Origin of the sequence: Xanthomonas sp. XNM01 (genome assembly GCF_014851915.1) — a bacterium.
In the GTDB taxonomy this organism is placed as follows: Bacteria; Pseudomonadota; Gammaproteobacteria; order Xanthomonadales; family Xanthomonadaceae; genus Pseudoxanthomonas.
Genome location: NZ_JACVAP010000001.1, coordinates 568,811 through 625,546 on the forward strand (window position 1 = coordinate 568,811; position 56,736 = coordinate 625,546).

General features: G+C 70.2%; 48 protein-coding genes and 2 tRNA genes (2 of these 50 only partly in view). 19 read left to right on the top strand and 31 right to left on the bottom strand.

Features of this window, described 5'->3' with window-relative positions:
• The 6 genes in view from eno to truD are tightly spaced (at most 57 nt apart) and all read left to right on the top strand, a layout consistent with a single transcriptional unit that may run on beyond the window.
• On the top strand, positions 1-1,162 hold the 3' portion of the coding sequence (gene eno / locus IB242_RS02510) for a phosphopyruvate hydratase (protein WP_192275610.1). 131 nt of this gene lie to the left of the window's left edge; only the last 1,162 of its 1,293 coding nucleotides appear in the window; its start codon lies off the left edge, out of view; the stop codon is at positions 1,160-1,162.
• A 13-nt stretch (positions 1,163-1,175) separates the two neighbouring features.
• The gene (ftsB, locus tag IB242_RS02515) at positions 1,176-1,538 is read left to right on the top strand and encodes a cell division protein FtsB (RefSeq protein ID WP_192275611.1); all 363 of its coding nucleotides are present in this window, start codon (positions 1,176-1,178) and stop codon (positions 1,536-1,538) included.
• Entirely contained in the window at positions 1,535-2,227 is a 693-nt protein-coding gene (gene ispD, locus IB242_RS02520; protein ID WP_192275612.1) for a 2-C-methyl-D-erythritol 4-phosphate cytidylyltransferase, read from the top strand. Before ftsB ends, ispD begins: the two co-directional genes overlap by 4 nt.
• A 26-nt stretch (positions 2,228-2,253) precedes the next feature.
• On the top strand, positions 2,254-2,751 hold the full coding sequence (locus tag IB242_RS02525) for a hypothetical protein (RefSeq protein ID WP_225539968.1): 498 nt from the start codon (positions 2,254-2,256) through the stop codon (positions 2,749-2,751).
• A gap of 57 nt (positions 2,752-2,808) precedes the next feature.
• A complete protein-coding gene (gene ispF / locus IB242_RS02530; protein ID WP_192275613.1) occupies positions 2,809-3,306 on the top strand; it encodes a 2-C-methyl-D-erythritol 2,4-cyclodiphosphate synthase in 498 nt (165 codons plus the stop codon).
• Positions 3,303-4,385 carry a tRNA pseudouridine(13) synthase TruD gene (gene truD, locus IB242_RS02535; RefSeq protein ID WP_192275614.1) on the top strand — a complete coding sequence of 361 codons (1,083 nt, stop codon included), beginning with the start codon at positions 3,303-3,305 and terminating at the stop codon, positions 4,383-4,385. The genes ispF and truD overlap by 4 nt, the downstream gene beginning before the upstream one ends.
• A gap of 506 nt (positions 4,386-4,891) precedes the next feature.
• Here truD and bamA read toward each other — a convergent pair.
• The 7 genes from bamA to pyrH all read right to left on the bottom strand — a co-directional run bounded on the left by bamA (position 4,892) and on the right by pyrH (position 13,002).
• Positions 4,892-7,312, bottom strand: coding sequence for an outer membrane protein assembly factor BamA (gene bamA / locus IB242_RS02540; RefSeq protein WP_192275615.1), 2,421 nt, complete (start codon positions 7,310-7,312; stop codon positions 4,892-4,894).
• Between the two features lie 71 nt (positions 7,313-7,383).
• Positions 7,384-8,742 carry an RIP metalloprotease RseP gene (rseP, locus tag IB242_RS02545; protein ID WP_192275616.1) on the bottom strand — a complete coding sequence of 453 codons (1,359 nt, stop codon included), beginning with the start codon at positions 8,740-8,742 and terminating at the stop codon, positions 7,384-7,386.
• Positions 8,735-9,967, bottom strand: coding sequence for a 1-deoxy-D-xylulose-5-phosphate reductoisomerase (locus IB242_RS02550; protein WP_192275617.1), 1,233 nt, complete (start codon positions 9,965-9,967; stop codon positions 8,735-8,737). Before IB242_RS02550 ends, rseP begins: the two co-directional genes overlap by 8 nt.
• 1 nt (position 9,968) lies before the next feature.
• The gene (locus IB242_RS02555) at positions 9,969-10,832 is read right to left on the bottom strand and encodes a phosphatidate cytidylyltransferase (RefSeq protein ID WP_192275618.1); all 864 of its coding nucleotides are present in this window, start codon (positions 10,830-10,832) and stop codon (positions 9,969-9,971) included.
• Entirely contained in the window at positions 10,829-11,575 is a 747-nt protein-coding gene (gene uppS / locus IB242_RS02560; RefSeq protein WP_192275619.1) for a polyprenyl diphosphate synthase, read from the bottom strand. Before uppS ends, IB242_RS02555 begins: the two co-directional genes overlap by 4 nt.
• A gap of 27 nt (positions 11,576-11,602) precedes the next feature.
• Positions 11,603-12,160 (bottom strand): ribosome recycling factor, encoded by a 558-nt coding sequence (gene frr, locus IB242_RS02565; RefSeq protein ID WP_192277647.1) that lies wholly within the window; start codon positions 12,158-12,160, stop codon positions 11,603-11,605.
• A gap of 119 nt (positions 12,161-12,279) precedes the next feature.
• Positions 12,280-13,002 (bottom strand): UMP kinase, encoded by a 723-nt coding sequence (gene pyrH / locus IB242_RS02570; RefSeq protein ID WP_192275620.1) that lies wholly within the window; start codon positions 13,000-13,002, stop codon positions 12,280-12,282.
• A gap of 142 nt (positions 13,003-13,144) precedes the next feature.
• Between pyrH and IB242_RS02575 the strand changes: the two genes are divergently transcribed.
• Entirely contained in the window at positions 13,145-13,357 is a 213-nt protein-coding gene (locus tag IB242_RS02575; protein WP_192275621.1) for a hypothetical protein, read from the top strand.
• Positions 13,358-13,414: 57 nt separating this feature from the next.
• Here the strand turns inward: IB242_RS02575 and IB242_RS02580 are convergent, their stop codons facing one another.
• From IB242_RS02580 to IB242_RS02620, 9 genes are all read right to left on the bottom strand, one after another.
• Positions 13,415-14,905 carry a GGDEF domain-containing protein gene (locus tag IB242_RS02580; RefSeq protein ID WP_192277649.1) on the bottom strand — a complete coding sequence of 497 codons (1,491 nt, stop codon included), beginning with the start codon at positions 14,903-14,905 and terminating at the stop codon, positions 13,415-13,417.
• A gap of 137 nt (positions 14,906-15,042) precedes the next feature.
• Positions 15,043-15,918, bottom strand: a complete 876-nt coding sequence (gene tsf / locus IB242_RS02585; protein ID WP_192275622.1) for a translation elongation factor Ts — start codon at positions 15,916-15,918, stop codon at positions 15,043-15,045.
• Between the two features lie 168 nt (positions 15,919-16,086).
• Positions 16,087-16,890 (bottom strand): 30S ribosomal protein S2, encoded by an 804-nt coding sequence (gene rpsB / locus IB242_RS02590; RefSeq protein WP_192275623.1) that lies wholly within the window; start codon positions 16,888-16,890, stop codon positions 16,087-16,089.
• A gap of 241 nt (positions 16,891-17,131) precedes the next feature.
• Positions 17,132-17,836: a fimbria/pilus periplasmic chaperone gene (locus IB242_RS02595; RefSeq protein WP_192275624.1), complete on the bottom strand. Its 705-nt coding sequence runs from the start codon at positions 17,834-17,836 to the stop codon at positions 17,132-17,134.
• Positions 17,836-18,135, bottom strand: coding sequence for a hypothetical protein (locus IB242_RS02600; RefSeq protein WP_192275625.1), 300 nt, complete (start codon positions 18,133-18,135; stop codon positions 17,836-17,838). The genes IB242_RS02595 and IB242_RS02600 overlap by 1 nt, the downstream gene beginning before the upstream one ends.
• Positions 18,136-18,196: 61 nt before the next feature.
• Complete coding sequence (locus tag IB242_RS02605; RefSeq protein ID WP_192275626.1) at positions 18,197-19,234, bottom strand: spore coat U domain-containing protein; 1,038 nt, start codon at positions 19,232-19,234, stop codon at positions 18,197-18,199.
• Positions 19,231-21,651 (bottom strand): fimbria/pilus outer membrane usher protein, encoded by a 2,421-nt coding sequence (locus IB242_RS02610; protein ID WP_192275627.1) that lies wholly within the window; start codon positions 21,649-21,651, stop codon positions 19,231-19,233. The genes IB242_RS02605 and IB242_RS02610 overlap by 4 nt, the downstream gene beginning before the upstream one ends.
• On the bottom strand, positions 21,602-22,264 hold the full coding sequence (locus tag IB242_RS02615) for a molecular chaperone (RefSeq protein ID WP_225539970.1): 663 nt from the start codon (positions 22,262-22,264) through the stop codon (positions 21,602-21,604). Before IB242_RS02615 ends, IB242_RS02610 begins: the two co-directional genes overlap by 50 nt.
• 85 nt (positions 22,265-22,349) lie before the next feature.
• The gene (locus tag IB242_RS02620; RefSeq protein WP_192275629.1) at positions 22,350-22,883 is read right to left on the bottom strand and encodes a spore coat U domain-containing protein; all 534 of its coding nucleotides are present in this window, start codon (positions 22,881-22,883) and stop codon (positions 22,350-22,352) included.
• Between the two features lie 276 nt (positions 22,884-23,159).
• Here IB242_RS02620 and map point away from each other — a divergent pair, with 276 nt between their 5' ends.
• The 6 genes from map to dapE all read left to right on the top strand — a co-directional run bounded on the left by map (position 23,160) and on the right by dapE (position 29,629).
• A complete protein-coding gene (gene map / locus IB242_RS02625; protein ID WP_192275630.1) occupies positions 23,160-23,936 on the top strand; it encodes a type I methionyl aminopeptidase in 777 nt (258 codons plus the stop codon).
• A gap of 10 nt (positions 23,937-23,946) precedes the next feature.
• Positions 23,947-26,607 carry a [protein-PII] uridylyltransferase gene (glnD, locus tag IB242_RS02630; protein WP_192275631.1) on the top strand — a complete coding sequence of 887 codons (2,661 nt, stop codon included), beginning with the start codon at positions 23,947-23,949 and terminating at the stop codon, positions 26,605-26,607.
• Positions 26,577-27,503 carry a 2,3,4,5-tetrahydropyridine-2,6-dicarboxylate N-succinyltransferase gene (gene dapD / locus IB242_RS02635; protein ID WP_343237098.1) on the top strand — a complete coding sequence of 309 codons (927 nt, stop codon included), beginning with the start codon at positions 26,577-26,579 and terminating at the stop codon, positions 27,501-27,503. The genes glnD and dapD overlap by 31 nt, the downstream gene beginning before the upstream one ends.
• Before the next feature lie 133 nt (positions 27,504-27,636).
• The gene (locus IB242_RS02640; protein WP_192275633.1) at positions 27,637-27,996 is read left to right on the top strand and encodes a Spx/MgsR family RNA polymerase-binding regulatory protein; all 360 of its coding nucleotides are present in this window, start codon (positions 27,637-27,639) and stop codon (positions 27,994-27,996) included.
• Positions 27,993-28,502 carry a GNAT family N-acetyltransferase gene (locus IB242_RS02645; RefSeq protein WP_192275634.1) on the top strand — a complete coding sequence of 170 codons (510 nt, stop codon included), beginning with the start codon at positions 27,993-27,995 and terminating at the stop codon, positions 28,500-28,502. The genes IB242_RS02640 and IB242_RS02645 overlap by 4 nt, the downstream gene beginning before the upstream one ends.
• Complete coding sequence (dapE, locus tag IB242_RS02650) at positions 28,499-29,629, top strand: succinyl-diaminopimelate desuccinylase (RefSeq protein WP_192275635.1); 1,131 nt, start codon at positions 28,499-28,501, stop codon at positions 29,627-29,629. The genes IB242_RS02645 and dapE overlap by 4 nt, the downstream gene beginning before the upstream one ends.
• A gap of 123 nt (positions 29,630-29,752) precedes the next feature.
• Here dapE and IB242_RS02655 read toward each other — a convergent pair whose 3' ends face one another.
• Both IB242_RS02655 and IB242_RS02660 read right to left on the bottom strand, forming a co-directional pair.
• A complete protein-coding gene (locus IB242_RS02655) occupies positions 29,753-31,426 on the bottom strand; it encodes an AarF/UbiB family protein (RefSeq protein ID WP_343237072.1) in 1,674 nt (557 codons plus the stop codon).
• 92 nt (positions 31,427-31,518) lie between these two features.
• Positions 31,519-32,361 (bottom strand): SEL1-like repeat protein, encoded by an 843-nt coding sequence (locus IB242_RS02660; RefSeq protein ID WP_192275636.1) that lies wholly within the window; start codon positions 32,359-32,361, stop codon positions 31,519-31,521.
• Positions 32,362-32,738: 377 nt separating this feature from the next.
• Here IB242_RS02660 and asnB point away from each other — a divergent pair, with 377 nt between their 5' ends.
• The gene (gene asnB, locus IB242_RS02665) at positions 32,739-34,430 is read left to right on the top strand and encodes an asparagine synthase B (protein WP_192275637.1); all 1,692 of its coding nucleotides are present in this window, start codon (positions 32,739-32,741) and stop codon (positions 34,428-34,430) included.
• Between the two features lie 419 nt (positions 34,431-34,849).
• Here the strand turns inward: asnB and IB242_RS02670 are convergent, their stop codons facing one another.
• Positions 34,850-37,411 carry a penicillin acylase family protein gene (locus IB242_RS02670; RefSeq protein WP_192275638.1) on the bottom strand — a complete coding sequence of 854 codons (2,562 nt, stop codon included), beginning with the start codon at positions 37,409-37,411 and terminating at the stop codon, positions 34,850-34,852.
• Between the two features lie 167 nt (positions 37,412-37,578).
• Between IB242_RS02670 and bfr the strand changes: the two genes are divergently transcribed.
• On the top strand, positions 37,579-38,070 hold the full coding sequence (gene bfr / locus IB242_RS02675) for a bacterioferritin (protein WP_192275639.1): 492 nt from the start codon (positions 37,579-37,581) through the stop codon (positions 38,068-38,070).
• A 259-nt stretch (positions 38,071-38,329) separates the two neighbouring features.
• Here the strand turns inward: bfr and IB242_RS02680 are convergent, their stop codons facing one another.
• The 5 genes from IB242_RS02680 to IB242_RS02700 all read right to left on the bottom strand — a co-directional run bounded on the left by IB242_RS02680 (position 38,330) and on the right by IB242_RS02700 (position 44,656).
• Positions 38,330-38,986: a thiopurine S-methyltransferase gene (locus IB242_RS02680; protein ID WP_192275641.1), complete on the bottom strand. Its 657-nt coding sequence runs from the start codon at positions 38,984-38,986 to the stop codon at positions 38,330-38,332.
• Between the two features lie 114 nt (positions 38,987-39,100).
• Positions 39,101-41,347, bottom strand: coding sequence for a DNA topoisomerase IV subunit A (gene parC / locus IB242_RS02685; RefSeq protein ID WP_192275644.1), 2,247 nt, complete (start codon positions 41,345-41,347; stop codon positions 39,101-39,103).
• A 122-nt stretch (positions 41,348-41,469) separates the two neighbouring features.
• Positions 41,470-43,965: a methyl-accepting chemotaxis protein gene (locus IB242_RS02690; protein ID WP_192275646.1), complete on the bottom strand. Its 2,496-nt coding sequence runs from the start codon at positions 43,963-43,965 to the stop codon at positions 41,470-41,472.
• 199 nt (positions 43,966-44,164) lie between these two features.
• Positions 44,165-44,249, bottom strand: a tRNA-Leu gene (locus tag IB242_RS02695).
• A gap of 322 nt (positions 44,250-44,571) precedes the next feature.
• A tRNA-Leu gene (locus IB242_RS02700) sits at positions 44,572-44,656 on the bottom strand.
• Positions 44,657-44,892: 236 nt separating this feature from the next.
• Here IB242_RS02700 and rnr point away from each other — a divergent pair.
• From rnr to IB242_RS02720, 4 genes are all read left to right on the top strand, one after another.
• Complete coding sequence (rnr, locus tag IB242_RS02705; protein WP_192275648.1) at positions 44,893-47,178, top strand: ribonuclease R; 2,286 nt, start codon at positions 44,893-44,895, stop codon at positions 47,176-47,178.
• A 32-nt stretch (positions 47,179-47,210) separates the two neighbouring features.
• Complete coding sequence (locus IB242_RS02710) at positions 47,211-47,690, top strand: GFA family protein (RefSeq protein WP_192277653.1); 480 nt, start codon at positions 47,211-47,213, stop codon at positions 47,688-47,690.
• A 136-nt stretch (positions 47,691-47,826) separates the two neighbouring features.
• On the top strand, positions 47,827-48,570 hold the full coding sequence (rlmB, locus tag IB242_RS02715) for a 23S rRNA (guanosine(2251)-2'-O)-methyltransferase RlmB (RefSeq protein WP_192275650.1): 744 nt from the start codon (positions 47,827-47,829) through the stop codon (positions 48,568-48,570).
• Positions 48,571-48,643: 73 nt separating this feature from the next.
• Complete coding sequence (locus IB242_RS02720) at positions 48,644-51,631, top strand: ligand-binding sensor domain-containing diguanylate cyclase (RefSeq protein ID WP_192275652.1); 2,988 nt, start codon at positions 48,644-48,646, stop codon at positions 51,629-51,631.
• 312 nt (positions 51,632-51,943) lie between these two features.
• Here IB242_RS02720 and rnt read toward each other — a convergent pair whose 3' ends face one another.
• The 7 genes from rnt to pstA all read right to left on the bottom strand — a co-directional run.
• Complete coding sequence (gene rnt / locus IB242_RS02725; protein WP_192275654.1) at positions 51,944-52,591, bottom strand: ribonuclease T; 648 nt, start codon at positions 52,589-52,591, stop codon at positions 51,944-51,946.
• A 59-nt stretch (positions 52,592-52,650) separates the two neighbouring features.
• Positions 52,651-53,403 (bottom strand): putative DNA-binding domain-containing protein, encoded by a 753-nt coding sequence (locus IB242_RS02730; protein ID WP_192275656.1) that lies wholly within the window; start codon positions 53,401-53,403, stop codon positions 52,651-52,653.
• Positions 53,393-54,250 (bottom strand): DUF692 domain-containing protein, encoded by an 858-nt coding sequence (locus IB242_RS02735; protein ID WP_192275659.1) that lies wholly within the window; start codon positions 54,248-54,250, stop codon positions 53,393-53,395. The genes IB242_RS02730 and IB242_RS02735 overlap by 11 nt, the downstream gene beginning before the upstream one ends.
• A 72-nt stretch (positions 54,251-54,322) precedes the next feature.
• Positions 54,323-54,727 carry a hypothetical protein gene (locus tag IB242_RS02740; RefSeq protein WP_192275661.1) on the bottom strand — a complete coding sequence of 135 codons (405 nt, stop codon included), beginning with the start codon at positions 54,725-54,727 and terminating at the stop codon, positions 54,323-54,325.
• Between the two features lie 159 nt (positions 54,728-54,886).
• Positions 54,887-55,603: a phosphate signaling complex protein PhoU gene (gene phoU, locus IB242_RS02745; RefSeq protein WP_192275663.1), complete on the bottom strand. Its 717-nt coding sequence runs from the start codon at positions 55,601-55,603 to the stop codon at positions 54,887-54,889.
• 61 nt (positions 55,604-55,664) lie between these two features.
• A complete protein-coding gene (gene pstB, locus IB242_RS02750) occupies positions 55,665-56,498 on the bottom strand; it encodes a phosphate ABC transporter ATP-binding protein PstB (protein ID WP_192275665.1) in 834 nt (277 codons plus the stop codon).
• Between the two features lie 19 nt (positions 56,499-56,517).
• A protein-coding gene (gene pstA, locus IB242_RS02755) for a phosphate ABC transporter permease PstA (protein ID WP_192275667.1) crosses the window boundary here: on the bottom strand, positions 56,518-56,736 show its end. 645 nt of this gene lie beyond the right edge of the window; only the last 219 of its 864 coding nucleotides appear in the window; its start codon lies beyond the right edge, outside the window — the gene reads right to left on this strand; it ends in the stop codon at positions 56,518-56,520.

Here is a 56,736-nt window from a genome sequence, read left to right on the forward strand (position 1 = left end):
CACCAAGGAAGCCGTGGAGCTGCGCGACGGCGACAAGACCCGTTACCTGGGCAAGGGCGTGAAGAACGCGGTCGGCAACGTCAACGGCGCGATCGCGCAGGCGCTGGCCGGCTTCGATGCGGCCGACCAGCAGGGCCTGGACCGCCGCCTGATCGATCTGGACGGCACCGAGAACAAGGGCCGCCTGGGCGCGAACGCGCTGCTGGGCGTTTCGCTGGCCACCGCGCACGCCGTGGCCGCGTCGAAGAAGCAGCCGCTGTGGCAGTACCTGTCCACGATCACCGAAGGCGACGTGGCCCTGCCGGTGCCGATGATGAACATCATCAATGGCGGCGCGCATGCCGACAACAACGTCGATTTCCAGGAGTTCATGGTGCTGCCGGTCGGCGCGTCCTCGTTCTCCGAGGCGCTGCGTGCCGGCACCGAGATTTTCCATTCGCTGAAGTCGGTGCTGAAAGGCCACGGCCTGAGCACGGCGGTCGGCGACGAGGGCGGCTTCGCTCCGGACTTCCGCAGCAATGTGGAAGCGCTGGATACCATCCTCGAGGCGATCGGCAAGGCCGGCTACACCGCGGGCGAGGACGTGCTGCTGGGCCTGGACGTGGCCTCCAGCGAGTTCTTCGACAACGGCAAGTACCACCTGGTCGGCGAGAACAAGCGCCTGACCAGCGAGCAGTTCGTCGACTTCCTGGCCGACTGGGCCGCGCAGTACCCGATCATCACCATCGAGGACGGCCTGGCCGAGGACGACTGGGCCGGCTGGAAGCTGCTGACCGACCGCATCGGCAAGAAGGTCCAGCTGGTCGGCGACGACCTGTTCGTGACCAACCCGAAGATCCTGAAGGAAGGCATCGATTCGGGTACCGCCAACGCGATCCTGATCAAGGTCAACCAGATCGGCACGCTGACCGAGACGCTGGAGGCCATCGCGCTGGCGCACACCGCCGGCTACGCCTCGATCGTGTCGCACCGTTCGGGCGAGACCGAGGACACCACGATCTCCGACATCGCCGTGGCCACCACCGCGACCCAGATCAAGACCGGCTCGCTGTGCCGCAGCGACCGCGTGGCCAAGTACAACCAGCTGCTGCGCATCGAGGAAGCGCTGGGTGCCAAGGCGCGCTATGCCGGCCGCGACGCGTTCGTGTCGCTGAAGCGCTGACCCGGGAACCGTCATGCGCGCATTGCGCTGGGTGCTGCTGGGGCTGGTGCTGCTGCTGGGATGGTTGCAGTACCGGCTCTGGTTCGGCACGGGCAGCGTGGGTGACGTGACGGTGCTGGAGGCGCAGGTCGAGCATCAGCGCCGCGAGAACGGCGGTCTGGGCGAACGCAACGACGCTCTGGCCGCCGAGGTCCGGGATCTGAAGGAAGGCGTGGCGGCCGCGGAAGAGCGCGCGCGCAGCGAGCTGGGCATGATCAAGCCCGGCGAGACCTTCTATCGCGTGGTCGAGGACGCGCCGCGGCGCGGTGCGGCTCCTCCGCCCCTGCCGCCCCCGGCGGACGACTCCCAGCCGCAACCGTTGCCGGAGGATCCGTGATGGCCGCGATCTGGGCCGTGGTACCGGCTGCCGGGCGCGGCACGCGCTTCGGTGGCGACATTCCCAAGCAGTATCTCGATGTCGGCGGCCGCAGTGTGCTCGAGTACACGCTCGAGGCGCTACTCGCGCATGCTTCCGTTGCCGGTGTGATGGTGGCGGTTTCGGCGGATGACCGGTTGTGGCCGGGCTGGACGGAGTTCGCCGGCAAGCCTGTCCTGGCCTGCGTCGGCGGCGACAACCGTGCCGCTTCGGTGCTGGCGGCGCTCGATGCGCTGCCGGAAAGCGTGCGGGGCGATGATTTCGTGCTGGTCCACGATGCCGCGCGCCCGAATCTGGCGCTCGACGATCTGGACCGCCTGCTCGAACGCGGGCGCGCCGATCCGGTCGGCGCGATCCTCGCCGCACCGGTGCGCGATACGCTCAAGCGGGCCGGCGACGATGGTGGCATCGATGGTACCGAGCCGCGCGAGCGCCTGTGGCGTGCGCTGACGCCGCAACTGTTCCGCCGCCTGCAGCTGAGCCGTGCGCTGCAGGGGGCGGCCGAGGCCGGACTCGAGGTCACCGACGAAGCGATGGCGATGGAGCGGCAGGGCCTGCGTCCGCTGCTGGTCGAAGGCGCCGAATCCAATTTCAAGATCACCACGCCGGCGGACCTGGCCAGGTTCGCGTTCGAGCGTTCGCAACGCTGAGCCACGCCATGCGACAGGAGGTCGCGATGCCGATCCGGTGGGTCCGTGGCGTGCTGCTGACGCCGCCGGATGCGCATTTTTCCAGACGCACGCTGCTGGCGTTCGTGTTGTCGCTCGGCGGTTCGCTGCTGCTGGTTGCCCTGGTGCTTGGGGCACTGGGCCTGGCCGGGATCACGATCGACGATACCGGCCTGCCTGAGCGGGAGGCCGGCGTCGGGGACTTCCTAGGCATGGTGCTGCTGGCGCCGCTGATCGAGACGCTGGTGCTGATCGCCTTCCTCGCTTTGCTGCCGGCGCGCATCGGAATCGTGCCGAGGGCCGCCATCTCCGCACTGCTGTGGGGTGGGCTGCATGCGCTGGCCGCGCCGTTCTGGTTCTTCGGTGTGGTCTGGTCGTTCTTCGTCTTCAGTTGCGGCTGGCTGGCATGGCGTCCAGAATCCTTCGCCCACGGATTCGCAGCCGCGGCGATACCGCATGCGCTGCAGAATCTGACCGTGTTCCTGGTGCTCGCCGTCGCCGATTGAGGCCGGACGCGTTCCGGGGACCGGGTCCGTATCACCGGCCGAAACGAGAGGATCGCCATGACCCATTCCCAGCCCGTCCCCTTCCGTATCGGCCAGGGCTACGACGTCCATGTCTTCGGCGACGGCGACCACGTGATGCTCGGCGGCGTGCGCGTCCCCCACGAGCGTGGCGTGGTCGCGCACAGCGATGGCGACGTGGCCCTGCATGCCCTGTGCGACGCCATCCTCGGCGCGCTGGCGCTGGGTGACATCGGCGTGCATTTCCCGCCCGGCGACGCGCGCTGGCGCGGCGCGGACAGCGCCGAACTGCTGCGCCACTGCGTCGGGCTGGCCGCCGAGCGCGGCTGGAGGATGGGCAATGCCGACATCACCATCGTCTGCGAACGACCCAAGGTCGGTCCGCATGCGCAGGCGATGCGTGCGCGGATCGCCGAGGTCTGCGCGGTCGACATCGATGCAGTGAGCGTGAAGGCCACCACCAGCGAGAAGCTGGGGTTCACCGGACGTGGCGAAGGCATCGCCGCACAGGCCGTGACCCTGCTGGTGCGCCGATGAGCGCCACGTTCGCGGCCTTCGGCGACGCGGTGCTGAGCGCGAAGATCCGCAGCGTGCCGGAAGACTTCCGGGTCGAGGAACTGGACGGTTTCGAGGCCAGCGGTGATGGCGAGCACCTGCTGCTGACCGTCGAGAAGCGCGGCATGAACACGGCGTTCGCGGTACGCGGGATCGCACAGTGGGCCGGTGTGCCGGAGCATGCGGTCGGCTATGCCGGCCTGAAGGACCGGCATGCGGTGACGGTGCAGCGTTTCAGCGTGCATCTGCCTGGACGGGAGGCGCCCGACGAGGCGCTGCTCGAGCGCGACGGCCTTCGGGTGCTGGCCCGGACCCGCCACCGGCGCAAGCTGCCGCGTGGGGCGCTGGCCGGCAACCGGTTCGTGCTGCTGCTGCGCGATGTCGTCGGCGACCGGAGCGCTGCCGAGGCCCGCCTGGCGTCGATCGCCGCGCGCGGAGTACCCAATGCCTTCGGCGAGCAGCGCTTCGGCCGCGAGGCCGGCAATGTGGCCAAGGCGCTGGGCATGTTCGCCGGGCGTCGCGTCGGCCGCGAGCAGCGCTCGATGCTGCTGTCGGCGGCGCGCTCGGAGCTGTTCAACCGGGTGCTGGCCGCGCGGGTGGCCGATGGCAGCTGGGAGCGCGGGCTCGACGGCGAGGTCTGGGCGCTGGCAGGCAGCCGCAGCGTGTTCGGCCCCGAGCCATGGAGCGAGGCACTGGCCGAGCGCCTGGCGCGGTTCGACATCCATCCCAGCGGACCGCTGTGGGGCAGGGGCGAGCTGCGCTGCCAGGCCGCCTGCGCCGCATTGGAGGCGGCGGTGCTGGCCGACCACATTGCGGTCGCGCTGCGCGACGGACTCGAACGTGCCGGCTTGGAGCAGGAGCGGCGGGCGCTGCGCCTGCAGGTGCAGGACCTGGCATGGACGTGGTCGGCGGACGACCAGCTGCAGCTGACGTTCGCATTGCCGCCCGGCAGCTATGCCACCGTGGTGCTGGCGCAGCTGGGAGCGTGCGTGGACGCTTCGTCGCACGCGGGTGAGGAGCATGCCGGCGCGGCCCAGGCGGGCGACGTACCGGGCAGCTGAGGCGGCCGGGGAGCTTTCCTGGCATGGCCTGATCGATACCGGAGCGCGGACTGGCGCCATGGGGAGCGGCTCTGCCCGGCCCCTGCCGGGCTGGGAAGGCTGGTCGGGGTACTGCGTCGGGCTCGTGCGCCTGTGGATCCGTGTTGCGGGCCGCTACTGCAGACTCTCCCGATGATTCCGAGCGTCGCCGAGCACCTGCGCGTTGTTGCGCTTGTCCGATGCCGTGCGGCAGAAGGCGTGGCGCAACCGGACGCAGGGCGCCTCAGGCAACGCGGCGGCAGTGCGCCCTGTTCGTGCACCCTGGTTCCGTGCGAGGGGCCAGGCGATCTGGAATCGCGCTTCGCGTGCGACGTGCGGGTCACGGATGGCCGCCTGGGCCAGATGCCTGCGGATCTGGATCTGGTGATACGTAGCCCCGTTCCGCGGATCCGGCGCGATGGAGGCCGCTCAACGCAACGGGGCGCCCGAAGGCGCCCCGTCGTGATGCCATCCCGATGTCCGGTGGCTCAGAAGCCGCCGCCGAAGGTGAACTGCAGGCGCTCGATCTCGTCGCCTTCCTTCTTCTTGAACGGGAACGCGTAGCTGATCGAGATCGGACCGACCGGGGCACGCCACAGCAGGGCGACACCGGCCGATGCACGCAGCTCGCCGGTATCGAAGTCGTCGATGCCGTTGTACACGTTGCCGAAGTCGACGAAGGCCGAGACGCGGGCAGCCTTGCTGTCGAACAGGCGCGGGAACACCATTTCGACCTGGCCGACCGTCTTCAACGAGCCACCGAGCGCCTGGCCGCGATAGCCGGCGATCACTTCCGAGCGCGGGCCCAGGGTGTTGTCGCGGAAGCCGCGCACCGAACGGGTGCCACCGGCGTAGAAGTTCTCGTAGAACGGCAGGCCGCTGGCGGTGACGGTCTTCCTGTAGTCCGGGGACGTCGTCGTGCAGGGGTCGCTGGCGCCGGGATTCGGATTGGCGGTGGTCGGCTGGGTCCAGCAGATGTTGCGGGTGATGTCGTCGCCGTAGCTGTCGCCGTAGCCGATGTCCAGGCCCGTGCGCAGCACGAATGCCGGGCTCAGCTGCCAGTACCTGGAGAACTCGTAGTTGATCTTGTAGTACTCGGCGGTGGAGCCGGGCAGGGTGGCCTCGAGGCCGACGCGCTGGTAGGTGCCGCGGGTCGGCATGAAGTAGTCGTTGCGGGTGTCGCGCGACCAGCCCAGCTCGGTGCGCCAGGCATGGAAGGTGCGGCGGTCGATCGCCTCGATGTAATCGATGATCGACTGCGGCGTGTAGCCGCTGTAGGTCTGGATCTGGTTGCTGTCGATGCCGAACAGCAGCGACACCGAGCTGTACTCGGTGATCGGCAGGCCCAGGATGGTCTGCGCGGCGGCGTTGGTGCTGTTGTACTGGGCGGTGTTGAAGTCCGAGTAGTCCAGCTCGCGCCACCACAGGTTGTAGCCGAGCGACAGGCCTTCGTCGGTGAAGAACGGATTGACGTAGGAGAACGAGTAGCGCTGCAGGTAATCGCTGCGCTGCGCCTCGACCGACACCCGGTTGCCGCCGCCCAGGAAGTTGTTCTGCGACAGCTGGATCGAGGTGGTCATGCCGGCCAGCTGCGAGTAGCCGAGGCCGAACACGAAGCTGCCCGAGGTGGTTTCCTTGACGTTGTAGACGACGTCGACCTGGTCGGGGCTGCCCGGCACGGCCGGGGTCTGCACCTCGACGGTCTCGAAGTAGCCCAGCCGCTGCAGGCGGATCTTGGAGCGGTCGATCGCCGCCTGCGAGTACCAAGCGTTCTCGAACTGGCGCATCTCGCGGCGCAGCACCTCGTCGGAGGTACGGGTATTGCCCTTGAAGGTGATGCGGCGCACGTTGACGCGCGGACCCGGCACCACCTGCAGGTTGACGGCCACGGTGCGGTCGGCGCGGTTGCTGGTCGGGATCGGATTGACCCGCGCGAACGCGTAGCCGATGTTGCTCAGCGTGTTGGTGATGGCATCCGAGGTCATCTCCAGCAGCACGCGCGAGAACGTGTCGCCGGCCTTCGGGATCACCAGCCGCTCGATCTGCTCCTGCGGCAGGATCGTGTCGCCGGTGACCTTGATCTCCGAGATCGTGTACTGCTCGCCTTCGGTGACGCTGGCGGTCAGGTACATGTCCCGCTTGTCGGGGCTGATCGAGACCTGGGTCGAGTCGATGTTGAAATCGATGTAGCCGCGGTCCAGGTACCAGGAGTTGAGCTTCTCCATGTCGCCGGAGAGCTTTTCCTTGGAGTACTGGTCGTCGCGCCTGTACCACGACAGCCAGGTGCTCTCGCGCGATTCCCAGGTATCGAGGATCTCCTCGTTGCCGAAGGTCTCGGTGCCGATCAGGTTGACGTGGCGGATCTTGGCCGCCTTGCCTTCCTTGATGTCGATGGTCACGTCGACGCGGTTGCGATCCAGGCGGCTCACGGTCGGCGTGATCTGGACGTTGTACTTGCCGCGGTTGTTGTACTGCCGGGTCAGTTCCTGGGTGACGCGGTCCAGGCTCAGCCGGTCGAAGGTCTCGCCCTCGGCCAGGCCGATGTCGGTCAGGCCGCGCAGCAGGTCGTCGGACTTGATGTCCTTGTTGCCGTTGACGGTGAGCTTGTTGATCGCCGGACGCTCGGTCACGGTGATCACCAGGATGTCGCCCTGGCGGTCCAGGCGCACGTCCTCGAAGAAGCCGGTGCGGTACAGCGCACGGATCGTCTCGCCGGCATCGGCCTGGTTCAGCGTCTCCCCACGCTCGACCGGCAGATAGGTGAACACGGTACCGGCCGCGATGCGCTGCAGTCCGTCGATGCGGATGTCGCTGACGGTGAAGGGCTCGCTCGTCTGGGCCAGCGCCGGCAGGCTCAGCGAGGCGGCAAGGGCGACGGCCAGCAGCCGGCGAACGGGGAGTCTCGTCATGTCACGTCCGGGAGAAGGAATGCGTTGCAGCGCGGTGCGCCGGATGGCGGAGGGGGAAAGCTCGGTCGGCGTCATTTCGGCACCAGGCCCAGGATGTCGTTGTAGAAGGCCAGCCCCATCAACCCGGCCAGCAGGGCCAGTCCGACGTACTGTCCGGCAGCCATGGCGCGTTCGCTCAAGGGGCTGCCCTTGATCAACTCGATAAGGTAATACAGCAGGTGACCGCCGTCCAAGATCGGGATCGGCAGCAGGTTGATGATGGCCAGGCTCAGCGAGAGCAGGGCCAGGAAGTACAGGAACCAGTCCGCGCCGCGCTTGGCCGAGGCGTTGGCCGCGCGGGCGATCGTCACCGGGCCGGACAGGTTGGCGATTGAGGCTTCGCCAGTGATCATCCGCCGCATCATGCCCAGCGAGTCGCCGGCCAGATTGACGGTCTCGCGCAGGGCGGCCGGGATCGCCGCCAGCGGGCCGAAGCGCTGCGTGGCGTCGTAGGCCGGAGCGGTGCCGCCGCCGACATGCACGCCGAGCTGCCAGCGATCCTCGCTGCCCGGCGCGGTGCCACGGCGGGGCAGCAGCTCGAAGGCCAGGCGCTCACCATCGCGTTCGACCTCGACCATGCCGGCGCCGCCGCGCTCGCCCAGTGCCTGGACCTGTGCCGGCACCTCGTCGGCGCCCACGACCGCCGTGCCATCGATGGCCAGGATGCGGTCCCCGGCCAGCAGGGTTCCGTCGGCCGGGCCGCCTTCGACGACGCTGTCGATCAGGGCCGGCGCCAGCATGAACTGCCAGGTCAAACCGACCTGGTGCGCGATGCGGCGCTCGTCGATCTGCTCCGGCAGCTGCGACAGCGCCAGCGTGCGCACCAGGCGCCGCCCGTCGATCCGTTCCACCGCGACCTCGATGTCGCGCCGGTCCAGCGCGGGCGCGGCCATCGCCATGCTCGCTTCGGTCCAGGTCGCGACCGGGCGTCCGGCCACGTCGATCAGGCGATCGCCCGGCTGCAGACCGGCGTCGGCGGCGATGCCGGCGGTGCGGCCCACCACCGGCGCGTAGTCCTGGCGGCCGACCATGAACATCACCCACAGCAGGGCGACGCACAGCAACAGGTTGGCGGCCGGCCCGGCCGCGACGATCGCGATCCGCGACCACACGCCCTGCCGGTTGAACGCATGCGCCTGGCGCGCGGCCGGGACGTCGGTTTCCCGCTCGTCCAGCATCTTCACGTAACCGCCGAGCGGGATCGCGGCGATGGCGAACTCGGTGCCATGGCGGTTGCGGCGCATCCACAGCGGACGTCCGAAACCGACCGAGAAGCGCAGCACGTCGACGCCGCAGCGGCGCGCGACCCAGTAGTGGCCGAACTCGTGGAAGGTGACGAGCAGCCCGAGGCTGACCACCATCCACCAGACGGAGCCCAGGAAGTCAGCCATGCGTCCGCCCCGGCGCATCGGCGACGCTGCTGTGGTGGCGCGGGGTGGTGTCGATCATGGTCCGGGTCAGGCGGCGGGCATCCGCGTCGGCCGCCAGAAGATGCTCCAGCGAGGCGGCAGGCGTGGCGGGCAGCGCGGTGAGGGCCTCCTCGACCAGCGCGGGAATGGCTAGGAAACCGATCCGGCCCTGAAGAAAGGCTGAAACGGCCTCCTCGTTGGCCGCATTGAGCGTGGCCGGGGCGGTGCCGCCGGCCGCCATCGCCTGCATCGCCAGGCGCAGGCAGGGAAAGGCGTCCAGGTCGGGCGCCTCGAAGTCGAGTCGCCCATGGGCCAGCAGGTCGAGTCCGCCGACGCCCGATGCCAGTCGCTCGGGCCAGCCCAGGCCGACCGCCAGCGCGGTGCGCATGTCGGGCAGGCCGAGCTGGGCCAGGGTCGAGCCGTCCACGTACTCGACCAGCGCGTGCACCAGGCTCTGCGGATGGACCAGCACGCCGATCCGCTCGGCCGGCAGGCCGAACAGGTGATGGGCTTCGATCACCTCCAGGCCCTTGTTCATCAGCGTGGCCGAATCGACCGAGATCTTCGGGCCCATCGACCACTTCGGGTGCGCGACGGCCTGGGCGGGCGTCACCATGGCGAGCTGGTCGCGGTTCCAGCCACGGAACGGCCCACCGGAGGCCGTCAGCACGATCCGGGCCACGCCCTCCGCCTCGGCCCGGCACGAGCGCAGGCACTGGAACACCGCGCTGTGCTCGCTGTCGATCGGCACGATCTCGCAGCCGGCATCGCGGCTGGCGGCCATCAGCAGCTCGCCGGCCAGGACCAGCGATTCCTTGTTGGCCAGCAGCAGGCGCTTGCCCGCGCGCGCCGCGGCCAGGGTCGAGGACAGCCCGGCGGCACCGACCACGGCCGCCACGACGGTGTCGCACTCCGGCCCTGCGGCCAGCGCGTCCAGGGCTGCCGCACCCGCATGGGGCTGCGTGTCCAGCCCGGCCTGGCGCAGCGCGTCGGCGAGCTGCGGGTAGCCGGCCTCGTCGGCGATCACGGCGTGGTCCGGGCGGTGGACGCGGCACAGGGCGACCAGCGCATCGACATTGCGGCCCGCGGCCAGCACGCTGGCGCGCATCCGCTGCGGATGCCGCGCGATCACGTCCAGCGCCGAGGTGCCGATCGAGCCGGTGGCGCCGAAGACGGCGACCTGACGGAAGTCCCCTGTGCCGGCCATGTCAGAACCCGAAGATGTCCTTGCCGATCGCGAACACGGGCAGGGCGGCCAGCACGCCGTCGATGCGGTCGAGCACGCCACCGTGGCCGGGGATCAGGTGGCCGGAATCCTTCACGCCGGCCTGCCGCTTGAGCAGGCTTTCGATGAGGTCGCCGACGATGGAGGCGGCGACCGCGACCGCAGCGACCAGCGCCACCGCCGGCAGCTGCGCGGCGCCGGCCCCGGCCAGCAGGCCGAAGCAGAGTGCGACGACCACGCCCGCCAGCAGGCCGCCCGCAGCGCCTTCGACGGTCTTATTCGGGCTGATCGACACCGCCAGCTTGCGTCTGCCGAACATGCGGCCTGCGAAGTAGGCGCCGGAGTCTGCCGCCCACACCAGGGCCAGCGCGACCAGCAGCCAGCGGTGATCGACCGAGCCGGCCGCGTCGCCGAGCGTGTCGAAGTTGCCCGAATGGATCAGGCACAGCGCGCACCAGGCCGGGATCGCGGCCAGCGTGCCGGCGGCCAGCTTGAGCGGGCGCGACCATGGGCGGTCCGGCGCACTGACCTGCGGTCGCCACAGCCACAGCAGGGAGGCGAGCCAGCCGATCGCGCCAGCGAGGGTCACCAGCTGGAACAGCACCGGCGAGAAGCCGCCGCTGCCGCGCGAAGCCCACACCAGCAGCACCATCACCACCAGGTTCAGCAGGACCAGGATCGTGCGCGACAGGCTGTCCTCGACGCCGGCCAGCTTCAGCCATTCCCACAGACCGGCCAGCATCACCATGGCGGCCACCGCGGCCATCCACGGCGTGGGCAGCAGCAGGATCGCCAGGATCGCGGTGGGGGCCATCAACAGGGCGGCGATCACACGGGTACGGGTCATGCGGCGCCTCCCTGGGCGACCTGCGCGCTGGTCAGGCCGAAGCGACGCTCGCGCGAGGCATAGGCGTCGAGCGCCTGCTGCAGCAGCGCCGCGTCCATCTCCGGCCACAGCCGATCGGTGAACCAAAGTTCGGTGTAGGCCAGCTGCCACAGCAGGAAGTTGCTGATGCGCTGGTCGCCACCGGTACGGATGAACAGGTCGGGCGGGGGCAGGTCGGCCAGCGCCATGCGTGCGCCGACCGCCGCCTCGTCGATCTGGTCCGGCAGCAGCCGGCCTTCGGCGACGTCATGGGCCAGCGCGCGTGCGGCCGCGGCGATGTCCTGCCGGCCGCCGTAGCTGGCGGCCACGACCAGCTGCAGCCGGGTGTTGTGCAGGGTCTGCGATTCGGCCGCCTGCATCCGCTCGCGGATCGCTGCGGAGAAGCGCGCGCGCTCGCCGATGAATCGCACGCGCACGCCGCGCCGGTCGAGCTCGTCGACCTCGCGTTCGAGCGCATTGAGGAACAGCTTCATCAGCGCGCCGACTTCCTCCTCCGGACGCCCCCAGTTCTCGCTGGAGAACGCGAACAGGGTCAGCACGGCCACGCCGCGCTCCAGGCAGAAGTCGATCGCCGCATTGACCGCGCGGGCGCCGGCGCGATGGCCGATCACGCGCGGACGATGGCGCTGCTGGGCCCAGCGCCCGTTGCCGTCCATGATGATGGCGAGGTGTCGCGGAACCAGCGTGCCGGCAGGGGCGGTCATGACAGTCATGCGGAGAGGCAGACCGCCTCAGACCGCCATCAGTTCCTGTTCCTTCGCCTTGACCACGTCATCGACATCCTTGATGGCCTTGTCGGTGAGCTTCTGGATGTCGTCCTCGCCGCGACGCACGTCGTCCTCGGTGACGGTCTTGTCCTTCAGCAGGTCCTTGACCTTCTGGTTGGCGTCGCGGCGGATGTTGCGGATCGCGACCTTGGCGTCCTCGCCCTCGCCGTGCACCGACTTGGCCAGCTCCTTGCGGCGCTCCTCGGTCAGCGGCGGCAGGTTCAGGCGGATCACGGTGCCGACCACGGTCGGGGTCAGGCCCAGGTCGGACGCGTAGATCGAACGCTCCACGTCCTTGATCATGCCCTTGTCGAACAGGGTGATGACCAGCGAGCGGCCTTCGGACACGCTGATGCTGGCGACCTGGTTGAGCGGCGTGTCGGTGCCGTAGGCCTTGACCTTGATGCCGTCCAGCAGCGCCGGCGAGGCGCGGCCGGTGCGGATCGAGGTGAGCGAGTGGCGCAGAGCATCGATGCTCTTGGCCATGCGTGCCTGCGCGTCGTTCTTGATCTCGTTGATCATCGCCGTATCCATCCTGAAACCTGAATGGGCCGATTATACGGGGGATGGCGCGGCGACGGGCAGCCGGGCGAGGTGCGCGCCGGCGGCCCGTTCACATGCCGCACGGCGCCGCGGGCATGTCAGCGGCGGCCGCGGACCAGGGTGCCGATCTTGTCGCCGCGCAGGATCCGCATCAGGTTGCCCGGCACCGACAGGTCGTAGACCCGCAGCGGGATGCCGTTGTCGCGGCACAGGGCGAAGGCGGCGGTATCCATCACCTGCAGGTTGCGGGCGATCACGTCCTCGTGGTCGAGCTCGTCGTAGCGCACCGCGTCCGGATGCTTCTTGGGGTCCTTGTCGTAGACCCCGTCGACCTTGGTCGCCTTCAGCAGCAGGTCGGCATTGATCTCGATCGCGCGCAGGGCGGCGGCCGAGTCGGTGGTGAAGAACGGGTTGCCGGTGCCGGCGGCGAAGATCGCGATGCGGCCCTTCTCGAGATGGCGCACGGCGCGGCGGCGGATGTAGTCCTCGCAGACGTCGTTGATCTTCAGCGCGCTCATCACCCGGACCTTTCCGCCGAGCTTCTCCAGCGCGTCCTGCATCGCCAGTGCGTTGATCACAGTGGCCAGCATGCCCATCTGGTCGCCGGTGACCCGGTCCATGCCGCCGGCAGCCAAGCCGGCGCCGCGGAAGATGTTGCCGCCGCCGATCACCAGGCCGACCTCGGCACCGGCATCGCGCACCTCGATGATCTCGCGCGCGATGCGCCCGATCACGTTGGGGTCGATGCCGTAGTCCTCCGATCCCATCAGCGCCTCCCCGGAAAGCTTCAGCAGGATGCGGCGATAGGCGAGACTGGACATGGTGCGGGGGTTCCGTGGGGCGACGCGCGCAATTCTAGCCGAAGCGATGGCCGGCAGGCGCTGTCAGGCTCGTGGTGCTTCCGCGCGGAGGCGTGCAGGGAGCGCATCCGGGCTGCGACCCTTCATGCCGCAAGGAGAAGGCGTGAACATGTTCGAGACAGTCGTTGCCGCGCTGGTGATCGGCCCGCCGGCCGCACCGTCCGGCAGTGCCGGCGGTGAGCGAAGGATCGAGAACGGGTGCTTTCTCGACTCGGGCATGTACCGGGTGATCCAGCGGATCCGGATCCTGTCGGGAACCGAATGGGTGCTGGTCAGCGGGTGCACTGGCTCACGTTCGAGTGTCCCCTGCCGGTGATCGAGGAGTAAGCGGTGCGGGCCGCCGCGATGGCGGCCCGTCCTTCGCCGGCCGATGTCAGCCCTGGCCGACCGCCACGCGGTTGCGGCCTTCGCGCTTGGCGCCGTAGAGCGCATCGTCCGCGGCCTGCAGCAGGCTGCGGGCGTCGCGATGCGGCGTGCGCGCATCGTGGGTGGCGATGCCGGCGGAGAAGGTGATGTGCAGCGGCGCGCCATCGACGCTGGCCATCGGCATCTGCGAGGTGCGCTCGAGGATGCGCTCGAGGATGCGGGTGGCCGCGCGCTCGTCGGAATCGACCAGCACGATCAGGAACTCCTCGCCGCCGTAGCGTGCGATCAGGTCCGACGCGCGCAGCATGCCCTGCAGTGACTGCGCGAACTGCCGCAGCACCTGGTCGCCGACCAGATGGCCGTGGCGGTCGTTGATGTGCTTGAAATCGTCCAGGTCGACGAAGGCGATCGACAGCGGTACCTCCCGCGCCATCGCATCGGCGAATGCGCGTTCGAGCACCTCTTCCATCTGCAGCCGGTTGTAGACCCCGGTCAGCGGGTCGCGCCTGGACTGTTCGGTCAGGTGCCGCATCCGCTCTTCGGACTGGTCGGCCTCGTGCCGGGCCTGGCCGGCGGCCTGGATCTCGCGCAGGTTGCGCACGATCAGCAGTTCGCGGGCCTGCTCGATCAGGGACTCCAGGTGTTCGGGGCGATTGATCCGCACCTCGAACAGGCTGCTGATCTCGGGCAGCGTGGCGCTGAGTTCGGCCAGGATCTCGGCCAGTTCGACCGACTCGCCCACGCAGGCGCGCACGGCGTCCTGGGCGGCAGCGCGGGCGGGATCGGGATCGTCCACCGCCAGCCACAGGTCGGCGATCGCGCCGGAGGCGGCGACGCAGGCATTGAAGGCGCTGCCTGCCTGCCGGCCGGGCGCGGTTTCGCTGTTGCCGATCGCATCCTGCAGATAGTCGGGCAGGTTCCACAGACCGGCGAGCCAGGCGCCGACCTCGGCATGGTCGCCACCGAGTTCGGCGCGCTCCAGGGCGAGCAGGGCATCGTTGCCGGTGCTGCGGCTGCGCAGCACCAGATAGCGGTCCGGCAGTGCCTTGAGCAGCGCCAGCGCGCCGATGTCCTGGAGCAGGCCGGCCAGCATCAGTTCCTCGGCACCGGACACGCCGGCGTGGCGGCCGAGCAGGCGCGCGGTGAGCGCGGCGAGCACGCTGCGGCGCCAGATCGCGTCCTGTTCCGCGGCGGTGCCGTTGACGCCGCGCAGGCCATGCGCCAGCGAGAACCCCAGGGCGAGACTGAGCGTGGCGTTGAGGCCGAGCAGGGTCATCGCCTGGCTCAGCGTCTCGACCTTGCGACGGCCGGCGTAGAGCGGTGAGTTGGCCACGCGCAGGATGCGCGCGCTCAGCGCCGGATCGAGTGCGATGACGTCGGCGGTGACGCCCAGGTCGACGTTCGGATCCTGGGCCAGCTCGATGATGCGCAGCGCCACGCCCGGCGGAGAAGGCAGGGTCCGGCAGTGCAGCAGGATGGATTCCAGGTCCGGGCGCATCAGGTGCGGCAAGGCTCGAAGTGTCGCTCGTCGCAGTATGCCGGCAATCGCCGTCTTCGGTAAGCGTTCGGGCGGATCGGCAGGGCAAAAAAAAACCGCGGCGGGCCGCGGCTTTTTCCTCGGGGATCAGTTCCCGATCAGACCTGCATCGCCTTGGCGACTTCGGCGGCGTAATCCTCGACCACCTTCTCGATGCCTTCGCCGACCACCAGACGCTGGAAGCCGATCACGTCGGCGCCGGCGGCCTTGACCACCTGCTCGACCGACTTGTCGCTGTCCAGCACGTACGGCTGGCCGTACAGGGTGACCTCGTTGACGATCTTGTTGATCTTGCCCGAGATGATCTTCTCGAGGATCTCGGCCGGCTTGGCCTTGTCCTTTTCGGACATCTTGGCCAGCTCGATTTCCTTTTCCTTGGCGACGAACTCGGCCGGCACGTCGGCGGCCTTGTTGTGCGGCGGGTTCATGGCGGCCACGTGCATGGCCAGGCCGCGCGCCAGCTCGGCGTCGCCGCCGGCCAGCTCGATCAGCACGCCGATCTTGCCGCCGTGGACGTAGGCGGCCACGTTGTTGGCGCTGTCGATGCTGACCAGGCGACGGATCTGGATGTTCTCGCCCAGCTTGGCGATGGCGGCGGCGCGGGCTTCCTCGACGGTCTCGCCGGTCGGCAGCTTGGCGCCCTTCAGGGCTTCGGCGTCGGCGGCACCGGCGGCCAGGGCGGCAGCGGCGACGGCATCGGTGAAGGCCAGGAAGTTCACGTCCTTGGCGACGAAGTCGGTCTCGGAGTTGACCTCGACCAGCACGGCCTTGCCGCCGTTCTGGGCGACGGCGATGCGGCCTTCGGCGGCGACGCGGTCAGCCTTCTTGTCGGCCTTGGCCAGGCCGGACTTGCGCAGCCACTCGGCCGCGGCGTCGATGTTGCCGCCGTTCTCGGTCAGCGCCTTCTTGCACTCCATCATGCCGGCGCCGGTGCGCTCGCGCAGTTCCTTGACCAGGGAAGCAGTGATTTCCACGGGATTACCTCAGTGTGTGATGGGCATGGCACCGCCCGGTAGGGCGGGAAACGGCATGGACCGGCATGGCCTGCTGGCGGCGCGGTCGACCGTGTGAAGCGGTGGTGCCGGAGGGTTCCGGCACCTGGAGGTGGCCGCGCACTGTGGCGCGGCCACGTGACCGACCGATTACTCGGCGGCGGTCTCGCCTTCCTCGGCCTTCTTGGCCGGGCCCTTGCGGGCCGGACGACGACCCTTGTCGCCTTCGCCTTCGGAGAACTCGGCTTCGGTGACGGTGGCCGAGCTCGGTGCGGCGGCCTTGCCTTCCAGCACGGCGTCGGCGGCGGCGCGGGCGTACAGCTGCACGGCGCGGATGGCGTCGTCGTTGCCCGGGATGGCGTAGTCGACCAGGGCCGGATCGTAGTTGGTGTCGACGACCGCGATCACCGGGATGCCGAGCTTCTTGGCTTCCTTGATGGCGATGTCTTCATGGCCGATGTCGATGACGAACAGGGCGTCCGGCAGGCGGTTCATGTCCTTGATGCCGCCCAGTGAGGCTTCCAGCTTGTCGCGCTCGCGGCGCAGGCCCAGCACTTCGTGCTTGACCAGCTTCTCGAAGGTGCCGTCGGTCTCGGCCGCTTCCAGCTCCTTCAGGCGCGCCACCGACTGCTTCACGGTACGGAAGTTGGTCAGGGTGCCGCCCAGCCAGCGCTGGGTCATGTACGGCTGGCCGCAGCGGATGGCTTCTTCCTTCATCGACTCGCGCGCGCTGCGCTTGGTGCCGAGGAACAGGATGGTGCCGCGCTTCTGGGCGATGGCCGAGATGAAGTTCATCGCGTCGGTGAAGAGCGGAACGGTCTTCTCGAGGTTGATGATGTGGATCTTGCCGCGGGCGCCGAAGATGTACGGAGCCATCTTCGGGTTCCAGTAACGGGTCTGGTGGCCGAAGTGGACGCCGGCTTCCAGCATCTGGCGCATGGTGACTTGAGGCATTGCGGTGACTCCAGTGAATGGAACCGGTCGCGCGCGATGGCCATCTGATAAGGCTCGCGCATCGGTGCGCATCGTCGGGATGCGCGTGGTTCCGGGGTTGGGCTTCCCCGTCGCTTCTCGTGTCCGAACCCCTTGCGGAGCACCCCGGCACGGATGTGGGCGACAGGTGTGGATTCGCCGGTGACGTCCGGCGTGGACGTATTCATGCGCACGGGGGCGCAGGAAATCCGCGCAAGTGTAATCAGTGCGCGGGGATCGCCGCAAGTGTGGCCGTTTCCAGCGTCTGCGGGCGGCCCTGGTTGATCTGCGCCTCGAACCGTCCCCCGGCATAGCCCGATGCATGTGCCGGCAGGGGCCAGCGGCGGGTGGTGCCTGCGAGCACGTACCCGGCCAGACCGGGCTGCAGCAGGTGACGCTGGCCCTGTGGATCGATCCAGGCCAGCTCGGTGATGCGGGCGTGGATGCCGCCGGCATTGTGCAGGACTAGGGCTGGATGGGTCGTGTCGCCCCGTGTCTCCACGCGCAGGTGTGGCGGGGCCTGCGGCACGGCAGGGGAAATGAAGACGGCGGAGGAGTGGCGCAGGCGCGTCGCGCCCGGCGTCTGCGGGTCGGCCTGCTGGTCCAGGATCAGCCTGAACGCGGCTTCGCCTCCGGGTGCGGGGCGCGTGCGCACCAGGCGCAGCCGCTGGCGCCCGCCGGCCGGGATAGTGAAGCGGGCGGGGCTGGGTATCAGTGTCCCGGTGGGGGCCAGCTGCTCGCCGTCGATGCGCTGGCTCCAGTCGTAGAGCGAGGCCTGTGCGGCCCAGGGGCGATCCCCCGGATTGCTGACCCAGACCTCGGCCGCCTCCTGGTCGGCGGGAATTTCCAGCAGGGCCGGCTCGACATGGATGTCGGGTGCGGCGCCCGCAAGGGCCGCCGCAAGCAACGGGACAAGGCCGGCAAGCATCACCAGGTCCGGGTGACCACCTGCGCGCTGTCATCGTCCGTGGCGACAGGGCGGGGCGGGCTCAGCCCGCTGATCCGGTTTGGGGTCTCGGCATCGCCGTCCGCCTGCAGGGCGGGTTGCAGACAGCCTTCTGCATTGGCCCGGGCGGTGCAGTCAGGCAGCACCCGCAGCTGGATGCCCATGTCCGCTCCCGCGCGCGCATCGGCGGCCGGGGTCGGCGCGGCCACCGGCAGCAGCAGGGCAGCCAGCGCGGCGGCCGCGGCGAGCACGCGGGCAGGCGGAAATGTGGAAGTACGCATGACCATGTCGCTCGATAGCGGCCGCTGCGGCGCAGGCTTGAGCCAGGTGCGTCACCCCGGGTCAGTAGGTGATGGTGACCGTGACGGTGTCGCTGTAGGTGCCCGGCGCGGTGCCGGTGGCGGTCGTGGGCGGTGCACGGCCATAGATCGTGAGGGTCTGGGCCGCGCCGGTGCCGGTGCCTGGCAACGTGGTGCTGGAAAGCGTGTTTCCCCAGCGGGTGCTGCGCGCGGCGTCCCTGTAGAGCTCGTAGGGAATGTAATAGGTGGTGCTGCCGATGGTCCGGCTCATGCGCCGGTTGCCATTGGAATCGGCATTCAGGCCATTGTTAAGGCCAACCTGCCACGGGGTCCGGTTCACGCAGGTCAGGCTGAGCGTGGTCTGGCGGTCGATGTTGCTGGCGATCCGGCCGACGTTGGTGCCGAAGTCCAGCATGTTGGTGACGTAGGTGCTCGCGTTGCAGCTGGCGGCGACGTTGCCGGTGACGGTGAGCTCGCCCGCAGTGGCGTTGAGGCCGGAGTTGGCGATACCCCCACCGGTGGGCGTGGTGCAACTGCTGACGACCGGGCCGATGCCGAGCAGGGTCGGCTCGGACACGGCCGCCTGCAGGGCAATGGGCAGGCGGCTGGTGAAGTTTCCGAACGCGAGCGGTTGCCCGGCGGGGTAGCTGCCATACAGGGTGAAACTGGTGCTGCCCGAGGCGCTGCCGAGGAGCGAGGGGTACTCGAACACGATCTGCTGCCAGGCCGGGGACGTGGTGCTGGTGGTGCCGAACACCGCCGTGCGCCCGGCATTGCTGTAGATCTGGTAGTTCAGCCCTTCGCCCGTCGTATTGGCCAGGCGCCGCCAGCCGGTCAGGCTCCCGCCCGTGCCGGTGCCCAGGCCCAGGCAGACGGCCACCCGCACGGTACTGATGACCTGCAGCCCGCTGGTGGTGCAGGACACGGTCACATTGGTGGTGGTGGTCAGCGCGCCGGTGCCGAGCGGGCCGAAGGCGAGCGTGGGCGTGCCGGAAACCGAGCAGGTGGTCGCCGCCTGCGCACGGCCGTTCCAGCCGAGCAGTGTCAGCAGGAGCAGCAGGAGCGGCAGTCCCCATCTCATCGAGGGACCCGGTCCGGCGGCATCACCGGCAGCGGCCGGCACTGCAGGGCGGGCAGCTGGCGCTGCCCGTCGGGCGGCAAGTCGAACCGCGCCTCGCAGCTGCCCTCCTGGCTGCGCACACGCAGCACGTTGTGCGCATCGAGGTCCTCGATCCAGGCCATGCCGTCGTAGCCGACCACGGAGGCCGGGTGTCCCTCGCGTTCGATGCGCGCGCCCACGGGCAGCGGCCGCCCGTGAACATCCTGCAGCAGCACGGTGACCGCGCGGATCCTGCGCAGGCCGAACTCCACGCCGATGCCGGCGCCCTGCCTGGGCGTCGCGAGCGCCTCCAGGCGCTCGGCGCGGACATCCGGAGGCAGGTCCATCGCGTCGATGGACAGGCGGTTGCGCTGCCAGGACAGCAGCGGCGTCACCAGCAGCAGACCGTCGTCGTCGGTGCGGCCGATCGGGCGGTTCTCCAGCATCACCGGGACGTCCGGCCAGCCGGTGGATACCACGGCGAAGGCGTCCGGCACCTCGCGCGCAGCGAACATCCGGCCCTTCATCCACACCAGGCTGCCGGCTGCGCTGGCGTAGCCGAACGTGCTGCCGCCCTGCGAGGAGGCGCCGGCCGAGTAGCGGCCGCGCTGGTTCAGCACGCCGATCTCGGCCAGGCCACCGATGCCGTCGTCGCCGCTGCGCGCCTGCAGTCGCCAGCCCGCGCCGCTGCCGCTGCCGTCGCCGGGAACCGGCTTCATCACGTCGGCGGTGGCCACGGTGCGGCCGCCGCTGTGCTGGACCGTGGCGCTGGCCTGGCGGGTATTGCCGAGGGAGATGCTGAGCGAGGCGTAGGCGCTGATGTCGTCGCGGTCGTCGAGATCCTGGTTCACCGAGACGTAGGCGGACCAGCGCTGACGGAACGTCCGCGACCAGAACACGCTGAGATAGCGGCTCCGGTCCATGTCCAGGTAGTCCAGGCGCAGATAGCTCGCGCTCAATGCGCCGAAGCGCTCCAGATTCAGGCCGACGGTGGCCTGGTCGCTGATCGACGGTGCGTATCCGCCCTGCAGGCTGCCCAGGTCCCGGTAGTGGCCGTGCGTGCGGCGGGTGGCGAGGTTGACGTTGATGCGCCGGTTGTTCCAGTTCCAGCCCGCCGCGTACTGGCCGCCGCGCAGTCCGTCGCCGGCGCGGCTGGCGATGTAGGACGCGCTGAGTACGCCCATGCCGCCCAGCAGCCAGAGCCCGCCGGCGCCGAGGTTGGCGATGCCGCCCCCGGCCTCGGCATGGGATTCCAGCGTCATGCCGTTGCTGACGCCGTGTCGCAGCGTGGCGCTGGCGACGGTGTCGTCCTCGTACTCGAACGAGCGCACCCCGAACCCGCGCCGCATGCGACCGGCGGCGACCGACCAGTCCGTCAGCCCCGCGGCCAGCAGCTGATGGGTGCCGTAGAACGAGAAGTCCAGCGTCTGCATCCGTCCGAAGGCATCGGTGATCACCACCTGGGCGGTGCCGTTGCCGGTGATGCCCGGCTGGGTCGCCAGTTGGAACGGGCCGACGGGGACCTCGCCCTGGTACTGGCGCAGCCCGTCCACGTACAGCTCCACGCTGGAGGGCACCACCGCCTGGCCGAGGAAGGAGGGCGTGGGCGTCAGCACGCGGTAGGGCTGCAGCCCGTAGTTGCGGCCCACGCGCAGGCCACCCATGCGCACCGGGCGGGTCCAGTCCAGGAAGCCGCTCTGCATGTCGCCGACCGTCAGGGTGACCGCACTGTCCGGGAAATCCAGGTCCCAGCGGGTGTCCAGGCGCACTGATTCGTGCTGCCAGCCATCGCCGGGCTGCTGCCAGGCGCGCAGGACCAGGTCGCTACTGAAGCTGCCGGGCCCCAGTCCGAATGCGCGTGCGCCGGTGGTCAGCGCCACATTGCCCTGGCCATCGCTGATGCTGGTGTACAGGTCGTAGTTGATCGCCAGGCCGGGCGAAGCGCTGGCGACCGGGCGGTCGAAACCGGCGGCGCCGAGGCGGGTGGTCGGCAGCTGCAACTGCTCCAGCGGCACGTCGAGGGCGATCATCTGCATGCCCGCGTCGTAGTGCACGACCAGCCCCGCGATGGCCTCCAGCGTGACGGGCGCCTCGCCACGGACCGGAAAGCCGAGCTGGCGCAGGGTCGCGGCGGGGGCCTGCAGGCGGCCTCCCTGCTCGAGAAACGGCAGCAGGCCCCGCGGGGCCTGGTTCAGCGTGACGTCCAGATAGATCGTCTGGGGCGAGGTCAGCGGGGTGGGGGCGGCAAGCATTCCCTCGGCGGAGACATCGAGCGCACCGGCCTCCAGCGACCGTCCCGCCGCCGGCGAGCCCGCGATGCCGGCTGTAAACAGTGCCAGCACGCACGCCTCAGCGAGTCGCAGGCGCCGCGGGCAGTGGCGTCTGCTCCGGTTCACCATTGATCCTCGCGCTGAACCTGCCGTCCTGGAAGCGGCTGGCCGGATGCTCCAGCGGCCACCGCATGGTCATGCCGGGGAGCACGTAGCCGACCAGGCCTGCCCGGACGATGAGCGGCCGCTCTGGATCGCCCTGTGCCAGGTCGGCGATCTGCGCGTGGCCATCGCCGGCGTTGCTGACTTCGATCTGGGCGTTGCCGTCGTCGCCAGGCACGAGCCGCCATTGCAGGTCGGGCTGCCCGGCAGGCCCCTCCGGCAGCACGAACACCGGCACCGAATAGCGCAGCACGAACTGCATGCCGCTGCGGTCAGGATCGAACGCCGGCACCTCGTCCACGATCACCCGGTAGTACTGCTGCGTCGGGGGTGCCCCGGCTCCGGCCCGCATGATGCGTACCAGCTGCCGCTGTCCGGCGCCCAGCTGCTGCATCGGCGGGCTGATCAGCAGATCCTGGGTCGGCTGCAGCTCGTCGCGTCCGTCGACCTGCGTCCAGCGGAACAGGCGCACCTGCACCTGGACAGGATCGGTGCCTGAATTGCTCAGCCACAGGGCCTCGGCGTCCTGGCCGGCCTGCAGTTCGAGGGTGGTGGGGGCGACCTGCAGGCTGGCCGTCATTGCCGCCCCCGACGCAAGTCCGCAAACGACCAGCGCCAGGGTGCGAAACCACGGGCGACACCGCGATGCACGCGTCATCGCGACCTCAGTACACGATGGTGGCGGTGACCGTGTCCTGGTAGTTACCCGGCGTCGCGTTGTTGCTGGCCGGGCTGGCGACGCGGCCATAGACCTGGAATACCTGATTCTGGCCGCTGCCGGTGCCGGCGACCGTATTGGTATTGGGTGTGGCGCCCCAGACCGCGGTACGGCCCGCATCCTGGTACAGCTGGTAAGCGACGAAATTGTTGGTGGTGACCGCCGGATTGACGTGGCGCATGCGGCGGGTCGTCACGTCACCCGGGGATCCGGGATTGGAGCCCGAATTGAGCTGGATCGAATAAGGCGTGGTGACGCTGCAGTTGGCCGTGACCGTGCCCTGCGCCAACAGTTCGGTGGTCGAACTCGCCAGCGCGCTGCCGAAATCCACGTCGGTGGCCGAGGCGGCGGTAATGGTGCAGGCCTGGGTAATGATCAGCCGCACGTTGAATGTGACCTGGTCGGCGGCCGATGCGCTGGCGCTGGCGGCGACAAGTCCGCACGCGGCGAGAAACTGAAGGGTTTTGAATCGTGAAGGCATGGATGGTCTCCCGGACAGCAGTGAGTTTCTGTCGTGGCGCAGCGCCACTCGCGGAGTAATGCATCGGTCGTGCCAAGGCGGATACTACAGAAGTATCTGATGTGGATACTGCGTGGTTTTATCACGCCGGATAATCGAAGTGTGATTTCGATCGGATAATCGCGGCGCGCTGACGGGGTGCCGTCGGCGGGATCCTGGCGCGGCGCCGGCCGGTTGACGCGACGCAGCAGCCGCTGGCGCGTTCAGAATCGGGCCCGGATCGGCGATAATCGGCCCATGAGCATGCACCTGAAGACCCCCCAAGAGATCGAGCAGATGCGCATCGCCGGCCGCCTGGCCGCCGAGGTGCTGGATGTCGTCGCGGCCCACGTGAAGCCTGGCGTGACCACCGAGGAGCTGGACCGCATCTGCCACGATCACATCGTCAACGTGCAGGGTGCGGTACCGGCCAACGTCGGTTACCGCGGCTTCCCCAAGACCGTCTGCGCGTCGGTGAACAACGTGATCTGCCATGGCATCCCGAGCGAGGCCAAGGTCCTGAAGGACGGCGACATCGTCAACATCGATGTCACCGTCATCAAGGATGGCTGGCACGGCGACACCAGCCGCATGTACTTCGTCGGGACGCCGTCGGTGATGGCGCGTCGCCTGGTCGAAGTGACCCACGAGGCGATGTGGCGCGGCATCCGTGCGGTGAAGCCGGGCGCGACGCTGGGCGACATCGGCCACGCGATCCAGCAGTACGCCGAATCCGAACGCTTCAGCGTGGTGCGCGAGTACTGCGGCCACGGCATCGGCAAGGTCTACCACGACGAGCCGCAGGTGCTGCATTACGGCAAGCCGGGGCAGGGCCTGGTGCTCAAGCCGGGCATGACCTTCACCATCGAGCCGATGATCAACGAAGGCACCCGCTACACTCGCGTGCTGCCGGACGGCTGGACCGTGGTCACCAAGGACCGCAAGCTGTCGGCGCAGTGGGAGCACATGGTCGCGGTCACCGAGGATGGCGTCGATGTGCTGACCCTGGCCGCCGGCCAGCAGATGCCGTTCTGAGCCTGCCCGCATGACGCCAGCGACCGGGACCGCCATTGCCACCGACCCGCAGGCGGTCGATCGGTCGATCGAGGCCGATCCCCACTGGGCCGCTTCCGCACGCGACGTGCTGGCCCAGGCCGACGCACGCTTCGCCCGGCGTTTCGACCAGGGCGTGGACATCGACCGCCTGCTGGCGCTGCGCGCCCGGGCGGTCGACGAGGTCCTGCGCCAGGCGTGGGCGCGGTGCCTGCCGGCCGATGCGCCGCTGGCCCTGTTCGCGGTCGGCGGCTACGGCCGTGGCGAACTGTTTCCGCGCTCGGATGTCGACCTGCTGGTGCTGGCCGATGCCGACGCGCAGCAGGCGCACCAGCCGGCGCTGGCCCGGTTCTTCGCGCTGCTCTGGGATACCGGGCTGCCGATCGGCCAGGCCGTGCGCTCGGCCGCGCAGTGCACCACCGCGGCCGGCGAAGACCAGACCATCATGACCGCGCTGATCGAGGCGCGGCCGGTGATCGCCGATGCGGCGGCGGTGGCGCGGCTGGTCGAGGCGATCGCGCCGGACCGGATCTGGGCCCCGCGCGCGTTCTTCCTGGCCAAGCGCGAGGAACTGCTGGCGCGCCACCAGCGTCATGGCGACACTTCCGACAACCTCGAGCCCAACATCAAGGAAGGCCCGGGCGGTCTGCGCGACCTGCATACGCTGGGCTGGATGGCGCTGCGCGCATTCGGCGTGCGCGACATGGAGGCGGTGGTCGGCCTGGGCCATCTGGGCGCCGACGAAGCCGCGGCGCTGACCCGCGAGCGGCGCGCGCTGGCGCGACTGCGCACCGGCCTGCACCTGGTCGCCGCGCGACCGGAGGAGCGGCTGCGCTTCGATTACCAGAAGACCCTGGCGCAGCGCCTGGGCTTCGACGACGACGCCGGCTATCTGGGCGTCGAGAGGATGATGCAGGGCTTCTATCGCAGTGCGGCGATCATCCGCCGCATCAGCGACCGGCTGCTGCAGCGGTTCGAGGAAACCTTCGACGGCGAAGCGGTGCCGGCGGCGCTCAATCCGGATTTCGAACTGCGTCGCGGCTACCTGGCGGCGACCGCGCATTACTGGCCCGAAGGCGACCTGCGCGAGGTGCTGGCGCTGTTCGCGACCTGGGCCGCGCACCCGCAGACGCGCGGGCTGCACTCGCTCACCGCGCGCGCGCTGGCCGAATCGCTGCCGCGCCTGCCGCCCTATACCAGTGCCGCGCCAGCCGCGCGCGAGCGCTTCATGGCGCTGCTGCGTGGCCCGCGGCCGGTCGAGACGCTCACCCGGATGGCCCGGCTGGGCCTGCTCGGCCAGTACGTACCCGCCTTCGCGCAGGTATCCGGGCGGATGCAGTTCGACCTGTTCCACGTCTATACCGTCGACCAGCACACCCTGATGGTGCTGCAGAACATCGCCGGCTTCGCCTCGGGGCGCGCCAGCGAGCGCTTCTCGATCGCGCACGAGGTCTGGCCGCGGTTGCGGCGGCCCGAGCTGCTGCTGCTGGCAGGCCTGTTCCACGACATCGCCAAGGGCCGCGGCGGCGACCACTCCGAACTCGGCGCGGTCGATGCCCGCGCGTTCTGCGTCGCCCACGGGCTGGGCGAGAACGACACCGCGCTGGTCGCCTGGCTGGTCGAGCAGCATCTGCGCATGTCGGTCACCGCGCAGAAGCAGGACATTGCCGACCCGGACGTGATCCGCGGCTTCGCCACCCTGGTCGGTGAGCGCGAGCGGCTGGACTATCTGTATCTGCTGACCTGCGCCGACATCGCCGGCACCAGTCCCAAACTGTGGAACGCATGGAAGGACCGGCTGCTGGCCGACCTGTACGTCGCCACCCGCCGCGTACTGCGCGAGGGCATGGAGGCGATGGTCGACGCCGACGCGCGCGTGGCCGAGGCCCGCGAGTCCACGCGTGCGCTGCTGCACGAGCAGGGCCATGACGATGCGACGATCGACCGCCAGTTCGCGCAGATGCCGGACGAGAGCTTCCTGCGTTTCCGCCCCGAGCAGCTGGCCTGGCAGGCGGCGGCGCTGGTGGAGGTCAACATGGGCGACACGCAGGCCTGCGTGCGGCCGATCGGCGAGCGCGGCGATGCGCTGGAGGTCTTCGTCCACTCGCCCGACCGCGACGGCCTGTTCGCCGCGATCATGGCCACGCTCGACCGGCATGGGTATGGCGTGCACCAGGCGCGCGTGCTGATGGGCCCCAACGGCACCGTGTTCGATACCTTCGAGGTGCTGCCCACCAACGATTTCTGCAACCGCGACCCGGCCCAGCTCGAGCGGGCGCTGCGCGATGCGCTGGCCGGCCCGCTGGACCGGGTGCGGGCGCCGCGCCGTGCCGCGCCGCGGCTGCTGCGGCATTTCCGCTTCGCCCCGCGGATCGAATTCAGCACCACCGCGGACGGGCGCCGCAGCCTGCTCGGGCTGACCTGCACCGACCGCCCCGGCCTGCTGGCCGACGTGGCGCTGGCGCTGCGCAGCTGCCACCTGCGGGTGCACGACGCGCGCATCGCCACGTTCGGCGAACGTGCCGAAGACCTGTTCCAGATCACCGACGAGCACGACCAGCCGCTGGACGAAGCCGCCCAGCAGGCGCTGCGCACCGAACTGCGTGCGCGGCTGGACCCCGAATCCCCCCAAGCCCCCGGAACCCCACGCTGATGGCCCCGACGTCGAAGAAGACCGCCCGCAAGACCGCGCCGAAGAAGCCCGCCGCCGGCACAGCCGCCCCCGGCGTTGCCGAGCTGAAGTTCTCGATCGAGAGCGCCTTCGAGCGCCGCAGTGCGCTGACCCTGGACGAGATCGACGGCTCCACCCGGCCGCTGGTCGAGCGTGTCGTCGATGGACTGGAGTCGGGCGAGTTCCGTGTCGCCGAGCCGGACGGCACCGGCGGCTGGCAGGTCAACGAATGGTTGAAGAAGGCGGTGCTGCTGTACTTCCGGGTCAACGACATGACCGTGATGGAAGGTGCGCCCGGTCCGTTCTGGGACAAGGTGCCGCTGCGCTTCGACGGCTACGGCGAGGCCGAGTTCCGCAAGCTCGGCGTGCGCGTCGTGCCCGGCACCGTCGCCCGTCGTGGCAGCCATTTCGGCAAGGACGTGGTGCTGATGCCGAGCTTCGTCAACATCGGCGCGCACGTGGGCGAGGGCACGATGGTCGACACCTGGGCCACGGTCGGTTCCTGCGCGCAGGTCGGCAAGCACTGCCACATCTCCGGCGGCGCCGGCATCGGCGGCGTGCTCGAACCGCTGCAGGCCAGCCCGACGATCGTCGAGGACCACTGTTTCATCGGCGCACGTTCGGAAGTGGTCGAAGGGGTGGTCGTCGGGCATCACAGCGTGATCGGCATGGGCGTGTTCATCGGCCAGTCGACCCGCATCTACAACCGCGCCACCGGCGAGATCTCCTACGGCTACGTGCCGCCGGGCAGCGTGGTCGTGTCCGGCTCGCTGCCGGCGGCCGACGGCACCCATTCGCTGTACTGCGCGGTGATCGTCAAGCAGGTCGATGCGAAGACCCGCGCCAAGACCAGCATCAACGAGCTGCTGCGCGGCTGATCGGACGCATCCGGTGGCGGCCTCATGTCGCTGCCGGATGCGCGGACCCCCGGTCATGAAGGCCGGAGCAGGCGCGCTGGCGCCCGCGTCGTCGCGCCATGGATGGCCGCTACTGGACAGGACACACACCGCAATGACTGCCACCCTCTACGGGCTGAAGAACTGCGACACCTGCAAGAAGGCCATCAAGTGGCTGGACCGCTTCGAGGTGGCGCACCGCTTCGTCGACTACCGCGACAACAAACCCGCCCCGGAAACCCTGGTCGACTGGGCCGGCAAGGTCGGCGGCTTCGATGCGCTGGTCAACAAATCCTCGACCACCTGGCGCCAGCTGCCGGACAGCCGCAAGACGCCGGGCAGCGATGCCGAGTGGAAGCTGCTGTTGCGCGAGCACCCGCAGCTGGTACGGCGTCCGGTGGTGGTGCTGGACGATGGCAGCGTCAGCCAGGGGTTTTCCGACAACGGCTTCAAGAAGCTGTTCGGCATCGGATGAACGTTCGTCCGTACCGGTCCGGGGACTGGCCCGCACTCTGCGCCATCCATGACCTGGCCCGGATGGAGGAACTGCAGGCGGCCGGACTGGCCGACGCCTTCCTGCCGCTGGAGGTCGCGGCCGGGCGTGAGGACCTGTTCGCCTACACCGTCATGGTGGCCGAACGCGAAGATTCCGTGCTGGGTTTCGTGGCGTTCGACCGCGACGAACTGGGCTGGCTGTACGTGGATCCTGCCTGTCGGCACCGTGGTGTCGGCAGGGCGCTGGTGGCGGCCGCGCAGCAGGCGAGTGCCGGCGGGCTTTCGCTGGAACTGCTGATCGGCAACGCGGCGGCGCTGGCGTTCTATCGGCGCTGCGGCTTCCTGGCGACAGGGACGCGGTCCGGGCGCATGCCGGGCAATGAATCCTTCGCGGTGGGCGTGCAGGTCATGCAGTGGACCGCTGCAGGCGATGCAACGTCGCCAATGCTCCCGAGTGCCGACATCGATGTGGACGTGAACGCATGAGCGACATCCTCGATCTGACCTGCGAGCTGATCGCGCGCCCGTCGGTGACGCCGGACGATGCCGGCTGCCAGCAGTTGATCGCCGAGCGCCTCGGGCGGGCGGGCTTCACCTGCGAACACCTGCGCCTGGGCGAGGTCGACAACCTGTGGGCCACGCACGGCAGCGGCGAACCGGTGCTGGTGCTGCTCGGCCATACCGACGTGGTGCCGACCGGCCCGCGCGAGGCCTGGAGCAGCGATCCGTTCGAGCCGACCCTCCGCGACGGCATGCTGTACGGCCGCGGTGCGGCCGACATGAAGAGCGGCGTGGCCGGCTTCGTGATCGCCGCCGAGCGCTTCGTCGCCGCGCATCCGCAGCACACCGGCACGCTGGCGCTGCTGCTGACCTCGGACGAGGAGGGCGATGCGATCGATGGCGTGCGCCATGTCGCGCGCCTGTTCGCCGAACGCGGCCAGCGCATCGACTGGTGCATCACCGGCGAGCCGTCCTCGACCGCGCGCCTCGGCGACCTGCTGCGGGTCGGCCGCCGTGGCAGCCTCTCGGGCACGCTGACGGTCAAGGGTGTGCAGGGACATGTGGCGTATCCGGACAAGGCGCGCAACCCGATCCACCTGGCCGCACCGGCGCTGGCCGAGCTGACCGCGCGGGTCTGGGATGCCGGCTACGAGAGTTTCCCGCCGACCAGCCTGCAGATCAGCAACATCCACGCCGGCACCGGCGCCAACAACGTCATTCCCGGCGAGCTGCAGGTGGCGTTCAACCTGCGCTACACGCCGCTATGGGACGCGTCGAAACTGGAGGCGGAGATCGCCGCGCTGCTCGACCGGCACGGGCTGGGGTACACGCTGTCCTGGCATCGCAGCGGCGAGCCGTTCTACACGCCTGAAGGGCGCCTGCGCAGCGTCGCCCGCGAGGTACTGGGGCAGTTCGCCGGCGCGCCGCCGGAAGAGAGCACCGGCGGCGGCACGTCCGATGCGCGCTTCATCGCACCGCTGGGCGCGCAGTGCATCGAGGTCGGCCCAGTCAATGCGTCCATCCACCAGGTCGATGAGCACGTGCGCGTGGCCGATCTGGAGGCGCTGCCGGATCTGTACCAGGCGTTGATCGCACGTCTTCTGGCGGATTGAACCGTCGTTGCAAGGGCATCGGGCGCATGTGCCCGGTGCCGTGCACGCGGATCGACGATGTGGCCTCTGGAGCCGTGCGTGGCGCGGGCCGGAAGGTCCGGGCGGGGCAGGTGGCTTTCGACCTCAATGCGGCCCGTGCTGTTCGTTCGGCCGGGCCCTGCGGTCGCGGATCACGGCGCTGAGCGCGATGGTCAGGCCAAGCACGGTGGCGATCAGGAACAGCACGACGGCCAGGGCCGGGTAGCCGAACAGCGTGGCGGCCGTCTCCACCCGCATCAGCATCGCCGAGGACATCAGCAGCGCGGCGGTGACGACCGCGGCGGCGATGCGATTGGCGATCTTCTGCATGTTCTCCAGCACGCGCGAGTTCTCGAGCCCGGCCAGGCGCACCTGGAAGCGGTTCTCGGCCAGCAGCGACAGCGTGTCCGACAGCTTGCGCGGCGCATCGCGCAGCAGGCCCTGCACCTCGAGCAGCTCACCGGCCATGTTGGCCGAGGAGAACGAACGCCGCAGCTGCGCGCGCATGATCGCGTTGAGATGCGATTCGACCAGCTCGCGCGGATCCATGTCCGGATCCAGCGCGCCGGCCACGCGCTCAAGGTTCAGCAGGGTCTTGCCGAGCAGGCTGATCTCGGCCGGGACGCGCAGGCCGTGCTCGGCCGAGCAGCCGACCAGTTCCAGCAGCAGACGACCTTCGGAAGTACGGCGGCGGCCGGTCGCGTAACGGGCCACCAGCTGGCCGGTGTCGCGGTTGAAGGCGGCATCGTCGAACTGCTCCAGGCGGGTGCCGATGGTGACCAGTTCGCGCGCCACGTCCTCTCCGCGCGCGTCCACCGCGGCGAACAGCAGCTTCAGCAGACGCTCGCGCATCCGCGGCGGCACCTGCGCGACCATGCCCAGGTCGATCAGCGCCAGCCGGCCGTCCTTGCACAGCAGGACGTTGCCCGGATGCGGGTCGGCATGGATGTCGCCGTGCACGAAGACCTGGTCCAGGTAGGCCCGCATCAGGTCCGCGGCCGGTGCGACCAGGTCCAGCTCGGTGCGCTGCAGGCCGGAAATCGTCGTGACCTTGCTGCCGTGGACCAGTTCCATCACCAGCACGCGCGAGGTGCACAGCCCCCAGATCGGCGCGGGCACGTGCAGGTGGCGGTAGCCGGCCAGGCGTTCGCGGAAGCGCTCCAGGTTCTCGGCCTCGCGGCGGTAGTCCAGTTCCAGCAGCAGGATCTTGCGGAATTCGGCGATCCAGTCGGCGAAGTGCAGGCGTCGCCCGGTTTCGGTCAGCGCATCGGCGGTACCGGCCAGCTCGGCCAGCACCGCCAGGTCCAGCCGGATCGCACCGTCCATGCCGGGGCGCTGCACCTTGACCGCCACTTCGCGGCCGTCGCGCAGGATCGCGCGGTGCACCTGCGCCAGCGAGGCGGCGGCCAACGGTTCGGGATCGAAGAATGCGAACAGCCGGCCGGGACGCACGCCCAGCTCGTCCTCGATGATCCGCTCGATCAACGCCGTCTCCACTGGCGAGACCTCGTCCTGGATCCTGTCCAGCGCGTCGATGTAGGCCGGCGGGATCAGGTCCGGGCGGGTGGACAGCGACTGGCCGAGTTTGACGAACACCGGCCCCAGCGACTCGAGGTCGGCGGCGAACGCGCGCGCCTCGGCGATGTCGGAGGCATCGGCGATGGTCGGTTCCACCGGCGGCGCGCTGGCCCAGTCCATGCCGGTCAGCACGCGCCGGTGCCGGGCCAGGCGGGACACGACCTGGGCATGGCGGGCCAGGCGTTGGGTGGCATGGGTCACGTCGGTCTCCCCGTGGCGGATGCCGCGGCGGCGGCACGGTCGCAGGAAGTATTCGGTGACCGACGTGAGTGCTCCGTCAGCTGGGCGGGCGGTCAGCTGCTGAAGTTGAAGACCACCGGCTTGATCGCCTCGCGCCAGTACTCGGGTTCGGCCAGATAGAAGCCCTGCGCCTGCGCCATCGCGAACCAGCGTGCGGCTTCGTCGCCGTCCGCGACCTCGCCTCTCGCCTGGCGGCCGAGCAGCAGGCCGGCGAAGTACTGGCCGAACACGTTGCCCTGCGCGGCCGCACGCCGATAGCAGTCCAGCGCCGCCTCGCGGTCGCGCTCGACCAGCACGCCGCCCTCGTACATCGCACCCAGATCGACCAGCGCCTCGGCGTCGCCACGTGCCGCGCCTGCGCGGATCGCATCCAGCGGATTGGCCACGCCTTCCGGCGGCGCGAGGCGGTCGCCGGCCATGCGGTACAGGTGGCGCAGGTAGACCGCGCGGCGCAACGCCCAGCGCAGGGTCATGTCGGTATCGCCCTGCTGCTGGTACAGCGTCCGCAGTCCGCTCCAGGCATAGGGCGAGCCGTGATAGGCCGCCCGCGCATGCCAGACGCGGGCCTTGCGCAGGTTCGGGCGGATCGTCGGCGTGGCGGTGTCGTCGCCGTCGAGGCGGCCGCTGGCGTGGATCGTGCCGAGCCGGTACTCGGCGCTCGTGCTCCAGTGCCCGTCACCGCCGGCCAGCATCGCGCTGCGTTCGTACCAGCGCAGCGCACGCCAGTCGCCGCGGCCGCGGAACGCTTCGCCGACCTGGTAGGCGGAGGCGGCATCGTCCTCGAAGCGGCTTTCCAGTTCGGCGCGCGTGTCGGCCGTCAGCGTCGACCGCGGCAGGCTGCTGCAGCCTGCCAGCGCCAGGCAGCCCAGGGCGAGAAGGACGAGCGGCCAACGCATGGCCCGACCGGTGTCGTGCATCTGGAGATCCATTCCGGAGAGGGCCGACATTATGCGGATCCGGTCATGGTCCGGACAGCGGCCCGGTTTCCGCTGCAACGGTTGCGCGGGCCCGGCAGGCCGCGCTAGTGTCGGCCCCATGCAGCCCGTTTCCGCCACCCGCAACGCCAATTCCAACCGCAATTCCAATGCGGCGAATAATCGTGCGCGGCCGATGCGGGACTGCAACCAGGCGTAAGACAGAACCAACGCCCGGCCACCAGAAAACCCGCATCGGCCGATGCGGGTTTTTTTGTGCCCGGGTGCCGCGACACCACCCGGGCTGGCCGGGAAGCGCGACCGAATCCGTGACATCCATCATCATCAGGAGCTTCCCCATGTGTTCGATCTTCGGCATCTTCGGCCTGCAACCGGGCGACGACCTGCAGGCACTGCGGCGGCAGTCGCTGGACCTGTCGCAGCGCCAGCGCCACCGCGGCCCGGACTGGAGCGGCGTGTACGTCGATGACGGCGCGATCCTGGTGCACGAGCGCCTGGCGATCGTCGACCCGGCCGGTGGCTCGCAGCCGCTGCTGTCCGACGACGGTCAGCTCGCGCTGGCGGTCAATGGCGAGATCTACAACCACGTCGCGTTGAAGGGCGAGCTGCAGCAGCCGTACGCGTTCCAGACCGCGTCGGACTGCGAGGTGATCAACGCGCTGTACCGCGAGGACGCGCCGGCCTCGTTCCTCAACCGCCTCAACGGCATCTTCGCGTTCGCGTTGTGGGACAAGGCCAGGGGCCGCGCGATCATCGCCCGCGATCCGATCGGCGTGGTGCCGCTGTACTGGGGCCATGACAGGGAAGGCCGCCTGCGCGTGGCCTCGGAAATGAAGCCGCTGGTCGACGACTGCGCCGACGTCGCGCAGTTCCCGCCGGGCCACTGGTACGACAGCGCGACCGGCCGGCTGACGAAGTACTACGAGCGCCCGTGGCGCGACTACGACGCGGTCGAGGGTGTGGCCGTGTCGCCGCAGGAGCTGCGCGAGGCGTTCGAGGCTGCCGTGCACCGCCAGCTGATGACCGACGTGCCGTACGGCGTGCTGCTGTCAGGCGGCCTGGATTCGTCGCTGGTGGCCGCGGTCGCCGCGCGCTACGCCCGCCACCGTATCGAGGATGGCGACAGGACCGAGGCCTGGTGGCCGCGCCTGCATTCGTTCGCGATCGGCCTGAAGGGCTCGCCGGACCTGGCCGCGGCCGAGGTCGCGGCCGAGGCGCTGGGCACCGTGCACCACGGCTTCGAGTACAGTTTCGAGGAAGGCCTGGACGCGCTGCCGGAGGTGATCCGCCACATCGAGACCTACGACGTCACCACGATCCGCGCGTCCACGCCGATGTTCCTGCTGGCGCGCCGGATCAAGGCGATGGGCGTGAAGATGGTGCTGTCCGGCGAGGGCAGCGACGAGATCTTCGGCGGCTACCTGTACTTCCACAAGGCGCCGAACGCGCGCGAGTTCCACGAGGAGCTGATCCGCAAGCTCGATGCGCTGAACAACTTCGACTGCCTGCGTGCGAACAAGTCGATGATGGCCTGGGGCGTGGAGCCGCGCGTGCCGTTCCTGGACCGCGAGTTCCTCGACGTGGCGATGCGCATGGACGCCAGCCACAAGATGGTGCGCAAGGGCAGCGCCGACGCGCAGCGGATGGAGAAGGGCGTGCTGCGCCAGGCCTTCGACGGCTACCTGCCGAAGGAGATCCTGTGGCGGCAGAAGGAGCAGTTCAGCGATGGTGTCGGCTACGGCTGGATCGACGGGTTGAAGGCGCATGCCGAAGCGCAGGTCAGCGATCGCGAACTGGCTGCGGCCGGCAAGCGCTTCCCGGTGAACCCGCCGCAGACCAAGGAAGCCTACTTCTACCGCAGCGTGTTCGAACGCTTCTATCCGACCCCGGCCGCGGCCGAGACCGTGCCGGGCGGCAAGTCGATCGCCTGCTCGTCGCCGGCGGCGATCGCCTGGGACGCCAGCTTCGCCAACGCGGCCGACCCGTCCGGCCGCGCGGTGGCCGGCGTGCATGAGCAGGCGCTGGCCTGATCGCGCCAGTAGCGGTGCGGCCTGCGCGGGCCTGGAACTGAAGCGGGCGTCGTCGTGTCACCGACCACGACGTCCGCTTCTGCCGGATGCGAAGCCGCGATCATGTCTTCACCGGAACTGCCCGCGTTGCCGATGCCTGCCATGCGCCGGTCTGCGGTGCCGGCCTTGTGCGTTCGACCGGCTTTCCGGCCCGCACCGCAGATCCGTGTCGTGCCTGTGACGCCGGCGTGCTGGCCCCGATCATGCGCTGCGTTCCTCCAGCATCGCACCCGCTGTGAAGAGGGACCGGCGTGAGGGCTCGACCGGTCGATGCTCGGCGGTCTTGCCTCCGCTGATCACGCCCCGGTGTCGATGGCGGAGCGGGTCCGACAGGGGGATCTTCGAGCGGAGCACGCTGCGTCGCGCAGCGTGCGATGGGTTCACTGCCGCGTCGCCGGCACCAGCGTCAGTTCGTGATGCGACGGCCCGGGCAGGAACCCGCTCGGACGGCCCTGCGCCCAGTCGTCGTGGCCGGCGCCCCAGAACGGCGACAACGGATGCCCGCTCTGGCCGCCGGGCATGTGGATGATGCCGTCGGCTTCGTGGCCGGGCGCCACCACCATCCGTTGCGATGCGCCGAAGGCGGGACCCTGCACGCGCGGCATGCTGCCGTCGCCGGGCAGCGCTTCGGCCGGCATGCACAGGCGCGTGGCGACCGGGCCGGGCAGGGCGCCAGCCAGCGGGTGGCAGATCTTCGTCGTGTTGCGCTCGCCCCAGCTGCGCTCGGACAGCGGCCCGCGGCCACCGAGTTCGTCGCGGACCTCGCGTGCGGCATCCTCGAGCAGCGCGGCCCAGCCGCTGGCCTCGGTGCAGGCGGCAGGCTCCGCCTTCGCGATGACCTCGCAGCCATAGCGGCGCGGCAACAGGTGCGCCGGGCGTTGCTGCAGCAGCGGCCAGACCACGCCTTCGAGCTGGGACAGGTCGGGCATCGCGAACGCCTCGCCCAGCGCGGCACGCGCGGGTGCGGTCAGCCCGTCTGCGATGCGCGCGTGCACCGCCAGGCGCCAGGCGCGGACGAGGCGATAGCCGGTGCTGTCCACGCTGGCGTGGCCGTCCCAGTCGCTGCCGGCCTCGGCCAGCGCCTTCAGCGCCGAGTCGGCCGGCGCGCTGCCGGCCTCGTCGCCGAGCAGGTCCCACCAGCGCTGCAGCATCAGCGCACGGTCGTCGAGCTGGATCGCCAGCAGGTCCTTTTCATCGAAGCGCTCCCGCGCGAACAGCGCATCGCGGATCTGCCGGGCGCGCGCGCCGAACGCATAGCCGCCATCGCCGACCCGGGCCAGCGCCTCGCCGTCGAGCACGCGGGCGTTGGCGGTCCACAGGCGGTGGTGTTCGGGATCGGCGAGCACCGGCGAGATCCCGGTCGAGATCGGCCAGGCCGCACAGCGCGACGCGGGCGCCGTGCCATCGACCGCGTCGGCGCGCAGGCGGTCATCACAACCGGACGCACGCACCGGCAGCGGCCCGATGATGCGCCAGGCGATGCGGCCGTTGCGGTCGGCGAGCATCAGGTTCTGGGCAGGGGTGGCGGCATGCGCGGCCACGGCCAGCGCGCTGTCGAGGTCGCCTGCCACGGCCATGTCGGCCAGGCCGAAGTTCAGCGCCCCGGGCTGGTGCGCGACCCAGCGCAGCGCCAGTGCGGGGCGGCCACCCTCGGCAGGGTGCAGGATCGGGCCATGGACGGTGTCCTCGACGCGCAGGCGCTGCGGCTCGCCGCCGGCCACGTCGATGATCTCGTCGTGCACGGTGACGGCGTCGCACCCCGATGCCGGTGGCGCATCGCCATTGCACGGGTGGACCGCGAACCAGTCGGCGGTGTCGGCATAGCTGTTGGTGAAGCCCCAGGCGACATGGCCGTTGCTGCCGACGATCACTGCCGGCAGGCCGGGCAGGCTGAAGCCGGACACGTCGACCTGGCCGCCCGGCGCGCGTGGATCGGGATAGCGCAGCCGGACCCGGAACCAGATGTTCGGTGCGCGCAGCCCCAGGTGCATGTCGTCGGCGACGATCGCGCGGCCGTCGGCGGTCAGCCCACCGGCCACGGCCCAGTTGTTGCTGCCGGGGCGGAGGTCGGTGGCGCGCCCGGTGTGATCGCTCCAGTGCGACGACGGCGGAAGGCCTGATCGCTCCCACGGCAACACAGCCGGAGCGCCGGCAACCAAGGAGTCGGGGCGCCATCGGGTACCGGCCGCGTACTCCTCGCGGTGCTCGGCCCGACCTTCCGGCATCGGCAGCAGGCGCAGGTCGACCTCGGCCGCCGTCGGCAGTCCGGCGTTGCCGCGCGCCTGCCCGAACAGCGGCGCGTCCCACTCGCTGCCGTCGCGGGCCAGCAGGGCGCGCAGCGCCGGTGGCAGTTCCGCATCGAGGCGTGCCCGGGCCAGTTCGGCGGTGTTGTCGGCGTCCTGCAGGTCGAAGTACATCGCGTAGCCGGCCAGCGCCGAATCGGTGACCTCCCAGCGTCGCGGTGTCTGGCGCAGCAGCAGATAGGCCCAGGGGCGGACCGGCATGGCATCGAGCCCGGCGTTGACGCCATCGGCATAGGCCTGCAGCGCTGGCAGCTGCTCACCTGCGAACTGCGCATGCGAGGCCTCGGCGCGCGCGCGCATGCGATGCACGCGGTGCTTGCGGTCGACCTCCAGTGCCATCGGCCCGAACAGGCCGGCCAGTTCGCCGGCAGGGGCGCGGCGCAGCAGGTCCATCTCGAAGAAGCGCTCCTGCGCGTGCACGTAGCCGAGCGCGCGCGCCGCATCGGCCTGGCTGGCGGCGTCGATGGTCACCACGCCCAGCGCATCGCGCTGGATCGCGACCGGCGCGGCCAGTCCGGGCAGGGGCAGTTCCCCGTCCAGCGTCGGCAGGCTGCCGCGCAGCAGCCACCAGGCGGTGACGGTGGCCGCGACGGCCAGCAGCGCGACCAGCAGGGCCAGGCGCCCGATCCACTTCAGCATGCGCGTCCTCTCCGTGGCGTGCCGGGAGCGCCGGCGCGGCCCGATTATTCCATGCCCGCGTGGCCGGCCGATGGCAGCTGGACATGCGGAATGAAACGCGACTGATTCCGATTGAAACACCGCCCGCCGGGATCGGGCACCATGCGCGCCTGGCAAGGAGACTCCGCATGAAAGGCCATCCCGAGGTCATCGACACCCTGAAGGAACTGCTGCGTGGCGAGCTGGCCGCGCGCGACCAGTACTTCCTGCATTCCCGCCGCTACGAGGACCAGGGCCTGATGGCGCTGTACGAGCGCATCAGCCACGAGATGCAGGAAGAAACCGAGCATGCCGACGCGATCCTGCGCCGGATCCTGTTCCTGGAAGGCGACCCGGACATGCGCCCGCATGCCTTCGAGGGCGGCAGGACCGTGCTCGAGATGCTCGAAGCCGACCTGAAGGTCGAGTACAAGGTGCGCGCCGACCTGGCCGCGGCGATGAAGCTGTGCGAGCAGCACCAGGACTACGTCAGCCGCGACATGCTGCTGGCCCAGTTGAAGGACACCGAGGAAGACCACGCCTGGTGGCTGGAGCAGCAGCTCGGCCTGATCAAGCGGATCGGCCTGGAGAACTACCAGCTGTCGAAGATCGCCACCGGCGGCGCGCCCGCGCACGGCTGAGCGGCGACCGTCCGCGACCGGGATCGAGCATGCAGGCCCGCGCCAGTGGCGCGGGCTTTCTGTTGAAGGTCGTGCAGAAGGTCACCGGAGGTCGGGCGCCATGCCCGAAAGCAGTGCCCGCGACGGAGCACGGCCGCGGAGGGAAGCGCTCTTTTGCAGGAGGCCGCTCGAGGCCGACCGCGATGCGCGGGGACACATAGGCCGCAAGCGGCCGATGGCGGTCGCGGCCCCCGGAAAGGGGGGCAAGCACAGCCCGCTCCTACAGGCGTTGCAGGCGGTAGACCGCGGTATGCAGCGACTCGACGCCACCCTCGCGGAAGCGCGGCTCGTCGGCGAGGATGTCGCGCCGTTCCAGCAGGGCGATGTCCCAGTCGTCCGCGAACAGGGTACGCACCTCCGCTTCGTCGACGGAGAACGGTGGGCCGTCCATCTGCGTCTGCGGGTATTCGAGCGTGATCAGCAGCGCCTGGCAGCCGCGCTGCAGCCGGCCGTAGACCTCGGCCGCATAGCGTCGACGCAGGTCCGGCGGCAGGGCGATCAGCGCGGCGCGATCGTAGACGGCCTCCACGCCGGCGAGGGTGGCATCGGCCAGCGCAAACACATCGCCGCGGACCAGATCGATCGGGCCGGCGCGATGATGGACGCCATCCGCCTCGTTGGCGACCGCAGGCGTCAATCCCGCCTCGGCGAAGAACGCCTCCACCGCCAGCGGCGACAGCTCGGCGCCGAGCACGGCATGGCCCTGCGCTGCCAGCCAGTGCATGTCCAGCGACTTGCCGGCCAGCGGCACGAACACGCGACTGCCGGGTGGCAGCGCGAGCGCCGGCCAGTGCTTCTGCAGCAGCGGCATCACTTTCGCGTTGTGGAAGGCGGTACGTCCTTCCTGCCAGCGCTGGTGCCAGAATTCCGGGTCCATCGTGCGTGGCCTCCGAAGTGAGCGCGCGCCGCCGTCGATGACGGTTGGCGCGCTGGATCCAGGCGTCGACGCCGGCCGGGTGGCGTGCCCGGCCGATGCCGACGCGGCGGCGCCTCAGCCGACCTGCAGCCCGTCGACCTTCTGCCAGCCGCGCGGCAGCAGCCCGCCGCGGGTGGCGCGTGCGCCCAGATAGGTGTCCAGGTCCTTGAACGACAGCGACATCGTACGCTGGCCGCTGAACACCTGCAGGGTCGTGCCCGGCGCGACCGCGACCACCGCGACCACGCGCTCGGTGCCGAGCTTGGCCTTCGGGATGTCGATCAGCTTGTTGCCCTTGCCCTTGTCCAGTTCCGGCAGCTCGCTGGCCGGGATCGCCAGCAGGTGGCCGGCGCTGGTGACGGCGACGATGCGGTCGGTCTCGACATTGGCCACCGGCGCCGGCTGCAGCACCTGCGCGTTCGGGGTCAGGTTGAGCATCGCCTTGCCGGCCTTGTTGCGGCCGGTCAGGTTCTCGAAACGGGTCACGAAGCCGTAGCCGTGCGAGGACACCAGCACGAAGCGGGTGTCGTTGTCGCCGCTGGCCAGGGTCTGGAACGAGGCGCCCGGCGCCGGCGAGAAGCGGCCGGTCAGCGGTTCGCCGTTGCCGCGCGCCGACGGCAGCGTGTGCACCAGGGTCGAATAACTGCGGCCCTGCGAGTCGAGGAAGGCGACCTGCTGGGTGCTGCGCGCGCGCGCGGCGGCGAGCAGGCGGTCGCCGTCGCGGTAGGACAGGCCGGCCGCGTCGACATCGTGGCCCTTGGCCGCGCGGATCCAGCCCTTCTCCGACAGCACCACCGTCATCGGCTCGCTGGGGACCAGCTCGCTCTCGTCGATGGCCTGGGCGGCACCGCGCTGGACCAGCGGCGACATGCGCGCGTCGCCGAATTTCTTCGCGTCGGCCAGCAGCTCGTCCTTGACCAGTTTCTTCAGCTTGGCCGGGCTGGCGAGGATGCCGAGGATGCGTTCCAGCTCCTTGGCCAGCTCGTCCTGCTCGCCGCGGATCTTCATTTCCTCCAGCCGCGCCAGCTGGCGCAGGCGGGTCTCGAGGATGTAGTCGGCCTGTTCTTCGGTGAGCTTGAAGCGCGCGATCAGCGCGGCCTTCGGCTCGTCCTCGGTGCGGATGATGCGGATCACCTCGTCCAGGTTGAGGAAGGCCTTCAGCAGGCCATCCAGCAGGTGCAGGCGGCGCTCGATCTTTTCCTGGCGGTGCTTCAGGCGCTTGGTGACGGTGTTGCCGCGGAAGGTCAGCCATTCCGTCAGCAGCAACTTCAGGTTCTTGACCTGCGGCTTGCCGTCCAGCCCGATCACGTTGAGGTTGACCCGATAGCTCTTCTCCAGGTCGGTGGTCGCGAACAGATGCCCCATCAGCTGTTCGGCATCGACGCGGTTGGAGCGCGGCACCAGCACCACCCTCACCGGATTGGCGTGGTCGGACTCGTCGCGGATGTCCTCCAGCCACGGCAGCTTCTTGGCCCGCATCTGCGCGGCGATCTGCTCGATCACCTTCGACGGCGAGACCTGGTGGGGCAGGGCGGTGACCACGAAGTTGCCGCCGGCTTCCTTCTGCCAGGTGGCGCGCGCCCGCACGCTGCCGTTGCCGGTCTCGTACAGGGTGCGCAGGTCGCTGGCGCCGGTGATGATCTCGGCGCTGGTCGGATAGTCCGGGCCGCGCACGTGCTCGCACAGGTCGGCGACGCTGGCGTCCGGATCGTCGATCAGGCGCACGCAGGCGCTGACCACTTCGGTGAGGTTGTGCGGCGGCACGTCGGTGGCCATGCCGACCGCGATGCCGGTGGTGCCGTTGAGCAGCAGGTGCGGCAGCCGCGCCGGCATCCAGCTGGGTTCTTCCAGGGTGCCGTCGAAGTTCGGGGTCCAGTCGACCGTGCCCTGGCCAAGCTCGCCCAGCAGCACCTCGGCGATCGGGGTGAGCTTGGACTCGGTGTAGCGCATCGCCGCGAACGACTTCGGGTCGTCGGTCGAGCCGAAGTTGCCCTGGCCCTCGATCAGCGGGTAGCGGTAGGAGAACGGCTGGGCCATCAGCACCAGCGCCTCGTAGCAGGCCGAGTCGCCGTGCGGGTGGTACTTGCCGATCACGTCGCCGACGGTGCGCGCGGATTTCTTCGGCTTGGCGGTCGCGCCCAGGCCCAGCTCGCTCATCGAATAGATGATGCGCCGCTGCACCGGCTTGAGCCCGTCGCCGAGGAACGGCAGGGCGCGGTCCAGCACCACGTACATCGAGTAGTCCAGGTAGGCGCGCTCGGCGTATTCGCGCAGCGGGATCTGCTCGAAGCCGTGGAAGGTCGGGCGGAGGGTTTCGGTCATGGGCGAAGCGGCGATCCGGAAAACAGGACCGCGATTCTACCCGGACATGGTCTCCCGCCATGCGACGCCGTTGCGCCGGATTCCGCTGCCGGACGGCGCCTGCGACCGCGCCGGCCGCCGCGTCACGCGGCCCGCGGCGGGCCGGCCTCCCGGCGGGTCTGGAACACCGAGACCGCTTCCTCCAGCTGACCGGCCAGGACCTCCAGCGCACCGGCCGCGGAGGATGCCTCCCGCACCAGGGCCGCGTTCTGGTGGGTGGCCTCGTCCATCCGCGCGATGGTCAGGTTGATCTGTTCCAGGCGCCCGGCCTGCTCGGTGCTGGCCGCGGCGATCTCGTTGACCAGCGCGGAGGTACGGGTGGCCGAGGCGTTGAGGCGCCCGATGGCCTGCTCGGAGCGGCGGCTGATCGCCAGGCCGTTCTCCACCCGCTGGCCGGACTCCTCGATCAGGCCCCGGATCTCGCGGGCCGCGGTGGCCGAGCGCTGGGCCAGGCCGCGCACTTCGTTGGCGACCACCGCGAAGCCCCGGCCTTCCTCGCCGGCGCGCGCCGATTCGACCGCGGCGTTGAGCGCCAGGATGTTGGTCTGGAAGGCGATGCCGTCGATCACCGCGATGATCTCGCCGATCCGCGAGGAGGACTGGTCGATCTGCGCCATCACCTGCACCACTTCGCCGATCGCCGCGGAGGTCTCGCGGACCGCGTCGCCGGCCTGGCGCGAGGCGTCGTCGGCCTGGTGCGCGCGCTCGGCGTTGGCGCGCACGGTGGCGGTGAGCTCCTCCATCGAAGCCGCCGCCGCTTCCAGGTCGCCTGTCTGGCGTTCGCTGCGCCCGGACAGGTCGGCGTTGCCCGAGGCGATGCTGCCGGCGGCATCGGCGATCGACGCGGCGGCCAGCTGGATCCGGTCGACGATGCCGGTCAGGCGCGTCACGGTGGCGTTGGCATCGTCGCGCATGCGCGCGAACACGCCGTTGAACTCGCCGTCCATCTGCCCGGTGAGGTCGCCGTCGGCGATGGCCTGGAACAGCTGCGACAGCGTGGACAGGTTGCCGTCGGCGGTGCGCATCAGCCGGTTCAGGCCGGCGATCATCGCGCGGAAATCGTGTTCGTAGCGCTGCTCGTCGCCGCGCTGGGCGAAGTCGCCGTCGGCGGCGGCATCGGCCAGGCGCCGGATCTCGGCGTTGATCGCGCCCAGGTTGGCCTTGACCGTGTCCATGGTCCGGGTGAGCACCGCCTTGCCGCCGGGCAGGCGGTCCATGTCCTCGGACAGGTCGCCGATGGCGTAGCGCTGCATGACCTCCATCTGCCGCATCATCAGGGCGATGTGCGAGGCGACCAGCGCGTTGGTGTCGCGCACCATCCGCCCGTAGTCGCCGGGAAACGCGGACTGGTCGATGCGGAAGCCGATGTCGCCGTCGTCGTGGCGGCGCGCCATCTCCGCCTGCGCCTGGATCACCGCCTTGAGCTGCACCTGCATGCGCGCCATCGCGCCGAGCAGCTGGCCGACTTCGTCGTTGCGGCCCTGCGCGATCGTGCCGTCGAGGCGGCCGTCGGCGATGTCGCCGGCCACCGCGATGGCCGAGGCCAGCGGCCTGACCAGCAGCCAGCGCACCAGCAGGAACAGGCTCAGGCTGAGCAGGCCGACCGAGGCCACGCCGGCCAGCACGATGATCCACAGCATCTGCCGGGCCTGCTGCATGAACTGCGCCGACAGCCGCGCCTGCGGGACCGCGACGCCGAGGCTGAAGCGTTCCTCCGCCTTGCCCGCCTGCAGCGGCACGTAAACCCGCACGTAGCCATCGGCATCGGGCTGCAGCTGTTCATGGCTGCGGCCCTCGGCGATGGCGGCGAGCATCGCGCGGCTGGCCGGATCGGTGCGGTGGCTGCCGAGCCGGGTGGCATCGCGCGAGGCCAGCACCATGCCACCGGGCGAGATCAGTTCGAGATAGCCCGCGTCCATCGGCTGCACCTGCGACAGCCGCTGCTGCAGCCCGGACAGCGCCAGATCGGTCAGGACGACGCCGAGGTACTGGTCGTCCAGCATGATCGGCGTGGACAGCGTGGTCATCAGCACGCTCTCGTCGCGGCCTTCGGTGACGTCGGCGTAGGGTTCCAGCAGCACCGGCCGGCGCAACTGCCGCGGCAGGGCGTGCCAGGCGTCGTCCGCGCCGGGCGTGGCGCCGTCGTACAGCAGCGCGCCATCGTCGTCCCAGGTCCAGTAGCTGAGCAGGCGCTCGGGATTGCGTCCGTCGAACGCACCGGCTTCCCACAGCACGCCGGTGCCGACCCAGGTCGGGTTGGCCAGCAGCTGCTGGCGGAACACCGCGTCGACGCTCTCGCGTTCCAGGCCATGCAGCGCCCGTGTGGCCAGCAGCGTGTTGACCAGGGTGTCGTTGGCCTTGAACGTGCTTTCCAGTTCGGCGCCGATGCGCGCGGACTGGTAGTGGGCGATGCTCTCGATGGTCGCGCGCGAGGACGCGACCAGCGCGCGCTTGCTGATCCACTGGCTCAGCGCGGCGGTCAGGCCGAAGCAGAGCAGGGCCAGCAGGCCGGTGCCGAGCATGAGGCGATGGGCGATGCTGCCGTGTCTGCCGGCGGGGGTGGTGCGGATCGACGCCATCGCTGCTCCATGCTCCTGATGCAATGCCAACCGGCCGTTGTCGGCACGGGCGGTGACATCTTGAGTCGGGCCTTGCGGGCGCCGCTGCGGACCGGGCGGCAGGGCCGCCGCGTGGTCGCCGGCGCAGGATCGAGGAAGCGCAGAAAACAGAAAACCCCGCCGGAGCGGGGTTTTCTGTCGGGCCTTGCGGCCGGTGTCCTGGTGCCCAGGAGAGGACTCGAACCTCCACGGTTTTACCCGCTAGTACCTGAAACTAGTGCGTCTACCAATTCCGCCACCTGGGCAGGTGGGCGCGCAGTATACAACGTGAAATCCGATTCGTGCAGTGGGTCGGACACATTCGTGTCGCATCCGTTCGCCGGGGCCCGTCGCGATGGCGTCGCGCGCTGCTTCCGCATGCGTGTGCGAACCGGGTGGCGAGTGCGCGGGATGCACGGCAGGCGTACCGGACGCGTGCATCGCCGTGGCCCGCCTGTCCGGCCGGTGGCCATCGCTGCACGGCGCGCGTGATGGGATGCGTGTCGGTGCGCACATCGGCCACGCCGGGCCCAGATGCAGAAAACCCCGCCGGAGCGGGGTTTTCTGTCGGGCCTCGCGGCCTTGTCTTGGTGCCCAGGAGAGGACTCGAACCTCCACGGTTTTACCCGCTAGTACCTGAAACTAGTGCGTCTACCAATTCCGCCACCTGGGCAGGTGAGGCGCGCATTCTGGAGATCGTCCGCGGTCTTGTCAACACCCGCGCACGCCGATCCTGCACGCGGTGCAGAACAGGGCGGGGTGTACCATCCCGGCATGAAGAAAACAGGCAAGCGCGGCGGCAACGCCGGAGCAGGAACCCGCGGGACCGGAGCGGGCAGTGACAGGACCGGCAAGGCCGCCAAGGCTGGCCGCACGGCGCAGGGCGGGGGAAAGAAGCTCCCACCCTGGATGCCCGAGCCGCCGCCGGTGGTGCGGGCCCCGCGCCCGCGCAGCGCGCCGGCGCCACGCGGTGGATTCCAGGATCCGCACGCGGCACGCGAGGCCGAGCGTTATGCCCAGCCCATCGCCAGCCGCGAGGCGATCCTGGCGTTGCTCGAAGCGGCCGACGGCCCGCAGACGGCCGAGGAGCTGGCCCGTGCGCTGTCGCTGACCGCGCCGGACCGCTTCGACGCGCTCGGCAAGCGCCTGGGCGCGATGGTCCGCGACGGCCAGTTGGTGCAGAACCGCCGTGGTGGCTTCGCTCCCGTGCAGCAGACCGACCTGATCCCCGGCGTGGTGATCGCCAACCCGGACGGGTTCGGCTTCCTGCGCCCGGACGCCGGTGGTGGCGACGACCTGTTCCTGCCGCCTTATGAAATGCGCAAGGTCATGCATGGCGACCGGGTGCTGGCCAACGTCACCGGCATCGACCGCCGCGGCCGCCGCGAGGGCAGCATCGCGCGCGTGCTGGAGCGGCGCCTGACCCGGCTGATCGGCCGCTTCGGCAGCGAGGCGGGCATCAGCTTCGTCGTACCCGACGACAAGCGCGTGCAGCGCAACGTGCAGGTACCGCCGGACGGTACCGGCGGCGCCCGCGACGGCCAGCTGGTGGTCTGCGAACTGGTGCAGGCGCCGGATGCGCGGCGCCCGCCGATCGGTCGCATCGTGGCGGTGCTGGGCGACAGGCTGACGCCGTCGCTGGTGGTCGAGGCCGCCATCCACGGGCACGACCTGCCGCACGAGTTCCCGCCGGAGGTGCTGGCCGAGGCAATGGCCGTGCCGCTGACGATCGAGGAAGACACGATCGGCGAGCGCGTGGATCTGCGTGCGCTGCCGCTGGTCACCATCGACGGCGAGGACGCCAAGGACTTCGACGACGCGGTCTACTGCGAACCCAACCGGAACGGCTTCCGGCTGGTGGTGGCGATCGCCGACGTCTCCCATTACGTGCGCCCCGGCGCGCCGCTGGACGACGAGGCGCAGAAGCGCGCGACCTCGGTCTACTTCCCCGGCTTCGTCGTGCCGATGCTGCCGGAGACGCTGTCCAACGGCATCTGCTCGCTGAACCCGAAGGTCGACCGCTTCTGCTTCGTCTGCGACATGCAGGTCGACCGCGACGGCCAGGTCACCCGCTCGAAGTTCTACGAGGCGGTGATGAACTCGCACGCGCGCCTGACCTACACCCAGGTGTGGAAGGCGGTGGGCGAGGACGATGAAGAGGCCCGCACCCAGATCGGCGCGCTGCTGCCGCAGGTCGAGCGCCTGCACCAGCTGTACCAGGTGCTGGCCAAGGCCCGCCAGCAGCGCGGCGCGATCGAATTCGAGTCCTCCGAGGTACGTTTCGTCATCGGCCGCGAAGGCGAGGTCGTGCAGGCCGGCATGCTGGCCCGCAACGATGCGCACAAGCTGATCGAGGAATGCATGATCGCCGCCAACGTCGAGGCCGCCCGCTACCTGCTGGGCAAGCAGGTGCCGGCCCCGTACCGCGTGCACGAGCGGCCGCCGGAGGCCAAGTACGCCGACCTGCTGGAGTTCCTGCAGGAGTTCGGCCTGCGCATGCCGCCGTGGTCGAAGGTCGAACCGCGCGATTTCACCCAGCTGCTGAAGAAGGTGCGCGACCGGCCCGACGCGGCGCTGCTGGAGTCGGTGCTGCTGCGCAGCCAGAGCCTGGCGGTGTACTCGCCGGACAACAACGGCCACTTCGGCCTGGCGCTGGAGGCCTACGCCCACTTCACCTCGCCGATCCGGCGTTATCCGGACCTGCTGGTGCACCGGGCGATCAAGCACGCGCTGAGCGGCGCGCGCGCGACCAGCTACCGGTACCCGCCGGGCGAGATGGCGGCACTGGCGCTGCAGTGCTCCGAGCGCGAGCGGCGCGCCGACGAGGCCGAGCGCGAGGTCGACGAGCGCTACCGCGCGGCGTGGATGGAGAAGCACGTCGGCAGCCAGTTCGACGGCGTGATCAGCGGCGTTACCAGTTTCGGCCTGTTCGTCGAGCTGAACGACTCCAAGGTCACCGGCCTGGTCCACGTGACCCAGCTGCCGCACGACTATTACCACTTCGACCCGGTGCGCAAGACCCTGGCCGGCGAGCGCCGCGGGCGCGAGTTCCGGCTCGGCGACCCGCTGCGGATCCTGGTGCTGAAGGCCAGCGTCGAGGACCGGCGCATCGACTTCCGCCTGGCCGAGGAGGCCGAGCCGAAGGCGCCGCCGCCGCGTGGGCAGCCGGCCAGACGCACCAAGAAGAAGTACTGAGGCATCCAGCGATGACGACCGGGGCAGCGGTGATGGCGAAGACGGGCGAGTACAGCGGCGGCTGCCAGTGCGGCGCCGTCCGCTTCCGCGTACGTGGCCGCCTGCACGATGCCTCGATCTGCCACTGCCGGATGTGCCAGAAGGCCTTCGGTGCGTACTACGCGCCGCTGGTGTCGGTGCGTGGCGCGCAGTTCGCCTGGACCCGCGGCGAGCCGAAGCGTTTCGCTTCGTCCAACCTGGTCAGGCGCGGCTTCTGCGCCGACTGCGGCACGCCGCTGACCTACGAGGCGCCCGATGGCATCGCGGTGGCGGCAGGCGCCTTCGACGATCCGGCGCTGCTGCCGCCGGTGATCCAGTACGGGATCGAACGCCGGATGCCGTTCGCCGGCGCGCTCGACGCGCTGCCGGCGCGACGCACCGAGGACGACCTGGAGGCGGCGGCGTTTCTTGCCGACGTGGTCTCCTTCCAGCATCCGGACCACGATACCGACGACTGGCCGCCGCGGCCCTGAGCACCCGCCGCGCGGCCTGCGCGGCACGCTGCATGAACGTCTTCACGTGCCGGCAGGCAGGCTTCACGCGCGTGGCGCTGGCTGCGCTGGGCGCCAGCGCCTACCATTCTCTCTTTCCCTCTCTTCGATCCCGCCAATGAGCAAGCAGAACCAGTGGGTGGTCGGCGTCAACGCCGTCGCCTCCGCCATCGAGCACGATGCCGAACACGTGCGCGAGGTGCTGGTCGAATCCGGCGGGCGCAATCCGCGCCTCACCGAGATCGAGGAGCAGGCCCGGCGCGTGGGCATCGAGGTGCGCAAGGTCGCCACCCAGGCGCTGGACGGGATCGGCGGCAATCTGCGCCACCAGGGCGTCGCCGCCCGCTATGCAGCGGTGAAGACCTGGGACGAGAGCGAGCTGGCGGGCCTGATCGAGGCGGCCGAAGGCCGTGCGCTGCTGCTGGTGCTCGACGGCGTGCAGGATCCGCACAACCTCGGTGCCTGCCTGCGCAGCGCCGCCGCCGCCGGCGCGACCGCGGTGGTGATCCCCAAGGACAAGTCGGCGCCGGTGAATGCCACGGTGCGCAAGACCTCGGCCGGTGCGGCCGACCGGCTGCCGGTGGTGTCGGTGACCAACCTGTCGCGCTGCCTGCGCGACCTGCAGAAGCTGGGCGTGTGGATCTATGGCCTGGCGGGCGAGTCCGAGCCGTCGCTGTATTCGCTGGACCTGCGCGGCAACGTCGCGCTGGTGCTCGGCGGCGAGGCCGAGGGCCTGCGCCGGCTCACCCGCGAGCACTGCGATGCGCTGGTCAGCATCCCGATGCCGGGCGACATCGAAAGCCTGAACGTGTCGGTGGCTGCCGGTGTCTGCCTGTTCGAGGCGGTGCGCCAGCGCGTCTGATCCGGCTGCGGCACGGGCCGAAGCGGGCGTGGGGCCGGATGGGGCGAGCCCGCCGGCGTTTGTGGAGCATGGCATGCGGGGATGGCGACGACAGGCGGGTGCGGCGCTGCTGTGCCTGCTGTGGCTGACGACGTGGGCGGCAACGGCCGCGGCCGCGCAGCGCGCCACTGCCGCGGTCGCGCCGCCGCTGCGCGACTACGCGGTCGACGCGTGGAGCTCGCGCAACGGCCTGCCGCACAACTCGCTGCGCGACATCGCCCAGACCCCCGACGGCTACCTGTGGTTCGCGACCTGGGAAGGCGTGGTGCGCTACAACGGCACCGACTTCACCGTCATCGACCGCGGCAGCCGCCCCGGCCTGCGCGACAACGGCATCGGCGCGCTGTACGTCGATCCGGAAGGCACGCTGTGGCTGACCGACTCGCGCGGCAACCTGGGCCGGCATGGCGACGATGGCGGCTGGCGGTACTGGGAGCGCAGCGGCGAGTGGCCGCAGGCGCTGATCCACGACATGGAAATGGACAGCCGCGGCAGCCTGTGGCTGCTGTTCGAAGGCCATGGCCTGGGCCGGGTCGACCCTGACGGCAGCTTCCACTACCTGGCGCCGCCGCCCGAGCTGCCGGTCGCGGCCAGCTTCCCGCGGATGGCGATCGATGCGCAGGACCGGATCTGGGTCGGCACCCTCGACGGCCTGGTCGTGCGCGAGCCCGATGGCCGCTGGCGGCGTGCGCCGGCGGCGCTGGACCTGCCGAAGGGCCTGGTCTGGCCGTACCGCGCCCCCGATGGCGCGATCTGGGTCACCGCCTCGCAGCGCGTGTACCGGATCGAGGACGGCGCCGTCGTCCAGCAGCATGCGCTGCCCGGCGTCGGCACGTTCACCGCCATGCTCCAGGACCGCAACGGCGGCCTGTGGCTGGGCACCGAGAACCACGGCCTGCTGCGGATCGGCCCCTACGGGCTGGAGCGCATGGCGCCCGGCGAGGTGCTGCCGAACGGACGCGTCGCCAGCCTGCTGGAGGATGCCGAGGGCAGCATCTGGATCGGCGCCAACGGCGGCCTGTTCCGCCTGCGCGAGACGCTGTTCAACGGCTACACCCGGCGCGATGGCTTGCGCGGCGACTACGTGCGCGCGCTGATCGAGGACCGGCAGGGCGTGCTCTGGGTCGGTGGCGGCGGTGGCCTGGACCGGATGGGGACGGATGGCCGTTTCCACCCCGCGCCGGTCCGCGGCGCGACCGGCGAGGCGCTGTCGGTGCTGAGCCTGGCCGAGGACCGCAGCGGCGACCTGTGGGTCGGCACCTTCGTCGATGGCGTGTTCCGGCTGCGCGACGGCCGGCGCGTCGCCCACTACGGGCCGGCGCAGGGCATGGTCAGCGGGCATGTGCGTGCGATCAGCGTGGCCCGGGACGGCACGGTCTGGGTCGGCAGCCGCACCGGGCTGCTGCGGGTGGAGGGTGCGGTGATGCGCGCGCCGCCGCCGGTGCCGGGCCTGCCGCGCGGCCTGATCACCGCGCTGGCCAGCGTCGGCGACACCCTGTGGATCGGCTCGGTCGAAGGCGCCCACCTGCTGCGCGACGGTCAGGTCGAGCACCTGGACCTGGAGGCGCTGGGCGGCACGCGCTCGGTGTTCGGATTCCAGCCGATCGGCGACGCGGTCTGGATCTCCACCGACCGCGGCCTGTTCCGCTGGCGCGACGGGCAGGTCGATCGGGTCGGCCTGGAGCAGGGCGTGCCGGTGGACGCGGTGTTCCAGCTCGTGCCGGACCGTGTCGGCAACGCCTGGATCAGCAGCAACCGTGGCGTCCTGCGCAGCACGATGCAGGCGCTCAACGCCGCGGCCGACGGCCGCGTGCTGCCGATCGCGATGGACCGCTATACCGAGATCGACGGTCTGGTCAGCTCGCAGGGCAACGGCAGTTCCGCGCCGTCGACGATCCTGCGCCGCGACGGCAGCGTGTGGCTGGCCACCGCCGGTGGCGTGGCCAGCGTCGATCCCGCGCGGATGCAGCGCTACCTGAGCCGGCCGGCGCCGCCTGCCGTGGTCGAAGGCGTGCAGGTCGACGGCCAGGCCGTGGCCTGGCAGGACGGCGCGGTCATTCCCGGCGGGCAGCGCCTGACCGTGTCCTACGCCGGCCTGAGCTACCTGTTCTCCGAACGCATCCGCTACCGCACGCGCCTGCTCGGGCTGGACAGCCAGTGGATCGACCGCGGCCAGCAGCGCAGCGTGGAGTTCCTGAGCCTGCCGCCGGGCAACTACACGCTGCAGATCGCCGCCGCCCATCCCGATGGCGAGTGGAGCCGCGAGGCCGCGGCCTGGACCTTCACCGTGCAGCCGCTGTGGTGGCAGCGCGCCAGCGTCCGGCTGGCGGCCACCCTCGCGGCGTTGCTCGGGCTGATCGCGCTGTACCGCTACCTGATCCACCGCTACCGCAACCGCAACCTGGAGCTGGAACGGCAGGTGCACGAGCGCACCCGCGACCTGCGCCAGCAGACCGAGCGCCTGCTGGTGGCCGACCGCGAGCGCAACGAACTGCTCGACCAGCTGCGCAGCCAGGCCGAGATCTCCGAACGGCAGGCGCGCGAGGACGCGCTGACCGGGCTGGCCAACCGCCGGCATTTCGACGAGGTGCTGGCGCGCGAACTGGCGGTGGCGCGGCGTGGCGGGCGGCCGCTGTGCCTGGCGATGATCGACATCGACCATTTCAAGCGGATCAACGACACCTGGTCGCACAGCACCGGCGACCAGGTGCTGCGCGAGGTGGGGCGTGTACTGGCCGCCGATTGCCGCAGCTCCGACCTGCTGGCGCGGCTGGGCGGCGAGGAGTTCGCGCTGCTGATGGTCGACACCCGGCTGGAAGCGGCGGTCGCGGCCTGCGAGCGCCTGCGCGGCCGGTTCCGCGCGCACGGCGACTGGGCCGGGGTCGAGGGTCTGCAGGTGACCTTCAGCGCGGGCGTGGTCGCCTGTTCGGCCGACGACACCCCGGCCTCGCTGTTCCGTCGCGTGGACGAGGCGCTGTACCGGGCCAAGCGCGAGGGACGCGACCGGATCAGGACCGACTGAAGTCTGGTCCGCCCGGCCTGGCGATCCGCGCCGGGCAGGTGGGCATCGCATGTCCCACCGGCGGACGCCGCCGGATGCCGATGCGGCCAACGGGTGGCGCCGATGCGATCGGCGTCGCCGTGCACGCAGGCCGGCGGACATCCCGGCGCTGCGACGACCGGCGTGCTGCGTCGCGCGGTGGAGCGCATTGCGACAGCACGGCGGCGACATCATCACCAGCTGTCTGGCGATGGTGGGCGCTGCGTCACGCACCGCGGCCCTGCGCGGGCGTCCGTGCCGAAGGCCCCGTCGCCGCCGCGGGCTCCTTCTGGATCAGCCCTGGATCGGCGACGGCCAGGCGTTGGCGATGCGGCAGAACACCCTGGCGGTCTGTTCGGCGTCGTAGACGGCCGAGTGCGCGTCGTCGGCGTTCCACTCCAGGCCCGCGGCCACGGCCGCGCGTGCGAGCACGGTCTGGCCGTAGGCGATGCCGGCCATGGTCACCGTGTCGAACACGCTGAACGGGTGGAAGGGATTGCGCTTGTGGCCGCTGCGGGCGACCGCGGCGTTGACGAAGTTCAGGTCGAAATGCGCGTTGTGGCCGACCAGGATCGCGCGCTGGCAGCCGTGCCGGCGGACTGCGGCGCGCACGTGGTTGAACACGTGGCCGAGCGCGTCGCGTTCGGGTTTGGCCAGCCGGAACGGGTGGTCCAGGTCGATGCCGGTGATCTCCAGCGACTTCGGGTCGATCTCGGTGCCCGGCGCGGGGATCAGGTGCGCGCTGGCGGTTTCGCCGGGCACGAACAGGCCCTCGGCATCGAGCTCGATCGGGACCGCGGCGATTTCCAGCAGCGCGTGCCGGTTCCAGTCGAAGCCGCCGGTCTCCACGTCGACCACGACGGGCAGAAACCCGCGGAAACGGCGTGCGAGCGGGCTCGGCGTGATCGGGGCGGAAGGCGTGGCGTCGTCGGTCTGCGTCATCGCGCAAGGGTAGCAGAGCGGCGCCGGCCGCCCGCCTGGAGCGCGTGCGGATGCGGTGGTCAAGCCTGCGGGTGCGTGCCCAGCAGCGTGCCTTCGGCGTGCATCCGGCGCAGCAGCGCCAGCCCCTGCGCGATGAAGGCGGCGTCCGCGGCGACGCCAGCCTCGGCCGCGAGCGCCTCCAGCTGGGCGCGGCCGCTCAGGTCGGCACCGGCCAGCCGCTCCAGCAGCCGGTAGGCCAGCGGCGACAACGCGGCGAAGCGCGCACGTCCATCCTGGTCGCGGCGCACCAGCAGCAGGGTCGGTTCGGGCGGCGGCCGCGTCGGCCGATGCTGCGGGCCGATCCGGTGCACCGGCCACTGGTAGGCCAGGGCGCGCACGTAGGGCGACACCAGCGGCACTCCCTCCAGCAGGTCGCCGTCGGCGACGTGCGCCGGCAGCGGCGCATCGTCGATCTGCACCGCCAGTTCGATCCATTCGTAGTGCGCCAGCTCGGCCAGCCACGGCGGGTCGCCGGCCGCAGCGTCGCGCTCCTCCAGATACCGGATGAACTCGCGCGGAAGTTCGGGAAACAGCGGCGTCCGGCTGCGATGCCGCGCATAGAACGCCGCCACCAGCGCGTTCCAGCCAGGCTCGCCCAGGACCGTGCGGATGACCGGGAAGTTGCCCGACAGCAGGCCGATGATGTTGTTGAGGAACAGCCTGCGGTACAGCGCCATGCGGCGCGCTTCGACGCCTGGCGGGGCCGGATGCGCGTCCGGGTCGCGCAGGTGGGCCGCGAACGCGCGCTGCTGCTCGTGCAGGTCAGCCGACATGCGGCACCGCCTGCGCTGCCGGCATGGCCGCTGCCGCCTGCTGCTGGATGCGGCGGATCCGCGCCACCTCGTCCAGCAGGACCGGCAGTGGCGGCAGGTTGAAGTCGCGCTCGAGCAGGGTCGGGCGCACGCCGTGCAGGCGATAGGCTTCCCCGAGCAGCGCCCAGACCGGGTCGATCACCGGCGCGCCGTGGGTATCGACCTTCAGGTCCGCGGCCTCGTCGTCATGCCCGGCGACGTGGTAGCAGACCACCCGCGCCGAAGGCATGCGCGCGAGGAAGGCCGATGCGTCGTAGCCGTGGTTGACCGCGTTGACATGGACGTTGTTGACGTCGAGCAGCAGGTCGCAGTCGGCCTGCTCCAGCACCGCGACGACGAAGTCGGCCTCGTCCATCGCCTGCCACGGTGCCGCGTAGTAGGAGACGTTCTCCACCGCGATGCGGCGGCCCAGCACGTCCTGCACGCGGCGGATCCGCGCCGCGACATGGGCGACCGCGGCCTCGGTGAAGGGCAGCGGCATCAGGTCGTACAGATGCCCGTCGTCGCTGCACCAGCTCAGGTGCTCGCTGTACAGCGCCACCCTGTGCCGGTCGAGGAAACGGCGGGTGCGCTGCAGGAAGGGCTCGTCCAGCGGCGCGGGCCCGCCCAGCGACAGCGACAGCCCATGGCAGGTCAGCGGATGCCGCGCGGTCAACGCATCGAGCGCCTCGCCGAGCCGGCCGCCGACGCCGATCCAGTTGTCGGGCGCGCACTCGAGGAAGTCGAACGCCCCGGCCGGCGCCGCCTGCAGCGGATCGAGCAGGGCACGGCGCAGGCCGAGACCGGCGCTGGCATCAGGAAGCGGCATCGCAACGCACTCGGAAAGGGCGTCCGTGTGCGGACGCCGGCTCCCGTTGGAGGGCAGGGGGGACAGGGCGGTTCAGCGTGCGCCGCCGCAGCCGCCTTCGCCGCACTTGCCCTCACCGCATTTGCCTTCGCCGGCCTGCTTCTCGGCCTTGTTCTCGACCGTCTTGGCGGCATGGTGGGCGCGGTGTTCGGCCTCGTCGATGAAGCCGTCCTGGTTGGTGTCGATGGTCGCGAACTGTCCGGTCCGGTCCGGGTGCGCGGCGGCGAACTCGGCCTGCGAGATGCGGCCATCCTGGTCGGTATCGGCCTTCTGCATGCCGCAGCGGCCTTCGCCGCACTTGCCTTCCTGGCCCTTGATGTCGGCCGCGGCCAGCATGTAGCCCTGCGCCAGCGGCTGCATGGCGAACGAGGCGCCGGCCAGGGACAGGCCGGCCAGGGCGGTGCCGAGGGCGATCGCGACGGGTTTCTGGGTGGACATGTCGAGCACTCCGAAGGGGCGCGGGAGACGGCGCGCGTGGCCGCCGTGGGGAGCGCAAGTCTACTCCCGCGGCGTTAGTCCTTCGTGCAACGAGCGCCACCGTGGCCGCCGTCGCGGGGCGGCCGCAGGGCCGGCGCGGTGCGCGCCGGCCGCGCCGGGTCAGATCACGCCGGTGGTGGTGCTGGTGTCGTCCTGCTTCTCGCGCGGCGGCAGCGGCTGCTCGCCGTGGACCAGGAACCAGACGTTCTCGGCGATGTTGGTCGCGTGGTCGCCGATCCGCTCCAGGTTCTTGGCCATGAACAGCAGGTGCGTGCACGGGGTGATGTTGCGCGGGTCTTCCATCATGTAGGTCAGCAGCTCGCGGAACAGCGCGGTGTACTGGCGGTCCAGCTCGGCATCGCTGTCGCGCACGCGCAGGGCGCGGGCCTCGTCGTTGACGCGGTAGGCCTCCAGCGCCTCGCGCACCTGGCGCACGGCCAGCTGGCCGAGCGCGCGCAGGCCGTTGATCTGCGGCAGCGGCGGCGCGGCGTTCAGCGCGATCGAGCGCTTGGCCACGTTGGCGGCGTAGTCGCCGATGCGCTCGATGTCGGCGGGGATGCGCAGGCCGGCCAGGATCTCGCGCAAGTCGCGCGCCATCGGGCCGCGCAGCGCCAGCAGCATCACGTCGTGGCTGATCCGGCGCTCGGCCGCGTCGATCGATTCGTCGTTGGCCACGATCCGGCGCGCGGCGCTGTCGTCGCGGCGTTCGACCACGTCCAGCGCGGCCTCGAGCTGGGCGACGGCGGTCTCGCCCATGCGGACGACTTCGGCGACCAGGCGCTGCTGTTCGTCGTCGTAGCTCTTGACGATGTGGTCATGGGAATGGGAGCTGGTCATGGCGATGTCCGGAGCGTGGAAGGTGGGCGGCAGCGCCGCCGAGGCGGATGGAGCGGAGCGGTCAGCCGAAGCGGCCGGTGATGTAATCCTCGGTCTGCTGCCTGGACGGCTTGGAGAAGATCGTCTCGGTGCGGTCGTGTTCGATCAGGTCGCCCAGGTACATGAAGGCGGTGAAATCGGACACGCGCGCGGCCTGCTGCATGTTGTGGGTCACGATCACGATCGTGTAATCGTTCTTCAGCTCCTCGACCAGCTGCTCGATGCGGCTGGTGGAGATCGGGTCCAGCGCCGAGGTCGGCTCGTCCAGCAGCAGCACGTCCGGGCGCAGGGCCACGGCGCGGGCGATGCACAGACGCTGCTGCTGGCCGCCGGACAGGCCCAGCGCGCTCTGGCCCAGCTTGTCCTTGACCTCGTCCCACAGCGCCGCCTGGCGCAGCGCCTGTTCCACGCGCACGTTCATGTCGGCGCGCGAAAGCTTCTCGTGGTGGCGGATGCCGTAGGCCACGTTCTCGAAGATGGTCATCGGGAACGGCACCGGTTTCTGGAACACCATGCCGACCTTGCTGCGCAGCCGGTTCATCGGGTACTTCGGCGACAGGATGTTCTCGCCGTCCAGCAGCACCTCGCCGCGCGCTTCCAGCTTCGGATACAGCGCGTAGATGCGATTGAAGATGCGCAGCAGGGTGGACTTGCCGCAGCCGGAGGGCCCGATCAGCGCTGTCACGCGCTTCTCCGGGATCTCCAGGTGGATGTCCTTCAGCGCATGGAACCTGTCGTAGTAGAAGTCCAGGCCGCGCGCGGCCAGCTTGATCGGGGCCGGAGCGGCTGCGGCGGTCCCCTGGTGGGCGACGGCGATGCGCTGCATCGGGACGGCGGCGGAGTGCAGGTCGTTCATGGACGGATCCCGGGAAAAGTCAGTCATGGGTGATCTTGTTGCGCAGCAGGAGCGCGCGGGCGGCCAGGCTGATCAGCAGCACGAACACGGTCAGCACCAGGGCGCCGGCCCAGGCCAGCACCTGCCACGATTCGAACGGGCTTCCGGCGAACTGGTTCATCACCACCGGCACGCTGGCCATCGGCTGGAACACGTTGGCGCTCCAGTACTGGTTGCCGAACGCGGTGAACAGCAGCGG

Excerpts from the sequence above, each read along its gene's own strand:
- dapE (WP_192275635.1), top strand. The coding sequence starts at position 28,499 with ATGAGCGACATCCTCGATCTGACCTGCGAGCTGATCGCGCGCCCGTCG.
- IB242_RS02555 (WP_192275618.1), bottom strand. The coding sequence starts at position 10,832 with ATGACCCGTACCCGTGTGATCGCCGCCCTGTTGATGGCCCCCACCGCG.
- IB242_RS02645 (WP_192275634.1), top strand. The coding sequence starts at position 27,993 with ATGAACGTTCGTCCGTACCGGTCCGGGGACTGGCCCGCACTCTGCGCC.
- IB242_RS02605 (WP_192275626.1), bottom strand. The coding sequence starts at position 19,234 with ATGAGATGGGGACTGCCGCTCCTGCTGCTCCTGCTGACACTGCTCGGC.
- IB242_RS02710 (WP_192277653.1), top strand. The coding sequence starts at position 47,211 with ATGGCGAAGACGGGCGAGTACAGCGGCGGCTGCCAGTGCGGCGCCGTC.
- ispF (WP_192275613.1), top strand. The coding sequence starts at position 2,809 with ATGACCCATTCCCAGCCCGTCCCCTTCCGTATCGGCCAGGGCTACGAC.
- uppS (WP_192275619.1), bottom strand. The coding sequence starts at position 11,575 with ATGACCGCCCCTGCCGGCACGCTGGTTCCGCGACACCTCGCCATCATC.
- phoU (WP_192275663.1), bottom strand. The coding sequence starts at position 55,603 with ATGACCAGCTCCCATTCCCATGACCACATCGTCAAGAGCTACGACGAC.
- ftsB (WP_192275611.1), top strand. The coding sequence starts at position 1,176 with ATGCGCGCATTGCGCTGGGTGCTGCTGGGGCTGGTGCTGCTGCTGGGA.
- IB242_RS02595 (WP_192275624.1), bottom strand. The coding sequence starts at position 17,836 with ATGCTTGCCGGCCTTGTCCCGTTGCTTGCGGCGGCCCTTGCGGGCGCC.
- rlmB (WP_192275650.1), top strand. The coding sequence starts at position 47,827 with ATGAGCAAGCAGAACCAGTGGGTGGTCGGCGTCAACGCCGTCGCCTCC.
- IB242_RS02740 (WP_192275661.1), bottom strand. The coding sequence starts at position 54,727 with ATGTCCACCCAGAAACCCGTCGCGATCGCCCTCGGCACCGCCCTGGCC.
- IB242_RS02615 (WP_225539970.1), bottom strand. The coding sequence starts at position 22,264 with ATGACGGCCAGCCTGCAGGTCGCCCCCACCACCCTCGAACTGCAGGCC.
- pstB (WP_192275665.1), bottom strand. The coding sequence starts at position 56,498 with ATGAACGACCTGCACTCCGCCGCCGTCCCGATGCAGCGCATCGCCGTC.
- rnr (WP_192275648.1), top strand. The coding sequence starts at position 44,893 with ATGCCCGAGCCGCCGCCGGTGGTGCGGGCCCCGCGCCCGCGCAGCGCG.
- IB242_RS02690 (WP_192275646.1), bottom strand. The coding sequence starts at position 43,965 with ATGGCGTCGATCCGCACCACCCCCGCCGGCAGACACGGCAGCATCGCC.
- rpsB (WP_192275623.1), bottom strand. The coding sequence starts at position 16,890 with ATGCCTCAAGTCACCATGCGCCAGATGCTGGAAGCCGGCGTCCACTTC.
- IB242_RS02720 (WP_192275652.1), top strand. The coding sequence starts at position 48,644 with ATGCGGGGATGGCGACGACAGGCGGGTGCGGCGCTGCTGTGCCTGCTG.
- map (WP_192275630.1), top strand. The coding sequence starts at position 23,160 with ATGAGCATGCACCTGAAGACCCCCCAAGAGATCGAGCAGATGCGCATC.
- IB242_RS02730 (WP_192275656.1), bottom strand. The coding sequence starts at position 53,403 with ATGTCGGCTGACCTGCACGAGCAGCAGCGCGCGTTCGCGGCCCACCTG.
- IB242_RS02735 (WP_192275659.1), bottom strand. The coding sequence starts at position 54,250 with ATGCCGCTTCCTGATGCCAGCGCCGGTCTCGGCCTGCGCCGTGCCCTG.
- IB242_RS02580 (WP_192277649.1), bottom strand. The coding sequence starts at position 14,905 with ATGCGCCCGGACCTGGAATCCATCCTGCTGCACTGCCGGACCCTGCCT.
- IB242_RS02620 (WP_192275629.1), bottom strand. The coding sequence starts at position 22,883 with ATGCCTTCACGATTCAAAACCCTTCAGTTTCTCGCCGCGTGCGGACTT.
- IB242_RS02600 (WP_192275625.1), bottom strand. The coding sequence starts at position 18,135 with ATGCGTACTTCCACATTTCCGCCTGCCCGCGTGCTCGCCGCGGCCGCC.
- IB242_RS02670 (WP_192275638.1), bottom strand. The coding sequence starts at position 37,411 with ATGCTGAAGTGGATCGGGCGCCTGGCCCTGCTGGTCGCGCTGCTGGCC.
- pyrH (WP_192275620.1), bottom strand. The coding sequence starts at position 13,002 with ATGTCCAGTCTCGCCTATCGCCGCATCCTGCTGAAGCTTTCCGGGGAG.
- IB242_RS02640 (WP_192275633.1), top strand. The coding sequence starts at position 27,637 with ATGACTGCCACCCTCTACGGGCTGAAGAACTGCGACACCTGCAAGAAG.
- IB242_RS02550 (WP_192275617.1), bottom strand. The coding sequence starts at position 9,967 with ATGGCCGGCACAGGGGACTTCCGTCAGGTCGCCGTCTTCGGCGCCACC.
- IB242_RS02660 (WP_192275636.1), bottom strand. The coding sequence starts at position 32,361 with ATGCGTTGGCCGCTCGTCCTTCTCGCCCTGGGCTGCCTGGCGCTGGCA.
- IB242_RS02680 (WP_192275641.1), bottom strand. The coding sequence starts at position 38,986 with ATGGACCCGGAATTCTGGCACCAGCGCTGGCAGGAAGGACGTACCGCC.
- asnB (WP_192275637.1), top strand. The coding sequence starts at position 32,739 with ATGTGTTCGATCTTCGGCATCTTCGGCCTGCAACCGGGCGACGACCTG.
- glnD (WP_192275631.1), top strand. The coding sequence starts at position 23,947 with ATGACGCCAGCGACCGGGACCGCCATTGCCACCGACCCGCAGGCGGTC.
- IB242_RS02610 (WP_192275627.1), bottom strand. The coding sequence starts at position 21,651 with ATGGTGAACCGGAGCAGACGCCACTGCCCGCGGCGCCTGCGACTCGCT.
- bamA (WP_192275615.1), bottom strand. The coding sequence starts at position 7,312 with ATGACGAGACTCCCCGTTCGCCGGCTGCTGGCCGTCGCCCTTGCCGCC.
- frr (WP_192277647.1), bottom strand. The coding sequence starts at position 12,160 with ATGATCAACGAGATCAAGAACGACGCGCAGGCACGCATGGCCAAGAGC.
- rseP (WP_192275616.1), bottom strand. The coding sequence starts at position 8,742 with ATGGCTGACTTCCTGGGCTCCGTCTGGTGGATGGTGGTCAGCCTCGGG.
- parC (WP_192275644.1), bottom strand. The coding sequence starts at position 41,347 with ATGACCGAAACCCTCCGCCCGACCTTCCACGGCTTCGAGCAGATCCCG.
- IB242_RS02525 (WP_225539968.1), top strand. The coding sequence starts at position 2,254 with ATGCCGATCCGGTGGGTCCGTGGCGTGCTGCTGACGCCGCCGGATGCG.
- truD (WP_192275614.1), top strand. The coding sequence starts at position 3,303 with ATGAGCGCCACGTTCGCGGCCTTCGGCGACGCGGTGCTGAGCGCGAAG.
- bfr (WP_192275639.1), top strand. The coding sequence starts at position 37,579 with ATGAAAGGCCATCCCGAGGTCATCGACACCCTGAAGGAACTGCTGCGT.
- rnt (WP_192275654.1), bottom strand. The coding sequence starts at position 52,591 with ATGACGCAGACCGACGACGCCACGCCTTCCGCCCCGATCACGCCGAGC.